General features: G+C 72.4%; 49 protein-coding genes (1 of these 49 running past the window's edge). 37 read left to right on the top strand and 12 right to left on the bottom strand.

Annotated elements, in window-relative coordinates:
• The 4 genes from ispG to PV364_RS37315 form a co-directional block, all read left to right on the top strand.
• Nucleotides 1-455 carry the end of a flavodoxin-dependent (E)-4-hydroxy-3-methylbut-2-enyl-diphosphate synthase gene (ispG, locus tag PV364_RS37330; RefSeq protein WP_319665378.1) on the top strand. Its footprint begins 700 nt before the window's first position, so 455 of the gene's 1155 nt are visible here — the last part of the coding sequence; its start codon lies beyond the left edge, outside the window; it ends in the stop codon at nucleotides 453-455.
• Between the two features lie 142 nt (nucleotides 456-597).
• Nucleotides 598-1443: a GNAT family N-acetyltransferase gene (locus PV364_RS37325; protein ID WP_319665377.1), complete on the top strand. Its 846-nt coding sequence runs from the start codon at nucleotides 598-600 to the stop codon at nucleotides 1441-1443.
• Between the two features lie 14 nt (nucleotides 1444-1457).
• Nucleotides 1458-1991, top strand: coding sequence for a GNAT family N-acetyltransferase (locus tag PV364_RS37320; RefSeq protein ID WP_319665376.1), 534 nt, complete (start codon nucleotides 1458-1460; stop codon nucleotides 1989-1991).
• 69 nt (nucleotides 1992-2060) lie between these two features.
• The gene (locus PV364_RS37315; RefSeq protein ID WP_319665375.1) at nucleotides 2061-3749 is read left to right on the top strand and encodes a proline--tRNA ligase; all 1689 of its coding nucleotides are present in this window, start codon (nucleotides 2061-2063) and stop codon (nucleotides 3747-3749) included.
• A gap of 627 nt (nucleotides 3750-4376) precedes the next feature.
• On the opposite strand, the gene PV364_RS37310 is transcribed toward PV364_RS37315, so the two are convergent.
• From PV364_RS37310 to PV364_RS37300, 3 genes are read right to left on the bottom strand one after another with little or no spacing between them, the layout of a single operon-like run.
• Nucleotides 4377-5306 (bottom strand): aminoglycoside phosphotransferase family protein, encoded by a 930-nt coding sequence (locus tag PV364_RS37310; protein ID WP_319665374.1) that lies wholly within the window; start codon nucleotides 5304-5306, stop codon nucleotides 4377-4379.
• Between the two features lie 30 nt (nucleotides 5307-5336).
• The gene (locus PV364_RS37305) at nucleotides 5337-5765 is read right to left on the bottom strand and encodes a ferritin-like domain-containing protein (RefSeq protein ID WP_319665373.1); all 429 of its coding nucleotides are present in this window, start codon (nucleotides 5763-5765) and stop codon (nucleotides 5337-5339) included.
• A 7-nt stretch (nucleotides 5766-5772) separates the two neighbouring features.
• A complete protein-coding gene (locus PV364_RS37300; RefSeq protein WP_319665372.1) occupies nucleotides 5773-6276 on the bottom strand; it encodes a hypothetical protein in 504 nt (167 codons plus the stop codon).
• A gap of 184 nt (nucleotides 6277-6460) precedes the next feature.
• On the opposite strand from PV364_RS37300, the gene rimP reads away from it, so the two are divergent.
• The 9 genes from rimP to PV364_RS37255 all read left to right on the top strand — a co-directional run bounded on the left by rimP (nucleotide 6461) and on the right by PV364_RS37255 (nucleotide 19096).
• Nucleotides 6461-6985, top strand: a complete 525-nt coding sequence (rimP, locus tag PV364_RS37295) for a ribosome maturation factor RimP (RefSeq protein ID WP_319665371.1) — start codon at nucleotides 6461-6463, stop codon at nucleotides 6983-6985.
• 2 nt (nucleotides 6986-6987) lie between these two features.
• The gene (gene nusA, locus PV364_RS37290) at nucleotides 6988-7974 is read left to right on the top strand and encodes a transcription termination factor NusA (protein ID WP_319665370.1); all 987 of its coding nucleotides are present in this window, start codon (nucleotides 6988-6990) and stop codon (nucleotides 7972-7974) included.
• Nucleotides 7975-8052: 78 nt separating this feature from the next.
• Nucleotides 8053-8331, top strand: a complete 279-nt coding sequence (locus PV364_RS37285) for a YlxR family protein (RefSeq protein ID WP_319665369.1) — start codon at nucleotides 8053-8055, stop codon at nucleotides 8329-8331.
• Nucleotides 8332-8490: 159 nt separating this feature from the next.
• Nucleotides 8491-11643 carry a translation initiation factor IF-2 gene (gene infB / locus PV364_RS37280; protein ID WP_319665368.1) on the top strand — a complete coding sequence of 1051 codons (3153 nt, stop codon included), beginning with the start codon at nucleotides 8491-8493 and terminating at the stop codon, nucleotides 11641-11643.
• A gap of 135 nt (nucleotides 11644-11778) precedes the next feature.
• Nucleotides 11779-12072, top strand: a complete 294-nt coding sequence (locus PV364_RS37275) for a DUF503 domain-containing protein (RefSeq protein ID WP_319665367.1) — start codon at nucleotides 11779-11781, stop codon at nucleotides 12070-12072.
• A gap of 42 nt (nucleotides 12073-12114) precedes the next feature.
• Nucleotides 12115-12591 (top strand): 30S ribosome-binding factor RbfA, encoded by a 477-nt coding sequence (gene rbfA / locus PV364_RS37270; protein ID WP_319665366.1) that lies wholly within the window; start codon nucleotides 12115-12117, stop codon nucleotides 12589-12591.
• Nucleotides 12588-13460 carry a tRNA pseudouridine(55) synthase TruB gene (gene truB, locus PV364_RS37265; protein ID WP_319665365.1) on the top strand — a complete coding sequence of 291 codons (873 nt, stop codon included), beginning with the start codon at nucleotides 12588-12590 and terminating at the stop codon, nucleotides 13458-13460. Before rbfA ends, truB begins: the two co-directional genes overlap by 4 nt.
• A gap of 861 nt (nucleotides 13461-14321) precedes the next feature.
• Entirely contained in the window at nucleotides 14322-18011 is a 3690-nt protein-coding gene (locus tag PV364_RS37260) for a serine protease (RefSeq protein ID WP_319665364.1), read from the top strand.
• 131 nt (nucleotides 18012-18142) lie between these two features.
• Nucleotides 18143-19096, top strand: a complete 954-nt coding sequence (locus tag PV364_RS37255; protein ID WP_319665363.1) for a bifunctional riboflavin kinase/FAD synthetase — start codon at nucleotides 18143-18145, stop codon at nucleotides 19094-19096.
• Between the two features lie 69 nt (nucleotides 19097-19165).
• Here PV364_RS37255 and PV364_RS37250 read toward each other — a convergent pair whose 3' ends face one another.
• From PV364_RS37250 to eccE, 3 genes are all read right to left on the bottom strand, one after another.
• The gene (locus tag PV364_RS37250; RefSeq protein ID WP_319665362.1) at nucleotides 19166-21412 is read right to left on the bottom strand and encodes an SCO5717 family growth-regulating ATPase; all 2247 of its coding nucleotides are present in this window, start codon (nucleotides 21410-21412) and stop codon (nucleotides 19166-19168) included.
• Nucleotides 21413-21753: 341 nt separating this feature from the next.
• Nucleotides 21754-22599, bottom strand: coding sequence for a hypothetical protein (locus tag PV364_RS37245; RefSeq protein WP_319665361.1), 846 nt, complete (start codon nucleotides 22597-22599; stop codon nucleotides 21754-21756).
• Nucleotides 22599-23936 (bottom strand): type VII secretion protein EccE, encoded by a 1338-nt coding sequence (gene eccE, locus PV364_RS37240; RefSeq protein WP_319665360.1) that lies wholly within the window; start codon nucleotides 23934-23936, stop codon nucleotides 22599-22601. The genes PV364_RS37245 and eccE overlap by 1 nt, the downstream gene beginning before the upstream one ends.
• Before the next feature lie 268 nt (nucleotides 23937-24204).
• On the opposite strand from eccE, the gene eccB reads away from it, so the two are divergent.
• The 11 genes from eccB (at nucleotide 24205) to PV364_RS37185 (ending at nucleotide 34750) form a co-directional block, all read left to right on the top strand.
• Nucleotides 24205-25734: a type VII secretion protein EccB gene (gene eccB / locus PV364_RS37235; protein ID WP_319665359.1), complete on the top strand. Its 1530-nt coding sequence runs from the start codon at nucleotides 24205-24207 to the stop codon at nucleotides 25732-25734.
• A 198-nt stretch (nucleotides 25735-25932) separates the two neighbouring features.
• Nucleotides 25933-26259 (top strand): WXG100 family type VII secretion target, encoded by a 327-nt coding sequence (locus PV364_RS37230; protein WP_319665358.1) that lies wholly within the window; start codon nucleotides 25933-25935, stop codon nucleotides 26257-26259.
• Nucleotides 26260-26374: 115 nt separating this feature from the next.
• Nucleotides 26375-26665 (top strand): WXG100 family type VII secretion target, encoded by a 291-nt coding sequence (locus PV364_RS37225; RefSeq protein ID WP_319665357.1) that lies wholly within the window; start codon nucleotides 26375-26377, stop codon nucleotides 26663-26665.
• 132 nt (nucleotides 26666-26797) lie between these two features.
• A complete protein-coding gene (gene mycP, locus PV364_RS37220) occupies nucleotides 26798-28087 on the top strand; it encodes a type VII secretion-associated serine protease mycosin (protein WP_319665356.1) in 1290 nt (429 codons plus the stop codon).
• A gap of 22 nt (nucleotides 28088-28109) precedes the next feature.
• Entirely contained in the window at nucleotides 28110-28430 is a 321-nt protein-coding gene (locus PV364_RS37215) for a hypothetical protein (protein ID WP_319665355.1), read from the top strand.
• A 56-nt stretch (nucleotides 28431-28486) separates the two neighbouring features.
• Nucleotides 28487-29956, top strand: a complete 1470-nt coding sequence (locus PV364_RS37210; RefSeq protein ID WP_319665354.1) for a hypothetical protein — start codon at nucleotides 28487-28489, stop codon at nucleotides 29954-29956.
• Nucleotides 29957-30042: 86 nt separating this feature from the next.
• Entirely contained in the window at nucleotides 30043-31431 is a 1389-nt protein-coding gene (locus tag PV364_RS37205; RefSeq protein ID WP_319665353.1) for a S8 family serine peptidase, read from the top strand.
• Nucleotides 31432-31480: 49 nt separating this feature from the next.
• On the top strand, nucleotides 31481-31789 hold the full coding sequence (locus PV364_RS37200; RefSeq protein WP_319665352.1) for a hypothetical protein: 309 nt from the start codon (nucleotides 31481-31483) through the stop codon (nucleotides 31787-31789).
• Nucleotides 31786-32517 carry a hypothetical protein gene (locus PV364_RS37195; protein ID WP_319665351.1) on the top strand — a complete coding sequence of 244 codons (732 nt, stop codon included), beginning with the start codon at nucleotides 31786-31788 and terminating at the stop codon, nucleotides 32515-32517. The genes PV364_RS37200 and PV364_RS37195 overlap by 4 nt, the downstream gene beginning before the upstream one ends.
• The gene (locus PV364_RS37190) at nucleotides 32514-34031 is read left to right on the top strand and encodes a putative T7SS-secreted protein (RefSeq protein WP_319665350.1); all 1518 of its coding nucleotides are present in this window, start codon (nucleotides 32514-32516) and stop codon (nucleotides 34029-34031) included. Before PV364_RS37195 ends, PV364_RS37190 begins: the two co-directional genes overlap by 4 nt.
• Before the next feature lie 2 nt (nucleotides 34032-34033).
• Complete coding sequence (locus tag PV364_RS37185; RefSeq protein ID WP_319665349.1) at nucleotides 34034-34750, top strand: hypothetical protein; 717 nt, start codon at nucleotides 34034-34036, stop codon at nucleotides 34748-34750.
• A gap of 112 nt (nucleotides 34751-34862) precedes the next feature.
• Here PV364_RS37185 and PV364_RS37180 read toward each other — a convergent pair whose 3' ends face one another.
• Nucleotides 34863-35561 (bottom strand): alpha/beta hydrolase, encoded by a 699-nt coding sequence (locus tag PV364_RS37180; protein WP_319665348.1) that lies wholly within the window; start codon nucleotides 35559-35561, stop codon nucleotides 34863-34865.
• Nucleotides 35558-35962 (bottom strand): SRPBCC family protein, encoded by a 405-nt coding sequence (locus PV364_RS37175; protein WP_319665347.1) that lies wholly within the window; start codon nucleotides 35960-35962, stop codon nucleotides 35558-35560. Before PV364_RS37175 ends, PV364_RS37180 begins: the two co-directional genes overlap by 4 nt.
• A 156-nt stretch (nucleotides 35963-36118) precedes the next feature.
• Here PV364_RS37175 and PV364_RS37170 point away from each other — a divergent pair, with 156 nt between their 5' ends.
• From PV364_RS37170 to PV364_RS37160, 3 genes are all read left to right on the top strand, one after another.
• On the top strand, nucleotides 36119-36634 hold the full coding sequence (locus tag PV364_RS37170) for a GNAT family N-acetyltransferase (RefSeq protein WP_319665346.1): 516 nt from the start codon (nucleotides 36119-36121) through the stop codon (nucleotides 36632-36634).
• Between the two features lie 648 nt (nucleotides 36635-37282).
• Nucleotides 37283-37687 (top strand): VOC family protein, encoded by a 405-nt coding sequence (locus tag PV364_RS37165; RefSeq protein ID WP_319665345.1) that lies wholly within the window; start codon nucleotides 37283-37285, stop codon nucleotides 37685-37687.
• Between the two features lie 106 nt (nucleotides 37688-37793).
• Entirely contained in the window at nucleotides 37794-38222 is a 429-nt protein-coding gene (locus PV364_RS37160; protein WP_319665344.1) for a hypothetical protein, read from the top strand.
• Nucleotides 38223-38324: 102 nt separating this feature from the next.
• Here PV364_RS37160 and eccCa read toward each other — a convergent pair whose 3' ends face one another.
• On the bottom strand, nucleotides 38325-42278 hold the full coding sequence (gene eccCa / locus PV364_RS37155; RefSeq protein WP_319665343.1) for a type VII secretion protein EccCa: 3954 nt from the start codon (nucleotides 42276-42278) through the stop codon (nucleotides 38325-38327).
• A 295-nt stretch (nucleotides 42279-42573) separates the two neighbouring features.
• Between eccCa and eccD the strand changes: the two genes are divergently transcribed.
• The 6 genes from eccD (at nucleotide 42574) to PV364_RS37125 (ending at nucleotide 49728) form a co-directional block, all read left to right on the top strand.
• Nucleotides 42574-44043 (top strand): type VII secretion integral membrane protein EccD, encoded by a 1470-nt coding sequence (gene eccD, locus PV364_RS37150; RefSeq protein WP_319665342.1) that lies wholly within the window; start codon nucleotides 42574-42576, stop codon nucleotides 44041-44043.
• A 193-nt stretch (nucleotides 44044-44236) separates the two neighbouring features.
• Entirely contained in the window at nucleotides 44237-44524 is a 288-nt protein-coding gene (gene rpsO, locus PV364_RS37145) for a 30S ribosomal protein S15 (protein ID WP_319665341.1), read from the top strand.
• Between the two features lie 292 nt (nucleotides 44525-44816).
• A complete protein-coding gene (locus tag PV364_RS37140) occupies nucleotides 44817-47054 on the top strand; it encodes a polyribonucleotide nucleotidyltransferase (protein WP_319665340.1) in 2238 nt (745 codons plus the stop codon).
• Complete coding sequence (locus PV364_RS37135) at nucleotides 47051-48427, top strand: pitrilysin family protein (RefSeq protein WP_319665339.1); 1377 nt, start codon at nucleotides 47051-47053, stop codon at nucleotides 48425-48427. Before PV364_RS37140 ends, PV364_RS37135 begins: the two co-directional genes overlap by 4 nt.
• Nucleotides 48428-48480: 53 nt before the next feature.
• Nucleotides 48481-49233 (top strand): 4-hydroxy-tetrahydrodipicolinate reductase, encoded by a 753-nt coding sequence (dapB, locus tag PV364_RS37130; protein ID WP_319665338.1) that lies wholly within the window; start codon nucleotides 48481-48483, stop codon nucleotides 49231-49233.
• A 45-nt stretch (nucleotides 49234-49278) separates the two neighbouring features.
• Nucleotides 49279-49728 carry a hypothetical protein gene (locus PV364_RS37125; protein WP_319665337.1) on the top strand — a complete coding sequence of 150 codons (450 nt, stop codon included), beginning with the start codon at nucleotides 49279-49281 and terminating at the stop codon, nucleotides 49726-49728.
• Between the two features lie 25 nt (nucleotides 49729-49753).
• Here the strand turns inward: PV364_RS37125 and argB are convergent, their stop codons facing one another.
• Nucleotides 49754-50614 carry an acetylglutamate kinase gene (argB, locus tag PV364_RS37120; protein ID WP_319665336.1) on the bottom strand — a complete coding sequence of 287 codons (861 nt, stop codon included), beginning with the start codon at nucleotides 50612-50614 and terminating at the stop codon, nucleotides 49754-49756.
• A gap of 208 nt (nucleotides 50615-50822) precedes the next feature.
• A complete protein-coding gene (locus PV364_RS41435) occupies nucleotides 50823-51524 on the bottom strand; it encodes a hypothetical protein (RefSeq protein WP_415924662.1) in 702 nt (233 codons plus the stop codon).
• Nucleotides 51525-51541: 17 nt separating this feature from the next.
• On the opposite strand from PV364_RS41435, the gene PV364_RS37105 reads away from it, so the two are divergent.
• The gene (locus PV364_RS37105) at nucleotides 51542-51832 is read left to right on the top strand and encodes a hypothetical protein (protein ID WP_319665385.1); all 291 of its coding nucleotides are present in this window, start codon (nucleotides 51542-51544) and stop codon (nucleotides 51830-51832) included.
• Between the two features lie 286 nt (nucleotides 51833-52118).
• Here PV364_RS37105 and PV364_RS37100 read toward each other — a convergent pair whose 3' ends face one another.
• Nucleotides 52119-52670, bottom strand: a complete 552-nt coding sequence (locus PV364_RS37100) for a hypothetical protein (RefSeq protein WP_319665335.1) — start codon at nucleotides 52668-52670, stop codon at nucleotides 52119-52121.
• A gap of 154 nt (nucleotides 52671-52824) precedes the next feature.
• Here PV364_RS37100 and thyX point away from each other — a divergent pair, with 154 nt between their 5' ends.
• The 3 genes from thyX to PV364_RS37085 all read left to right on the top strand — a co-directional run bounded on the left by thyX (nucleotide 52825) and on the right by PV364_RS37085 (nucleotide 57378).
• Nucleotides 52825-54489 (top strand): FAD-dependent thymidylate synthase, encoded by a 1665-nt coding sequence (gene thyX / locus PV364_RS37095; RefSeq protein WP_319665334.1) that lies wholly within the window; start codon nucleotides 52825-52827, stop codon nucleotides 54487-54489.
• A gap of 168 nt (nucleotides 54490-54657) precedes the next feature.
• Nucleotides 54658-55566 (top strand): 4-hydroxy-tetrahydrodipicolinate synthase, encoded by a 909-nt coding sequence (dapA, locus tag PV364_RS37090; protein WP_319665333.1) that lies wholly within the window; start codon nucleotides 54658-54660, stop codon nucleotides 55564-55566.
• Between the two features lie 126 nt (nucleotides 55567-55692).
• Entirely contained in the window at nucleotides 55693-57378 is a 1686-nt protein-coding gene (locus PV364_RS37085) for a ribonuclease J (protein ID WP_319665332.1), read from the top strand.
• The last annotated feature ends 293 nt before the right edge of the window (nucleotides 57379-57671 follow it).

The following is a 57671-nucleotide window of genomic DNA, read 5'->3' as shown; positions in this document are numbered from 1 at the left end:
TCGGTGCGCTGCTGAGCGAGGGGATCGGGGACACGATCCGGGTGTCGTTGTCGGCTCCTCCGGCGGAGGAGGTCAAGGTCGGTATCCAGATCCTGGAGTCGCTGAACCTGCGGCAGCGGCGGCTGGAGATCGTGTCGTGCCCGTCGTGCGGGCGGGCGCAGGTGGATGTGTACAAGCTGGCCGATCAGGTGACGGCGGGTCTGGAGGGCATGGAGGTCCCGCTGCGGGTCGCGGTGATGGGTTGTGTCGTCAACGGTCCCGGTGAGGCGCGCGAGGCGGATCTGGGGGTGGCCTCGGGCAACGGCAAGGGGCAGATCTTCGTGAAGGGCGAGGTCATCAAGACCGTGCCGGAGTCGAAGATCGTGGAGACCCTCATCGAGGAGGCCATGAAGCTCGCCGAGCAGATGGAAGCCGACGGCATCGCCTCCGGCGAGCCCTCCGTCTCCGTCAGCTGACCCCCTCCCCCCGCATGCGCACCGTCCCGCCCCTGTCGCCGCTCCCGTCCCGGGATGCGGGCGGCAGGGGCGGAACGCGCTGCGGCGGGGTAAAGTTCGGGGACTTCCCCGACCACCGCTGCCCGTACGGTGAGGCGCCCACGTGTTGACGACCACGACGACCAAGGTCCTGGAACCCGGAGAACTCGACGCCGTCCTCGCGGTGCTCGACCGGGACCCGGTGGCCAACGCCTTCGTCGCCTCCCGGGTCGCCGTCGCCGGGCTCGACCCGTGGCGACTCGGCGGCGAGTTGTGGGGCTGGTACTTCGGTGGCCGGCTGGAGGCCCTGTGCTACGCGGGCGCCAACCTCGTGCCCATCTGCGCCGGCCCCGAGGCCGTGCGCGCCTTCGCCGACCGGGCGCTGCGCTCGGGCCGCCGCTGCTCGTCGATCGTCGGCCCCGCCGAGTCCACCGCCGCCCTGTGGTCGCTGCTCGAACGCAGCTGGGGACCGGCCCGTGAGATCCGTGCCCACCAGCCGCTGATGGTCACCCGGGCCCTGCCCGCCGACGTCGAACCCGACCCCGGGGTGCGCCGGGTGCGGCGCGACGAACTGGACCTCATCATGCCCGCGTGCGTGGCCATGTTCACCGAGGAGGTCGGGGTCTCCCCGCTCGCCGGCGACGGCGGCCTGATCTACCAGGCGCGGGTCGCCGAACTCGTCTCCACCGGGCGCTCGTTCGCCCGTATCGAGGACGGCCGGGTGGTGTTCAAGGCCGAGATCGGCGCCGTCACCCGGCACGCCTGCCAGATCCAGGGCGTCTGGGTCGACCCCGACTACCGGGGCCGTCGGCTCTCCGAGACCGGCATGGCGGCCGTGCTCAACTACGCGCTGCGCGACGTCGCGCCCGTGGCCAGCCTCTATGTCAACGACTTCAACGCGCCCGCCCGGGCCGCCTACCGCCGCGTCGGGTTCACCGAGGTCGGCGCTTTCATGAGCGTCCTGTTCTAGTAGTGTCGCCGCCCATGGATGACGTGGCGGTCGAGCCGATCGACCTGGCGGCGCGGGTGGACGAGGCACTGGCCGTCCAGGCGGTCGCCTTCGGGCTGGGCGCGGAAGAGGTCGCCATCCGCCGCCAGATCGTGCTGCGCCACCTCGGCTTCCCCGGTGTCCGCGCGCTCGGCGCCCTCGCCCCGGACGGACGGCTGGCCGGCTTCGTCTACGGCATGCCCAACCACCGCACGCACTGGTGGTCCACCGTCGTCGAGCCCTACCTGCGCCGCACCGGCACCGACGACTGGCTCGACGACGCCTTCACCATCACCGAACTGCACGTCCACCCCGACTTCCAGTGCCGCGGCATCGGGCGCACGCTGATCACCGCCATCACCGACGCCGCCACCCAGCCGCGCAGCATCCTGTCCGCCATCGACACCGAGAGCCGGGCCCGGCGCCTGTACCGCGCCCTCGGCTACACCGACCTCGCGCGGCCGGTGCACTTCCCGAGCGCCACCAGTCCGTACGCCGTGATGGGCGCCTGGCTGCCGCTCCTGCGGTAAACGGTTTCCGGCCGCACCCGGCGGGTCGATATCCTCGCCGCAACGGCACGAAACCCCCTGGAGAGCCCCATGGTCCTGCGCATGTCCCGGCTGATGCTCAAGACGCTGCGCGACGACCCGGCCGACGCCGAGACCGCGAGCCACAAGCTCCTGGTCCGGGCCGGATACGTCCGCCGCTCCTCGGCGGGGGTGTGGACCTGGCTGCCGCTCGGCAAGCGGGTCCTGGAGAACGTCTCGCGCGTCGTCCGCGAGGAGATGGACGCCATCGGCGGCCAGGAGGTCCTCCTGCCCGCACTGCTGCCGCGCGACAACTACGAGGTGACGGGCCGCGCCGGCGAGTACGGCGACCTGCTCTTCCAGCTCCGCGACCGCAAGGGCGCCGACTACGTGCTCGGCCCCACGCACGAGGAGATCTTCACCCAGCTCGTCAAGGACCAGTGCGCGTCCTACAAGGACCTGCCGGTGATCCTCTACCAGATCCAGACCAAGTACCGGGACGAGGCCCGGCCCCGCTCCGGCGTCCTGCGCGGCCGCGAGTTCCAGATGAAGGACTCGTACTCGTTCGACACCACCGACGAGGGCCTGGCCGAGGCGTACCGCCTGCACCGCGAGGCGTACATCAAGATCTTCTCCCGCCTCGGCTTCGACTTCCGGATCGTCTCCGCCGTCTCCGGCGCCATGGGCGGCTCGGCCTCCGAGGAGTTCCTCGCCCCCGCCGCGGCCGGCGAGGACACCTTCGTGGACTGCCCCGCGTGCGACTACGCGGCCAACACCGAGGCCGTCACCACGGTGGTGCCCCCGGTCGAGGGCGTGGACCACCCGGCCCTGGAGGAGGTGGACACCCCCGACACCCCGACCATCGAGACCCTGGCGGCGCACCTGGGTGTCCCGGCCTCCGCGACGCTGAAGAACCTGCTGGTCAAGGTCGACGGCGAGATCGTCGCCGTCGGCGTCCCCGGCGACCGCGAGGTCGACCTCGGCAAGCTCGGCGAGCACCTCGCCCCGGCCGAGGTCGAACTCGTCACCGCCGAGGACTTCACCGGCCGCCCGGACCTGGTCCGCGGCTACGTCGGCCCGCAGGGCCTGACCGGCGTCCGCTACCTCGCCGACCCCCGCGTCGCCCCCGGCACGGCCTGGGTCACCGGCGCCAACAAGCCCGACACGCACGCCCGCAATGTCGTCGTGGGCCGCGACTTCGAGGTCGACGAGTACCTCGACGTCGTCACGGTCGAGCCCGGCGACCCCTGCCCGCGCTGCGGCGCCGGCCTCAAGCTGGACCGGGCCATCGAGATCGGCCACATCTTCCAGCTCGGCCGCAAGTACGCCAACGCCTTCGAGCTCGACGTCCTCGGCCAGAACGGCAAGCCCGTCCGGGTCACCATGGGCTCCTACGGCATCGGCGTCTCCCGCGCCGTCGCCGCGCTCGCCGAGCAGACCGCCGACGCGCAGGGCCTGTGCTGGCCGCGCGAGATCGCCCCGGCCGACGTCCACGTCGTCGCGGCGGGCAAGGCCCTGCAGACCGAGCTTGCGCTCGAGGTCGCGGAGAAGCTGCACGCCGCGGGCGTGCGGGTCATCGTCGACGACCGTGCGGGCGTCTCGCCCGGCGTGAAGTTCACGGACGCGGAACTGCTCGGGGTGCCGACGATTCTGGTGGTCGGGCGGGGGGCGGGCGACGGTGTCGTCGAGCTCAAGGACCGGCGGTCCGGGGAGCGGGAGGAACTCTCCGTGCCGGACGCGGTGGCGCGCCTCTCCGCGTAGCCGCGCCGCTACGCGGGCTGTGCGGGGAGGCTTCTTCCCCGCCTTCCCGCCCTTGTACCCGGCGCGGAAGTTGGGGGCCCTGCGCTCTGTTCGTGTGGGGGGGTCGGTGCCGCGCCGGGGTGCGCCCCCAGCTACCGCTGGGAGGTGCCCCCACGGGGCTCGCGGTTTGGCCCCACATCGTCCGGCATCGGGCCCCGCGGTCTCCGCTCGTCCCTCCCCCAGCTACCGCTGGGAGGTACCCCCAGAGGGGGCACCCCGCCACACCCCCTCCCGGGTCGGTTGCGCGTCCTGACGGCCGGTGGGGGTGCTGTCGGCGGTGACGGCTGAGCCCTTTGGTGGCGTTGCGCCAACGGTTGCCCGAGCACGGTGCCGTCTCTACTCCCCACCGGGGATCAGGCGCGACAACCTGCGGAGGGGGCGGGGTCGTAGGGGTGGGTGTTCTGGACTGTGGAGCATATTTGGGTGCATGACCCGGGGTGATCAGTTGAGGGTGCCGGAGGCACCTAAATGTGCTGTCCAGAATGGCCAGCCCCGGAGGCCCCGCACCCGGCCCCTACGAAACGGGCGCCGGGGTCACTTACTTCCTGGGGCACACGGGAGGGCGGGCGGGGGAAAAGGGGCGCCGGGTCAGAGGAGGCCCGCGAATTCCAGGAGGAGCTCGCCGGAGGGGCGGTCGCCGACGGAGAACGCCCAGACGCCCGCCTCGACCGCGCGGAAGAGGGCCCAGCCGCGGACCCGGTCCCGGTCCACCTCCAGCGCGTCGGACAGTTTGGCGACCCGCCGCCGCGCCGCCGCCTGCGCGCCGGGGCTGGCCAACAGCGTGTCCAGGCGGTCGCGGACGAGCCACGCGAGGTCGAACGCGGGGTCGCCGACGAGCGGTTTGGGGTCGATGGCGAGCCAGGGGACGCGGTCGGCGGAGAGCACGTTGCCGTGGTGGTAGTCGCCGTGCAGCAGCATCGCCTCGGGCTCGGACGCGCCCGTCAGGGCATCCCGTATCGCGAGGGCCTCGTCGATCAGGGGGTGCGCTTCCACGTCGACGTACGGCCGGCGGCCCCGCTCCCGCAACCGCGCCGCGAGCCCCGCGGTGCGGTCGGCCACGGACGTGAAGGGGTGCGCGTCACCCGGCGGCACCCAGAGCCGCTGGAGTGTGGCGCTCGCCTCCAGCATCGCCTTGGCCTCGGGCAGCGAGCGCAGCGAGACGTCGCCGTGGAGGCGTTCCATGAGCAGGACGCCCTCGTCGGGGTCGGCGCGCAGCAGTCGCACCGCACCGCGTCCGTCCCAGCGGGCGAGCGCGGCGTGCTCGTGCCGGGTCTCGTCGGTGACGAGGCCGAGCTTGAGCGTGGCGGGGGTGTCGTCGGCTTGGCGGACCAGGACGACCATGCTGATCTGGCCGCCGGGGGAGAGCACCCGTTCCGGTCGCAGGTCCCACCGCGCCAGGTGGTCCGCGGCGCGCTCGGGGAGCCCGGCGAGCCAGGCCCGGCCCGGGTCGCCCTCCCAGGCGCTGACGGTGCGGATCAGCCGCTCGGGCGGTTGCAGGTGCTGCGGTGCCGGGGTCATGCGGGGTGTCGTCCCTCCTGCGGATCGGGTCTACCGGCCGCGCTCGGCCAGACCCGGGAAGGCTACGCTCCCGCCGCGCCAGCCCACGGCACGCACCGCGGCCTCGCGGAGCGCGTCGGCGGCCTCGCGCCGCAGGTCGGCGGTGGCGGCGCGGACGAGGTCGGCGTAGACACCGGCGACCCGGTCCTCCAGTTCCGCGGCGAGGCGGATCGCCGCCGCCCGGTCAGGGACCGGGAACGGCAGCGTGTAGGCCGCCGAGGCCGCCACGGGCTCGGCGCCCAGGTCGGTGACGGTACGGCGCAGGGAGTCGCGGCGGGCGCGGTGCGCGTCGTAGCCGGCGGCGGCCCGCCCGGCGGGGTCGTCACCGATGCGGGCGCCGACCACGCCGTAGCCGTAGACGGCGGCGTGCTCGGCGGCGAGGGCAGCCTGGACGGCCGCGAGCGGCTGCTGCTGTGCCATGGGCGGGTCAGTTCTCCTTGAGCAGCAGGACGTGCCCGGCGCCGCATGCGGCCACCGAGGCGAGCAGGCGGGCGAGTTCGGGCGGGGCGTCGAGCAGCGCGCCGGCCCGTTCACCGGCGAGGGCCCGCTCGGCGCCGGCGAGGGCGGCCAGAGCCGCGCCCTCGCGCGGGGGCACGGAGACGGAGGGCGAGGGTGCGGGCGACGCGACGGGCCCGCGACGCGTCGGCGGGCCGAACGCCGCGACGTGCCGGGCCACTTCGGCCCGCAGCGGCCGCAGCCGCGTCGCGAGCCGGGGGTGGGCGGCGATCGTGGCGTCGTAGCGGGCGAGCAGCGCGCCGCTGTCCCGGGCGGCCCGCTCGCGCAGGATCTCCCCCGGGTCGGGGGAGGGCGAGGACGGCCCCGGCGCACCGGATCGATGCCCCTGCCGGTCGGAGCAGCCGCCGAGCAGCCCGGCCGCGGCCGGCAGGACGGGCAGGACGAGAGCGGTGCGGACCGCGCGCCTGCGCGGCATGTTCCTGAGTGGCACAGTGCCCCTTCCCGTGATCACCACCGGAGAGGGTACCGGCGCCGGGGGCGCGCTCCGCGACGGCGCCCTCCGCGGCGCCGAATCGTCGTTCCGGCACCCGAACCGATAGGCTTTGGCCCGACACACGACCTTCCATCACAACAGCACACGCGGCCGAGGAGTCACCCGGATGAGCACCACCCAGAGCGAGAGGCTGCGCGGGCTGCTTGAGCCCCTCGTCGCGAAGACGGGGCTGGATCTGGAAGAGATCAAGGTGACGGCGGCCGGGAACCGGCGCCAGCTCCAGGTGATCGTGGACTCCGACGAGGGCGCTCCGCTGGACACACTCGCCGAGCTCAGCCGGGAGATCTCGCAGGCACTGGACGACGCCGACGCCATGGGCGGCACGCCGTACCTGCTGGAGGTCTCCTCCCCGGGCGTGGACCGCCCGCTCACCGAGCCGCGGCATTTCCGGCGCAACGAGGGCCGGTTGGTGAAGCTCACCAGGACCGACGGCGACGAACTGGTCGCGCGGATCATGGCGGTGGACGAGGACGGTCTCGACCTCGAGGTCCCGGGTGTCAAGGGGCGCAAGCCCAAGCCCGCCCGTATCGCCTTCGGCGAGATCGCCAAGGCGCGGGTGGAGATCGAATTCAGTCGCAAGGACCCGGCCGATGCCGACACCGACGGCGACGAGAGCACTGAGGAGGCGTAGCCGTGGACATCGACATGAGTGCCCTGCGGGGTCTGGTCCGGGAGAAGGAGATCTCCTTCGAACTGCTGGTCGAGGCGATCGAGTCGGCGCTCCTCATCGCGTACCACCGCGAGCCCGGCAGCCGCCGCAACGCGCGGGTGGAGCTGGACCGCACCAACGGCCATGTGACCGTGTGGGCCAAGGAGGACGCGGCGGAGACCCCCGAGGGCGCCGAGCCGCGGGAGTTCGACGACACGCCGAGCGGCTTCGGCCGGATCGCGGCGACCACCGCCAAGCAGGTGATTCTCCAGCGGCTGCGTGACGCCGAGGAGGAGATCACCTTCGGCGAGTACGCGGGCCGCGAGGGCGACATCGTCACCGGTGTGGTCCAGCAGGGCAAGGACCCGAAGAACGTACTGGTCGACATCGGCAAGCTGGAGGCCATCCTGCCGGTGCAGGAGCAGGTCCCCGGCGAGGACTACAAGCACGGCACCCGCCTGCGCTCGTACGTCGTCCGGGTCGCCAAGGGTGTGCGCGGTCCGTCCGTGACGCTGTCGCGCACCCACCCGAGCCTGGTGAAGAAGCTCTTCGCGCTGGAGGTCCCGGAGATCGCGGACGGGTCCGTGGAGATCGCGGCCATCGCCCGCGAGGCCGGTCACCGCACGAAGATCGCGGTGCGCTCGACGCGTTCGGGACTGAACGCCAAGGGCGCCTGCATCGGCCCGATGGGCGCGCGGGTGCGTGCCGTGATGGCCGAACTGAACGGCGAGAAGATCGACATCGTCGACTGGTCGGACGAACCGGGTGAGATGGTGGCGAACGCGTTGTCACCCGCTCGGGTGAGCAAGGTGGAGATCGTCGACATGGGTGCGCGCTCGGCCCGGGTGACCGTGCCGGACTACCAGTTGTCGCTGGCGATCGGCAAGGAAGGGCAGAACGCCCGCCTGGCAGCACGGCTCACGGGCTGGCGGATCGACATCCGCCCGGACACCGAGCCGGCCGAGCAGTAGCACCCGTCGGTAATCGAGGATCAACCGTGCGCCGCATAACCCAGAGGGGTGAGGTCGGCGCGGGGAGGTAGACTAAGGATGTCTGGCCGGACGCACGGCCCAGCACGCCCGGAGCGCACATGCATCGGCTGCAGGGAGCGGGCGGCCAAGCACGATCTGCTGCGTGTGGTGGCGGTCGGGGGCTGCTGTGTTCCCGATCTTCGCGGTACGCTGCCCGGTCGGGGTGCCTATGTGCACCCCGACACCGTCTGTTTCGACCTGGCGGTCCGCCGCCGGGCGTTTCTGCGGGCCTTCCGGGCCCAGGGACCGCTGGACACCGCGGAACTCCGCGATCATGTCGAACAGGCGACACTGTGAGTGAGCAAGGAGAGCGCACGGGCAACCGTGCGATCAGGTACCCCGCGAGTTGGAAGTAGGTCGAGATTGCGATGAGCACTCGATGAGCACGCGATGAGTACGCCCATGAAGTAGCGACGGTCCGGCGGACGACCACCCCGGACCTCATGAAGGAGCGAAGTGGCTAAGGTCCGGGTATACGAACTCGCCAAGGAGTTCGGAGTTGAGAGCAAGGTCGTCATGGCCAAGCTCCAAGAACTTGGCGAATTCGTCCGTTCGGCGTCCTCGACGATCGAGGCGCCGGTTGTTCGCAAGTTGACTGACGCACTGCAGGGTCCCGGTGGCGGTTCCGCCTCGGGCAAGCCCTCCGCCGCCAGGCCCGCGGCGCCCCGCAAGGCAGCGCCCGCAAAGCCGGCCGCCCCCACTCCGGGCGCGCCGGCCCGTCCCGCTGCCCCGGCCCCGAAGCCGGCGACGGGATCCGCCCCCACCACCCCGCGGCCCGCGGCCGGCTCCGCGCCGACCCCCGGTCCGCGCCCGACGCCGGCCCCCAAGCCGGTTCCGGCCAAGCCCGCGCCGGTCACCCCGGTGCCGCAGGCGGAGTTCTCCGCCCCGCCGGCTCCGCAGGCCCCGGCCCCCGAGCGTCCGGCCGCCGAGCGTCCGGCCCCGGCCGAGCGCGCCGAGCGCGCCGAGCGCCCTGCCGCGCGTTCCGGTCAGCCCGGTCCGCGTCCCAGCAGCGCGCCGCGCCCCGGTCAGCGGGATGGCCAGCGCGACGGTCAGCGTGACGGCGGCCGTGGCCAGGGCGGCCCCGGTGCCCCGCGTCCGGGCGGCCAGGCGCCGCGTCCGGGCGGTGCCGCACGTCCGGCCGGTCCCCGTCCGGGCAACAACCCCTTCACCTCCGGCTCGACCGGCATGCCGCGCCCGCAGGCGCCGCGTCCCGGCGGCGGAGCCCCCGGCCAGCCCGGCCCGCGCCCCGGTGGCGCCCCGGGTGCCGCCGGTCCGCGTCCGGGTGGCGCGCCGCGTCCCGGCGGCGGTGCCGCGTCCGGTCCTCGTCCGACCCCGGGCGGGATGCCCCGTCCGCAGGGCGGCGGTCCTCGTCCGAACCCCGGCATGATGCCGCAGCGTCCCGCCTCCACGGGTGGCGGCCCCGGCCGTCCCGGTGCCGGTGCGGGTGCCCGTCCGGGCCCGCGTCCCGGTGGTGGCGGTGGCGCCGGTCGTCCCGGTGGCGGCGGCTTCGCCGGTCGTCCCGGTGGTGGCGGTGGCGCCGGTCGTCCCGGTGGCGGCGGCGGCTTCGGCGGCCCGCGCCCCGGTGGCGGCGCCCCGGGTGCCGGTGGTGGCGGCTTCGCCGGCGGCGGTGGCCGTCCCGGCTTCGGCGGTCGTCCCGGCGGTCCCGGTGGCCGTGGTGGCACGCAGGGCGCGTTCGGCCGTGGCCCCGGTGGCCGTCCGGCCCGTGGCCGCAAGTCGAAGCGTGCGAAGCGCCAGGAGTACGAGGCCATGCAGGCCCCGTCCGTCGGCGGTGTGATGCTGCCTCGCGGCAACGGCGACACCGTGCGCCTGTCCCGTGGCGCGTCGCTGACCGACTTCGCCGAGAAGATCGGCGCCAACCCGGCGTCGCTCGTCCAGGTGATGCTGAACCTCGGCGAGATGGTCACCGCGACCCAGTCCGTCTCCGACGACACGCTGCAGATGCTCGCCGACGAGATGAACTACACCCTCCAGGTCGTCAGCCCGGAGGAGGAGGACCGCGAGCTGCTCGAGTCCTTCGACATCGAGTTCGGCGAGGACGAGGGCGGCGAGGAAGCACTCGTCGCGCGTCCGCCGGTCGTGACCGTCATGGGTCACGTCGACCACGGCAAGACCCGCCTCCTCGACGCGATCCGCAAGACCAACGTGGTCGCGGGCGAGGCCGGCGGCATCACCCAGCACATCGGTGCCTACCAGGTGGCCACCGAGGTCAACGGCGAGCACCGGGCCATCACCTTCATCGACACCCCCGGTCACGAGGCGTTCACCGCCATGCGTGCCCGCGGTGCCAAGTCCACCGACATCGCGATCCTCGTGGTGGCGGCGAACGACGGCGTCATGCCCCAGACGATCGAGGCGCTGAACCACGCCAAGGCGGCCGACGTGCCGATCGTGGTCGCGGTCAACAAGATCGACGTCGAGGGCGCGGACCCGACGAAGGTGCGCGGTCAGCTGACCGAGTTCGGCCTGGTGGCCGAGGAGTACGGCGGCGACACCATGTTCGTCGACATCTCCGCCAAGCAGGGCCTGAACATCGACAGCCTGCTGGAGGCCGTGGTCCTGACCGCGGACGCCGCCCTCGACCTGCGTGCCAACCCGGAGCAGGACGCCCAGGGCATCGCGATCGAGGCCCACCTCGACCGCGGCCGCGGCGCCGTGGCGACCGTCCTGGTCCAGCGCGGCACCCTGCGGGTCGGCGACACCATGGTGGTCGGCGACGCGTACGGCCGTGTCCGGGCGATGCTCGACGACACCGGCAACACCCTCGAAGAGGCGGGCCCCTCGACCCCGGTCCTGGTGCTCGGCCTGACGAACGTGCCGGGTGCCGGCGACAACTTCCTGGTGGTCGACGAGGACCGTACGGCCCGTCAGATCGCCGAGAAGCGCGCCGCCCGCGAGCGGAACGCGGCCTTCGCCAAGTCCCGCCGCCGGGTCAGCCTGGAGGACCTGGACAAGGTGCTCAAGGCCGGCGAGGTCCAGCAGCTCAACCTCATCATCAAGGGCGACGCGTCCGGTTCGGTGGAGGCCCTGGAGTCCTCGCTGCTCCAGCTCGACGTCGGCGAGGACGTGGACCTGCGCATCCTGCACCGGGGTGTCGGTGCGGTCACCGAGACCGACGTCACCCTGGCGGCGGGCTCCGACGCGATCATCATCGGCTTCAACGTGCGGGCCGAGGGCCGCGCCACGTCGCTGGCCGAGCGTGAGGGCGTCGACGTCCGCTACTACTCGGTGATCTACCAGGTCATCGAGGAGATCGAGGCGGCGCTCAAGGGTCTGCTCAAGCCGGAGTACGAGGAGGTGGAGCTCGGCACCGCCGAGATCCGCGAGGTCTTCCGCTCCTCCAAGCTCGGCAACATCGCCGGTGTGCTCATCCGCTCCGGCGAGGTCAAGCGCAACACCAAGGCGCGCCTCCTGCGCGACGGCAAGGTCGTCGCCGAGAACCTCAACATCGAGGGTCTGCGGCGCTTCAAGGACGACGTCACCGAGATTCGTGAGGGTTACGAGGGCGGTATCAACCTCGGCAACTACAACGACATCAAGATCGACGACGTCATCGCGACCTACGAGATGCGCGAGAAGCCGCGCGTCTGATCGCTGGTGCCGTGTCCGGGGCCGGTCGGTGGAAGAGAAATTCCGTCGATCGGCCCCGGCCGTTGCCTTTAGTGTGGTGCTTACTGTTCGCACTGTTCGCTACGAGGCCCCACAGGTCGGCTTGACCTGACGCCCATGTTTGTAGGGACGCTGTCCTTCGACCTGCTCCTCGGCGACGTCCGGTCGCTCAAGGAGAAGCGCTCCGTCGTCCGGCCCATCGTGGCCGAGCTGCACCGCAAGTTCGCGGTCAGTGTGGCGGAGGTCGACCACCATGATCTTTACCGCAGGGCCGAAATCGGCGTGGCGGTCGTGTCCGGGGATCTCGGGCACATCAATGACGTACTCGGACGCTGCGAGCGATGGATGGTCGCACGCCCCGAGGTGGACCTGCTGTCGGCGAGGCAGCAGATCCACGGGGACGACGACTGACACTCACGTACCGAAGAGTGAAGAGTAGAGAGAAGAGCAGGCATGACCGACACCGCGCGGGCGCGCAAGCTGGCGGACCGCATCCGGGTCGTGGTCGCCGAGACCCTCCAGCGGCGGATCAAGGACCCGCGGCTGGGCTACGTCACGATCACGGACACCCGGGTCACCGGTGACCTTCGGGAGGCGACCGTCTTCTACACGGTCTTCGGGGACGACGAGGAGCGTGCCGCCTCGGCGGCGGCGCTGGAGAGCGCCAAGGGCGTCCTCCGCTCGGAGGTCGGACGGCAGACGGGCGTGCGCTTCACACCCTCCCTGACGTTCGTCGCCGACGCGATCCCGGAGAACGCGCGCACCATCGATGACCTGCTCGCCAAGGCCCGCGCGGCCGACGAGGAGGTGCGCAAGACCGCCACCGACGCCGCGTACGCCGGCGAGGCCGACCCCTACCGCAAGCCGGCGGAGGACGGGGAGGACGAGGACGCCGACGCCGACGCGAGGGACGAGGGCGAGACGCGATGAAGGACGGGCTTGTCATCGTCGACAAGCCGGGCGGTATGACCTCGCACGACGTGGTGGCCCGGCTGCGCAGGCTCGCCGGGACCCGGCGGGTCGGCCACGCCGGCACGCTCGACCCCATGGCGACCGGCGTCCTGGTCATCGGCGTGGAGAAGGCCACCCGGCTGCTCGGGCACCTCGCGCTCACCCGCAAGGAGTACGAGGCCACGATCCGGCTCGGCCAGACCACCGTCACGGACGACGCCGAGGGCGAGATCACGGCCGCGGTCCCCGCGAGCGCGGTCACCCGTGAGGCCGTCGACGCGGGCATCGCCGCCCTGACGGGCGACATCATGCAGGTGCCGTCCAAGGTCAGCGCGATCAAGGTGAACGGTGTCCGCTCGTACGCGCGCGTGCGCGGCGGCGAGGAGTTCGAGCTGGCCGCCCGGCCGGTGACGGTGTCCTCGTTCGTGGTGCGCGACGTGCGGCGCGAGGGCGACGACCTCGTGGACGTCGACGTCACCGTCGAGTGCTCCTCCGGCACGTACATCCGCGCTCTCGCGCGCGACCTGGGCGCGGGACTGGGCGTCGGCGGCCACCTCACCGCGCTGCGGCGCACCCGGGTCGGGCCCTACGGGGCGGGCCTCGCCCGCACGCTGGAGGAACTGGCCGAGTCCTTCGCGGTCCTGCCCATCGCGGAGGCCGCGGCGGCGGCATTCCCCCGCTGGGACGTCGACGAGCGCGCGGCGCGTCTGCTCGGCAACGGTGTCCGGCTGGACGCGCCTGCCACGGTGGGGGCGGAGCCGACGGGGGTCTTCGGGCCGGACGGGCGCTTTCTCGCGCTGGTCGAGGGGCACGGGGGTCAGGCCCGCATCCTGGCGAACTTCGCGTAGCCGCGCCGGCTGCGCCGGCTGGCTTTTCCCCGCCCGCCCACCCCCAGCCTTCGGCCGGGGGTGCCCCCAGCCCGGCACGGTGAGTGACCTCCTTGCGCTGCGTGCGTTGTGGGGTCGGTGCCGCGCCGGGGTGCGCCCCCAGCTACCGCTGGGAGGTGCCCCCACGGGGCTCGCGGTTTGGCCCCACATCGTCCGGCATCGGGCCCCGCGGTCTCCGCTCGTCCCTCCCCCAGCTACCGCTGGGAGGTACCCCCAGAGGGGGCACCCCGCCACACCCCCTCCCGGGCCGGTTGCGCGCCCTGACGGCCGGTGGGGGTGCTGTCGGCGGTGACGGCTGAGCCCTGTGGCGGCGTTGCGCCAACGGTTGCCCGAGCACGGTGCCGTCTCTACTCCCCACCGGGGATCAGGCGCGACAACCTGCGGAGGGGGCGGGGTCGTAGGGGTGGGTGTTCTGGACTGTGGAGCATATTTGGGTGCATGACCCGGGGTGATCAGTTGAGGGTGCCGGAGGCACCTAAATGTGCTGTCCAGAATGGCCAGCCCCGGAGGCCCCGCACCCGGCCCACCCCGCACGCGCGCCGGGGCGCCCAGACTTCCTGGGGCACACGGGAGGGCGGGCGGGGAGGAAACCCCGGTACGGCGAAGCGCAGCGTGCGGCGCGGGCCCTCCCCCCTCACGGCCCGCGCCGCACGATTCCCCCCGCAGAAGTGCCTATCCAGGCCGCAAGATCAATTCACCCCAACGGGCAGGCGCTCGGAGTGAAGACAGGGAGCGCTAGGGGGCGCGTTCACCAGGGGATCTGTTGGGACGATCACCGGACGTCTACGGTCGAAACGGGCACTGAGGCGGGGAGGTGCGCGGATGTCGGTGCAGTCCGCCGAGGCGGAACGTGCGTTGGTGCGCGTCTGTGACCTGGCCGGACGGCCGCGAGGGACGGGGTTCCTCGCGGAGGCGGCCGGTGGGTGCGGGACGCTGGTGACGAGTCATGAGGCCGTCGACGGGCTGGTGCGCCTCGTGCTGCACGCGTGGGGCGAACAGACGATCCTCGTGGAGGCGGACGCCATCACGCCGCTGCCCGCGCTCGGGCTGGCGCTCGTGGCGGTCGAGGGGCTGGAGGACGTGCCACCGCTGCCGGTCGCGGCGGCCGTGCGGCCGGGGAAGGTGCGGCTGCGCGGCCGGGCGTGGACGGACGCGGAGATCGTCGGCACGGCGTCCGTCACCTACACCGCGACGGACCGCTTCCACCTGCTGGACGAGGTGCACGAGCTCGCCGCGCGGGAGTGGGAGCCGGGTCCGGAGGTGTCGGGAACGCCCGTGCTCGACCCGGGGACGGGGGCCGTGCTGGGCGTGGTGGTGACCGCGCTGCACGCCGGGCACCGGGCGGACGGCTTCGCGGTGCCGTTGCGGGGGCTGGGCGAGCTGCTGGAGCGGAACGCGGCGACGGTCCCGGCCTACGGGGCGCACCTGAATCTCGCGGGGGCGCTGCAACTGACCGCCACCTCCGTGGGTTCCGCGGGCGCGCCGCACGGGCTGCGAGGGCGGGAGCCGGTCGTGCGCCCGGAGACGGAGGCGGTGCTGCGGGCGTTCGCGGAGGGCGGCCCCGGCGGCGGAGGGCGTTCGCTCGTGCTGGGCCTGGTGGGGGATCCGGGCTGCGGTCGGACGACGGAGCTGGCGGCGCTGGCCGTGCGGCGCGCGACGGGGGCGGAGCCGGCGCCGACGCTGTGGCTGCGCGGGGCCGAACTCCACACGGGTGACGGCGGGTTGAAGGACGCGGTGGAGCGTTCGCTGCGTGCCGCCGGTCGCATCGTGCACGCGGGGGCGGGGCCCGGGGACGCCGCGCCGGTCACCTCGCCGGACGCGGTGGCGCACTTGGCGGAGGACGCCGGGCGCCCGCTGCTGGTGGTGCTGGACGGGCCCGAGGAGATGCCGCCGGTACTGGCGCACAGCCTGCCGGACTGGGTCGCGGGGACGGCGAGTTGGCTGCGGGCGGCCGGGGTGCGGCTGGTCGTGGCATGCCGTCCGGAGTTCTGGGAGCAGGCGGGCGCGCTCTTCCCCCGGGGCGTGCTGCACGACCCGGGGCGCCGCGCGGGCACCCGGGCCCTGCCCGCCTGCGTGCGCCTGGGGGATCTGCCGGAGCCGCAGGCCGGCCGGGCGCGTGAGCGGTACGGCGTTCCGGAGGGGGCCCTCACGAAGGAGGACGGGGCGCATCCGCTGGCGCTGCGGCTGCTGTCGGAGGTGCGGGCGGCGCTTCCGGAGGGGCCGGCGGACGGTCCCGGGGGGCGGCCGGACCGGGCCGAGGTCTTCGGGGCGTACCTGGACCTGGTCTGCCTGCGGATCGCCGTGCGGCTGGCTGCCGACGGCCGGGGCGACCCGCGTGGCACAGCGGTGCGGCGCCTCGCGGCGCGCGTGGCGGGCCGCGCCCACGAAGCGGCACGGCGCTGCCTGGGGCCCGGGCAGGGCGAGCTGGACCGCGAGTCGTTCGAGGAACTGTTCCCGTGGCGTACGGGGTGGGCCTCCGCGGTGCTCACCGAGGGCCTTGTGGTCCCCGCGGGTGCCGGATACCGCTTCGCGCACGAGGAGTTCGCGGACTGGCTCCAGGGCGGGCATCTGGAGCTGGACCAGGCGCTGTACGCGCTGGTGCACCGCTGGTCGGCCGCGTCCCCGCCGGGCGGCACGGCGGAGGCCCCCGTGCGTCTGCCGTCGCGGCCCCCGGCCGTCGCGGGGCGGGGCGGTACGCCGCCGGTGCCCCTCGCGCCGCCGCTGGCGCCGCCGTCCGCACCGCGTTCGCTTCCGGTGCCCCGGCACCGCATCGGGCCGGTCGTGCAGTCGCTGCTGGTGACCGACCGCCGGTGCGGGGCGGCCGAACTCGCGCGGAGACTTGAGGATTTGGTGCTGGCGCTCGACGGATGGGCGGCCCCGCCCGCCGCCCGCGGCGGCTCCGGGCGACCGCTGCTCGACGGCGTGCCGCGCCCGCGGGACCGCAGCGGGGCGAGTCCGGCGCCCGGTCCGCAATGGGAGCGGGCACGCCGAGCGGACGCCGTGTGGTGGGCCGCGCACCTGCTCGGCGAGGCGCTGTTGCGGGTGCCGGACGTGCTGCCGTACCGGGGCGTGCTGCGCCTGCTGGCCGAGCGGATCACGGCCCGGTCGATCGAGGCCGGGGGATTCCGGGAGGGCCCGGGGCTGGGCCGGTTCGGCCCGTGGTTCTGGCGCCGGCTGCGGTTGCCGCTCGACGAACGACTCGCACTGCTGCGGCAGTTGCTTCCCGCCGACGCGCCGCCGCAGGGCGGGGACGAGGAGCGCTTCCTGACGGCCGCGGGGGAGGAGCTGGCCGCCGCGCCCCGCGAGGCGCTGCCGGCCGTCTGCGCCTGGTTCGCCGACGAGCGGCCGCTGCAGTCTGCCCCCGGCGGACCGCGCCCGACGGTGGCCACCGCCGCGCAAGCCCTGCTGCACACCCACCGGCACCGCGCCGTGGACGATCTCACCGAGACCCTGGTCGCGGCCGCCCACCCGCGGGCCGACGAGCTACTGGCCGCGCTCGCCGAGGACGAACCGGCAGCCGTCTGCCGGGCCGTCGACCGCTGGGCCCACGACGGCCGGCCCGAACGCCATGTGGCCGCCGCAGCGTACGGCCTGCGCACCGCCCCGCACGTCACCGTGCCCGCCGACCGCCGCCTGCTGCGCTACGCGGCGCTGGCGATCCTCGCCCGCCCCGCCGACTGCACCCTGCACGGCGCCGCCCTTGCCGTCCTGGTACGCGATCCGGCCACCCGGTCCTTCCACCTGCCCGCCGCCCTGGACCGCTTCGCCGCGGGCGACCCCCGGCTGCCCGCCGACGCGCTGGCCACCGCCCTGGCCACCCATCCCGATCCGGTCCTCGCCGCCTTCCACACCCGCCTGCGCGAGCCGGGCGGGGGCGGCGCCGAGGTGCTGCGGGCCCTGGCGGAGATCGGCGACCAGGCGCTGGCCCGCCGCGTCGCCGCGCTCGTCCGCGACCACCTGGAGCAGCGTCCCGAGGGCGCCGCGCACGTCGCGGAGTACCTCGACCGCCGCCTGGAGGACGGTCCGGGCGTGCGGGCGGTGCTGCTCCCGCTGACCGTCGGGCTGCTGCGGGAGCATCCGGCCGAGGTGCGGCGCGCCCTGGCGCCCGTGCTGGCCGCGCCCGGCGGCCACAGCTCACGGCCGCTGCGCCGGGAACTCCTGGACGCCCTCCTGGAACGCGAACGCGACCACGGAGTCCTCGACGCCCTGCTCACGGCGGCCGCCGGGGGCTGTGCGCTGCGGCCCGCGCCGTTGACCCGCGACCTGGTGCACCGCGTCGGCGTCCTGCTCTGCCGGTCCCCTGAGGGGGCGACGCTCTTCGACCGCCGGCTGGTGCAGCTGGCCGCCGCTCATCCGGGATTCGCCCGGCAGGTGCGCGGCTGGCTCGCGGCGGACGGCGGCGCCGGGGTGTGGGACACGCTCGTCGGCCCGAGCGCCCGGCGTGCCTTCGACCGGCCGGCGGCGGACACCCCGCCCGCCCGGGCGCCGGAGGCGACCGCCCTGGTCCTCTGATCAGGGCGTGAGGCGGCGCCGGTGCGGGCGCGGCCCGCCGCGTCCGTGGGGGCGCCGCGCCGGTGGGGGTCCCGGCATGGCAGTCTTGGACCTGCAAACGGACAACCAACAGCGGTCGAGGAGCGGTCACAGTGCAGCGCTGGCGAGGCTTGGAGGACGTCCCGGGGGACTGGGGACGCAGCGTCGTCACCATCGGCTCCTACGACGGCGTGCACCGTGGGCACCAGCTGATCATCGGCCGCGCGGTGGAGCGTGCCCGGGAGCTCGGCGTGGCCTCCGTCGTCGTCACCTTCGACCCGCACCCCAGCGAGGTCGTGCGGCCCGGCAGCCACCCGCCGCTGCTGGCGGCCCACCACCGCCGCGCCGAGCTGATGGCGGAGCTCGGCGTCGACGCGCTGCTGATCCTCCCCTTCACCTCCGAGTTCTCCCGGCTCTCGCCCGGCGACTTCATCCGTACGGTGCTGGTCGACGCGCTGCACGCGCGGACCGTGATCGAGGGCCCCAATTTCCGTTTCGGGCACAAGGCGGCCGGGGACGTGGAGTTCCTCTCGGCGATGGGTCTGAAGTACGACTACGAGGTCGACGTCGTCGACCTGTACCTGACCGGCGCGGCGGGCGACGGCCAGCCCTTCTCGTCCACGATGACCCGGCGCCTGATCGCCGAGGGCGACGTGGCCGGCGCCATGGAGATCCTCGGCCGCCCGCACCGTGTCGAGGGCGTCGTCGTCCGCGGTGCGCAGCGCGGCCGCGACCTGGGCTACCCCACCGCGAACGTGGAGACCGTGCCGCACACCGCGATCCCCGCGGACGGCGTGTACGCGGGCTGGCTGCACGTCGGCGACGAGGCCATGCCCGCCGCGATCTCCGTCGGCACCAACCCCACCTTCGACGGCACCGCGCGCACGGTCGAGGCGTACGCCATCGACCGCGTCGGCCTGGATCTGTACGGACTGCACGTGGCCGTGGACTTCCTCGCGTACCTGCGCGGGATGGAGAAGTTCGACACCATCGACGCGCTGCTGGAGCGCATGGCGGACGACGTCAAGCGCGCCCGCGAGATCGTGGACACCCACGGCTCCGAGTGAGCGGAACCTGAGACGCCGAGGGCCCGCCCCGCCGTGTCGGCGGTGGCGGGCCCTCGGCCTTTCGTGTCCCTACGGCTGGTGCGTCCAGCCCGGCGGGATCGGTCCCGGCGTGCCCTGCTGCTCCTGCTGCTCGGGCTCCCCGGGCTGCTGGTGCGGCGCCTGCTGGGGCTGCTGGGCCTGCGGCGGCGGAGGCGGCTGCTGGGTCCAGCCGTGCGGCATGCCCCCCTGGGCGGGCGGCGGCGGGGCCGGCTGCCCGTACGGCTGCTGGTGCGGCGGCGGATAGCCGCCCTGCTGCGGTGGCATCGGCCGGCCCGGGTAGGGCTGCCCGGCCTGCGGCGGCGGATAGCCCCCCTGCTGCGGCATCGGCTGCTGGGCCGGGTAGAGGCCCTGCGCCTGCTGCGCACGCAGGAAGTCCTCGGCGACCAGGGCCGCGAGGTGGAAGTACGCCTCGCGGGTCTTGGGGCGCATCATGTCGAGGTCGACCTCGGCGCCCGCGGCCAGGTGCTCGTCGAAGGGCACCACGGCGACGCCGCGGCAGCGGGTCTCGAAGTGCGCGACGATGTCGTCCACCTTGATCATCTTGCCGGTCTCGCGGACCCCCGAGATGACGGTGAGACTGCGCTGCACCAGGTCGGCGTAGCCGTGCGCGGAGAGCCAGTCCAGCGTCGTGCTGGCACTGCTGGCGCCGTCCACGGACGGGGTGGAGACGATGATCAGCTGGTCCGCGAGGTCGAGCACGCCGCGCATGGCGCTGTAGAGCAGGCCGGTGCCCGAGTCGGTGAGGATGATCGGGTACTGCTGGCCGAGCAGGCCCACGGCGCGCCGGTAGTCCTGGTCGTTGAAGGTGGTGGACACGGCCGGGTCCACGTCGTTGGCGATGATCTCCAGACCGGAGGGCGCCTGCGAGGTGAAGCGGCGGATGTCCATGTAGCTGTTGAGGTGCGGCAGCGCCTGGACCAGGTCGCGGATGGTCGCGCCGGTCTCGCGGCGCACCCGGCGGCCCAGGGTGCCGGCGTCCGGGTTGGCGTCGATGGCGAGGATCTTGTCCTGCCGCTCGGAGGCGAGCGTGGCGCCGAGGGCGGTGGTGGTCGTCGTCTTGCCCACGCCGCCCTTGAGGCTGATCACCGCGATGCGGTAGCAGGACAGCACCGGGGTGCGGATCAGGTTCAGCTTGCGCTGGCGCTCCTGCTCCTCCTTCTTGGCGCCGATCTTGAAGCGGGACGGCTGGTTGTTGTTCTTGCGCGCCTTGGGCTGCTGGCGCAGCAGGCGGTCCGAGGACAGCTCCACGGCCGCGTTGTAACCGAGCGGGGCGCCGTGCATGACGCGCTGCTGGTCCTGGTCGTGGCCGGGACCGGGGCCGCCCCACCCGGCGGCGATCCGCGGATCGACGGGGGGCTGCGGCTGCGGCTGGGCCTGCGGAGGCTGCTGCGGTTGCGGCGCCGGCGGCGGGTAGCCGTAACCCTGCTGCGGGGCGGGCGGGTTGGGGCCCGCCTGCGGCGGCATGGGCTGCGCCGGGCCGGGGGCCGGCGGCGGACCCTGCTGCGGATACGGCATCGGAGGCTGCTGCGGTTGCGGCGCCGGCGGCTGGGGATAGCCGTAGGCCTGCTGGGGCTGCGGCGGCTGGGGCGCGTTCGGGCCGCCCCACGGCGCCCCCTGGGCGGGCTGCGGATAGCCGTAACCGGCCTGCGCGGGCGGCGGGTAGCCGTAGCCGTACGGAGGCGGGGGCTGCGGGGGCTGCTGAGGTGCGTCGGGGCCGCCCCAGGGCGCGCCCTCGGCGGGCTGCGGGTAGCCGTAACCCTGCTGGGGCGGGGGGAGTTGCTGCTGGGCCTTCGCCGGCTGGTACTCCGGCGGCAGGGGCGGTACGTGGGACTGCGGCGCCGGTGCCGGGGTCGGGGCCGCCGGCTCGGCCGCGGGCGGCGCGGGCTCGGCGGCCGCCTCGGGTTCCCGGCCCTCCTGACCCTGTTCCGGCGCCTGTTCCGCGTCCGGCCCGGAGTCCGCAGGCGCCTGCTCCCGTGCCGGCTGCGCCGGTTCCCCGCCGGCCGCCTCGGGGGCGCGGGGCGCGGGCGGCGTCGGCCGGGGACCGTCGTTCCGGGACGGTTCGGCGGCCGGGGGAGTCGGCACGGGCGGACTGACAGGCGGTCCCACGGGCGGTTGCGGAGTGCCGGACGCGGCGGGCGCCGAGCCGCCGCCTGCCTGCTGGGTGTACCAGGACGGGGGCGCGTAGTCGATCTGGAACTCGCCCGTGAGGTCCGCGTCGGACTGATCCCCGTCCGGGGCGGCCGCGCCCGCGCGGATGTCGTCCTGATCGCTGCTCACTGTGCCTCCTGGTCAACTGATGTACGTGCCCGGCCCGTCGGGAACGGACACGTTTCCCCCGTCACGGAGTTCCGCGGCAAGCTTTTCGCGGCTCACCGCAAGAGCCTAATCACTCGCCCGGCACGGACGGCAAGTGCTGTTGACCTCACGGTCCGCACCATGACGCGATGACCGCTTTGTCCCGCCCGGTCGCCGCGCACCCCGGCGAGTCGACGCCCCGTTGCGCGCACTGGGCCCCCGTGCCCCATGCCCGCCACCGGGGCCGGGAAACGCTCGCGCCACCGGCCGTCGACGGCCGGCGACGCGGGACCGCCGCCCGGTCAGGGACCGTACGGCCGCGGCTAGTCGACCCGGCGGGCCGGGCCCAGCAGCCCCGTTTCCGCGTCCGTCGGCTGCGTCATGACGAACTGACGGTGCTTACGCGTGCACCACATCGTCACGTTGTCGCCGAGGGTCGGCAGCGCCGCGACGTCGGTGTCCGCCAGTCCCATCAGCCGGCCGATCACCTCGGCCTCCTGCGGGGACACCCGCTGCAGCCCGACCACGTCCGCGCTGCTCAGCAGGCGCGGTGCGGTCGGGCCGAGGTAGGGGAGCAGCGTCATGACGGACTGCCAGGACTGCGCGGCGACCCGGCTGCGCGGCGGGCGGGCGCCGCAGTCGCGCACGATCACCACCGGGCTGTGCACGGACGGGCCCTGCGGCGCGATCCGGCCGACCTCGTGCACCGTCACGCACTGCTGGCCGCCGCCCGCCGCCTGCGCCATGGGCGCCCAGGACTGCGGGCGGGCGGTCTCCACCGCCACCCGCGCCCCGGTCGCGGCGGCGCGCAGCGAGAGCACCTGCGCCAGCCACATGCTGCCGACGAGCAGCACGTCCAGCCGGGCCGGCCGGCTCAGGGCCAGCACCGCGGGCTGGTTGCCGGCGTCGACGCCGATGACGACACCGTCGTCACCGATCGGAAGGGACAGGCCGGACAACTGCTCGGCGGACATCGTGTGCCGGTCGCGGCGCGGGCCGAGGAGCCCGAAGGCCGCGCGCAGGGTGCGCCGCGCGGCGCCCTCGCCGGCAGCGCCGCCGCGGTCGGGACCGAGCGGCAGGTGCGAGGGGCGCGGTTCGGCGCCGCCGGGGAACCCGGAGCCGGCGCCGGGGCGCTGTCCGCCGAAAGCGGGAACGGTCGGGGCCGACATCAGCGGGTACCTCCCAGGGGCAGCGTGGCGAGGATGCCGGGCACCTGCTCGCGGTCCAGCCGCGCCAGGCCCACCTTGGACGCGGTCGCCCGGCGTTCCAACTGGGTCCGGGCCTCGACGAGTTCGTTCTCGCTGCGGCCGGTCAGCCGTACATAGCCGGACAGCAGCGACGCCCGGCTCCCGCCCGGTGTGACGACCAGCGAGAAGGTGCTCGCCAGGGCGGGGGAGGAGGTCAGCAGCCCGACCAGGTCGGGCAGTCCGGTCGCCTGTGCGCCCAACTGGGGCCAGCGGCTCACCCAGTACGTGGTGTGCCAGCGGTCGTCGCAGCGCCAGGCGCGGGGGCTCTCCGAGGTGCGGCGCGCCTGGCGGCTGCCGTCCAGGGCGGCGCCGCCGGTGGTGGCCATCGGGTTCACACAACTCGACGTCGCGACGGCCGCGATGATCTCCGGCTCGGTCAGCACCCGGGCCTGCAGCCCGGCGCCCACCAGGCGGCTCGTCAGATGGTCGGCGGCGCGCAGCAGCGCCCGGCGGGCACCGGCGATGCCGCCGCCGCGGGCCTTGACGGCCTCCGGGCACAGCTCCGGGTCGAGTTTGAGGGCGACCCAGGTCAGCCGGAGCCCCGGGGTCCGCGACTGCGCCTGCAGCGGCGCGTACGACCGTGCGGCCACCGCCTGCGGCGGCAGGTGCGGCGCGGGCGCGGGCTGGGTGTGCTGGACGACCTGCACGGACGCCAGGCGGATGTCGTCCACCTCCAGCAGGTCGTGCAGCAGGTCGAGCGGCAGCGAGCGCGTGCCGCGGGCCGGCCGCAGCGGCTCGTCGACCGCCTGCACCTGCACCACGGCGGTCAGGAAGGTGCCGTCGCCGACCATCCCGATCTCGCGCTGCCCGCGCTCGTCGGTGAAGCCGTAGGTGCGCAGCGCCGGGTCGCACTCGACGGCGGGCACGAAGCCGGGGTCGGTGCCCGGCGGCACCGGGACGGCGTTGCGCCGCTGGCGGGCCTTCAGCGCCCGGGCCGCGGACATCCATTCGGGCATCGGGCGGCCGCGCTTGCGCAGCAGGCCGAAGAGCACCAGCGGCAGCGCGACGGCGGCGGCCACGACGGTGCCCATCACCTTGTCGATCAGGAAGCCGCCCAGCAGAAGTGCGAGGGCCAGCTCGATCAGCACGAGCTGCTGCACCCGCACCGGGCCTATGCTGCCCGGCCGCCGGGTCATCGCCGGGGCCGCCGCCCGGGCCCGCGGGCCGCGGGAGGTGCCGCCGGACGTCCCGGGCGGGCCGGGGTGCGCGGGTGGTGGCTGGTTCCCGGACGTGCGCCCGGACCTGGTCGCGGTGGTCATCCCCCGTACAACCCTTCTGCTGCCGTTCGTACGTCTGCTTCGTACGCCTGCTCCGCCGCTCCGCGTCCGCCCGGGGCCTTTGCCCCGTTCGTCCCGCGGGACGCTCCCGGCAGTGCCTGGCGGGCCGATCACCCTACCCCGTACCGTACGGTGCGATCGTCACACGGCATAGTAGGGGTCCCATCGGTCCCCGCCGTCGTCGCGGCGGTGCGGGCCCCGGCGCCGGGCACGACAACACAGCAGCGAACAACGGGGAGTTGACGCAAGGATGGCGACACGCAGGGATGAGCTGAACGCCTACTCGTTCGCGCGCAAGCGCACGGTGGCAGCGTTTCTCCAGCCCTCGCCGCACGGTTCCGAGGAAGCGGCCCCGCGCCCGCTCAAGACCGTCGCCCCGAGTCTCGTCGTGGGCCTGCTGATCGTCGTCGCCTTCGGCTTCTGGGGGATACTCAAGCCCTCCGCGCCGACCGGCTGGAACAAGCCGGCCGAGAAGGTCATCGTCGGCGACGAGTCGACCACCCGCTACGTGGTGCTGAAGACCAACGGCGAGGCGCAGTTGCACCCCGTGCTCAACCTCGCCTCCGCCCGGCTGCTCCTGGACCCGCAGAAGTTCGGGGTCATCAAGGTCAAGGAGTCGGTGCTGGACAACAGCGGGATGACGCTGGGCACCACCATCGGCATCCCGTACGCCCCCGACCGGCTGCCGGGGGCCGACGACGCGGGCAAGGCCAAGACCTGGGCCCTCTGCGAGGCGCCGGGGGGCGGCACCAACTCCGCCACACAGCGCGCGGTGTTCGTCATCAACCGGCAGAAGCCCCAGGAGGCGGCGCTCGTCGGCGGCCGGAACCAGCTGCGCGCCGACGAGGCCATGTACATAGAGGTACCCGACGGCGCCCAGTACCTGGTGACGGACAAGGGCAACGCCTACCTGCTGGGCGACGCCGGCGGCAGGCAGGACCGGGTCACGGTGAACCTCCTGCGCCAGGTCGTCTTCGGTGCCTCCGCGCAGCCGCAGAAGGTGGACGCCGCCTTCCTGTCGACGCTCAACAGCAGGAACGGCGCCCTCTACTTCCCGCCCGTCGCGGACCTCGGCGCCCCCTCCGCCGCTCCCGGCCTGAGCCCGGAGCACGCGAAGGTCGGCCTGGTCCTCAAGGCCAACAACGACCAGTACGTGGTGCAGAAGGACCGGGTCGTGCGGGTCACGGACTTCGTGGCGAAGCTGCTGCTCAACATCCCGGCCGCGGCGTCGCTGTACAGCGGTTCGCCGGAGCCCGCGTCCGTCGGCATCGGCGAGGTCGCCTCGGCGCAGGCGAGCGAGACCTACCTGGACAATCTGGGCTGGCCCGAGAAGGCCGTCACCCAGGCCAACACCCAGGACGAGAAGTCCGGCCGCCGGGTCGCCTGCAGCGTGTACAGCGGTACCGACGACAAGCTCACCAAGCAGCCGGCGATGACGATGTGGGCCGGCCGCAAGTTTCCCCGCGACGTCGCGCAGAGCGGTACGAACACCTACGTCTCCCCGGGCAGCGGCCTGTTCTACAGGGCGTACGACGGCACCGACAAGCGCATCGGGTCCATCTACCTCGTCACCGACACCGGCCTGCGCTACTCGGTGCCCACCACCGGGGACAGCGACGCCGGCGGCGCCGCCAAGCAGGACGAGGAAGTCGGTGTCGTGCAGACCAAATTGGGGTATGGGAAGAACTCCCCGGTGCCCGTGCCGAAGATCTGGTCCGATCTTCTGGCGACCGGTCCGACCCTCGACGAAGGCGCCGCCAAGCAGGCGCAGGGTTCCTGATCAAGGCCGGAACAATACCGTCGACGACCCCTCAACGCCGTTAGTGACGTGAGGGTTTGGTGATGACGGTCAGGATCCCGATACGGAACCGGTTACCTGTTCGCCTTGTCACGGGTATTGGCTAGAGTTGAAGACCGACGACACCCACCGTTGTCGATCGGATACCGGATCTTCTACGTCTCATGGGGGACTCCACACATGGCTGGACAGCAGTTCACCATGACCGAGGAGGAGATGGTTGCCTTCAGCAGCCGTATCTCCACGGTCAACTCCTCGATTCAGGGCGAGATTCGCCGCCTCCAGACCGTGATCGACACGATCACCTCGGGCTGGAAGGGCTCCGCTGCCACGGCGTACAACAATCTGCAGACGCAGGTGAACGAGGACGCCAACAAGATCAACCAGATCCTGGGCGACATCAAGGAAGCCGTCGACGCGAGCACCCGGAACTACTCCGCCTCCGAGGAGGAGCAGCGCGCGTCCATCCAGAGCATCTCGTCCCAGGGTGGCAACCCGTTCGGATGACCGGCCCTGTGCGCCCGTGCGCCGGTGCCCGTCGCCCGCCTCTCGTCGTGAGCGCGTGGCCGCGCACGCAGCGCATGCCGTTCCTGTCCGAATCCAACATCTGAGGAGACATCACATGTCCGGGCAGATCCTGGTCAACTTCCAGACCATCTCCCAGGCCGCGACGGACGTCCGTACGACGGCCAACAACATCAAGCGCCAGCTGGACGACCTCGAGTCGGGCGTGAAGAAGATCGCCGCCACGTGGGAGGGCTCGGCGCAGGAGGCCTACCGCGCCAAGCAGACCGAGTGGGACCAGCGCGCCGCCTCCATGCACCAGACCCTGGAGGCCATCGCCCGCGCGCTCGACACCGCGGCGCAGAACTACCAGGACACCGAGAACAAGAACCGGCAGATCTGGGGCTGATTCGCGCGCCTGGCCGCGTCACGCGCGATGAGGGCGGGTGTGTACGGACGACGTACGTGCTCGCCCTCATCGGCGGTTCGGCCCACGAACCGCACACAACGGGAGGACGGAAGACCAGTGGGATCGCACGCCGTGAGGCGCACCGCCGCAATCGCCGCAGCCGCGGCGATCACCGCCTTCGGCCTGCCGGTCTCCGGGGCCGCTGCCGGGGCGGACGCCTCGGCCGACGGCGTACGGACCGTCCTCGCCGACGGCGGCGGCCTGGGGGAACGCTTCCAGATCGACGACACCCAGTGCTCCTTCCCGTCCGACCCGATCGCGGGCACGCCCTGGTCGCTGCAGCGCATCGTCCTGGACCAGCTCTGGCAGGACACCCAGGGCCTCGGTGTGATGGTCGCCGTCATCGACACCGGCGTCGACGACACGAACAGGCAACTGGCCCCGGCCATCGCCCGCGAGGTCGGCACCGGCGCCCACAAGAAGCGCGCCGGCCTGGACTTCTTCGACAGGAAGCACGGCGACGGCACCAAGGACGACGTAGGCCACGGCACCAAGGTCGCCGGCATCATCGCCGCCCGGCCCGCCCCGGACACCGGCTTCGTCGGCATCGCCCCGCGGGCCTCCATCCTCGCCATCCGGCAGAACGACAACCAGGGCGGCGGCACGGTCGGGACGATGACCGAGGCGATCCGTTACGCGGTGCGCAGCGGTGCCAAGGTCATCAACATCTCGCAGGACACCGCGTCCACGTTGCCGCCCGACTCGGCGCTGGAGCGGGCCGTCGACTATGCCAAGGACCACGACGTCCTCATCGTCGCCTCCGCCGGCAACGACGGCGCCGACGGCAAGAACAAGCGGACCTACCCCGCTTCCTACGACGGCGTCCTCGCGGTCGGCGCCTCCGACCGCGACAACGCCCGCGCCAACTTCTCCCAGCCGGGCCCGTTCGTGGGCGTCGCGGCCCCGGGCGTCGACATGGTCTCCACCGTCCCCTACGGCGGCCACTGCATCGACCAGGGCACCAGCTTCTCCGCGCCGTACGTCGCAGGCGTCGCCGCCCTCATCCGGGCCAAGCACCCCGACTGGGGCTACCGCCAGGTCATCACCCAGATCGAGCAGACCGCCGACCGCGGCAAGCCCGGCCGCGACGACTTCGTCGGCTGGGGCGTCGTCGACCCCGTCGCCGCGGTCAACGACGACGCGACCACCCCCCAGGCCGCCCCGACGCCCGATCCGGTCGTCAACCCCGGTGGCCACGAGAAGATCGAGGCAGCCACGGTCGTCCTCGGCGAGACCCCCCAGCAACGCACCGAGCGCTACGCCGTCTACACGGTCGGCGGCGCGGCCGCGGGCATCGCTCTGCTGGTGGGAGGCGGGGTCGTCCTCGGCGACTGGCGCCGCAAGCGAGGGATCAACACATGAGTAGGAACGGGGAAGCGACACGATGAGTGACCAGTACAAGGTCGATCTGAGTGAGCTAGAGGACACGATCACCAAGCTCAACGGCGTGATCAGCCAATTGGGCGTCGCCAACGTCTGCGCCAGGAACGACACCTATCTGCCGCCGGGCGCGCTCGGATCGGGATTCGCGGAAGCCGAGGAACTGTCCCGTGCGCACGAGGACATGAAGACGCACATCGAGTCGGTTGTGGCCTACATCCATGGCGTCATGAACGACTTCGGCGGCAAGACCAAGAAGGTGCACGGCCATTATTCGGACGCCGAATACGACGCGCAGGGCGGCATGTCCGGCAGCGGTAAGTGAACACATCATGCGCGGATCGATGAACGTCGTGCCGGTCGCCAAGGGGGATAGGAATCATGGCTGACGAGGGAACGTACTACGAGTACCAGGCCCCGACGCAGTGCTATGCCGGGGAGCACACCACGAACTTCGCCGGCGCGAAGAACATGGACCAGATGAAGGCCATGCTCGCCAACGCCGACCACGTGGAGGTCGAGTCCTGCGCGCAGGGCTGGCTGCAGGTCCACGACCAACTGGTCACCGGGTCCGGCAGCGCCAAGTTCGTCTTCGACGCCGCGGTCGAGCACATCACCCAGCACTGGGACGGTGCCGCGGCGGAGGGGTTCCGCGAGCAGGCCAAGATCATCAGCAAGATGATCACGGACTGCTCCACGTATGCCAAGTACACCTCGCAGGCGATGACCAACGCGGCGTCCGTACTCAAGACGATCAAGCCGCAGGTCGACGCGATGGAGAAGCCCGGCACCCTGTCCAGCTGGGGCGACGCGCTCGGCGACGGCTTCGACCGCAGCGACGCGCAACTGCACACGGACCTCGGCAACGGCATGGACACGCAGTCCGCGCTGGACCGCAACCGCGGTTCGCTGTCGGCGGGCAAGGAAGCGCAGCTCGAAATGGCTGTGAAGATGGAGCAGCTGGGCGCGGGATACAACGCGCAGTCGAGGGCGATGGGGTCGTGGACGAAGAAGCCGACGCCCCGCGGAGGCCGGGACGACAGTGACGACTACCCGGGTGACCCGGGCGGCGTCGCACCTGTCCCCGTCGTGGTGCCCCCGGAGATCACGCAGCCCAACACGGGCGCCTCAACCCGCCCGACGCGACGGACGTCGACCGGCACGGTGTCGCCGACCGTCAGGGAAGTGAAGCCGCCCCGGGAAAGCGGTATCAGCGGCGGGGTGCAGAAGCCGCCCGCCGGCACCAAGCCTCAGGTCGGCACTGCCATCGACGGCATCGGCGGGGGGACGACCGGTGCGGGCGGCTACGGCGGCGGCAGCGCCGGCATCGGTGGCGGCGTCGGCGGAGTCGGTGGCCCCGGTGCCGGTGGCACTGCCGGCGTCGGTGGCGCCGGTGCGGGTCTCCCGGGCGCCTTGGGCGGCGTAGGTGGACGCGGCGGAAGGGCGACCGGTTCCGGCGCGGGTGGCGCCGGACGGGCCGGAGCGGCCGGTCGTGGCGGTATGCCGGGTGCCGGCGGCGCGGGCGCCGGAGCGGGCGGCAGGGGCGGTGCAACCGCCGGACGCGGGGGCAGCCTTGCCCGTCGCGGGGGCGGTGTCGTCGGCGCTGCCAAGGGCACCGGATCGGGTACGCGTGGCACCCCGGGCGGCTCGGGCCTGCACAAGAGCCGTGGCGCCACCGGCGCGGGCGGCGGCAGCAACACCGGCAGGGGCGCGAACCGCATGATGGGCCGCGGCCAGACCGACCGGGCGGAGGAGGAAGAGCGGCGGGAAGGCGAGCGTCCTGACTACCTGGTCGAGGACGAGGAGACCTGGACGCCGGAACGCAACAACGCCCCCCGGGTCATCGAGTAACCAGGTGTAATTGCGCCGCATGTAGGAAGGTGGAGGGCGCGGCCGGTGGCCGCACCCTCCACCGTGCCTGAGAGAGGACTATCCGGATGGTTTTGACACAAACGCTTCGTGCGGTCGGTGGAGCGGTCCTCGTTGGTGCGCTGGTCATCGGTACTGCTCCGTTGGCTGCCGCGGACCAGACCAGGGAGGATCAGTGGCCGCTCAAGGCGTTCGATGCTCAGGCCATCTGGAAGATCTCCAAGGGCAAAGGCGTGACCGTCGCGGTCATCGACGACGGAATCAACGCCGAACACGTTGACCTCAAAGGCAATGTCGTCCAGGGCAAGGACTTCGTCGACGGCGGCCCGACCACCCCGGACGCCGCGGACGGCCACGGCACCGGAATGGCGTCGATCATCGCCGCTCACGGACACGGGCCAGGTTCGGCCGACGGCGTCATGGGTCTTGCTCCGGAGGCCCGCATCCTTGACATTCGCGACAATGGAAAGAATCCGGACGGATTGACGGCGTCCATTCGCTACGCCGTCGATCACGGCGCCAAGGTGATCAACATTTCGCAGGGCGGCGGCAGGACCTATCCCGGGGAAGCCGATGCGGTCGCCTATGCGCTGAAGCGTGATGTCCTTGTCGTGGCTTCGTCGGGTAATGACGGCGGTCCCACCGAATATCCAGGTAACTACCCCGGTGTGCTCGCGGTCGGTGGAGTGAAGAACAACACGGAGATCTGGGAGAATTCGAATCAGGGACCGGCCGTTCTGGTCTCCGCTCCTGCGACGTTCATCGTTTCGGCCGGATCCAAGTCGAACACGGCCTACCGTTCGGGCACCGGCACGTCGGACGCTGCGGCCTTCGTCTCCGCCGCAGCGGCCCTCCTCCGCGCCAAGTTCCCCGATCTGACCGCAGGTCAGGTCGTCAACCGCCTGACCAGGACCGCCGGGCTCCCCGCGTCCGCGAAGGGCATCCCGCTCCCGGACAAGCGCTACGGCTACGGGTTCATCCAGCCGCTCGCCGCCCTCACCCGGGACATCCCGGCGGGGCCGAAGTACGGCCCGCTCGCCGTGCCGGAATCGCTCAAGACCGGGCAGAGCGGCGCCGGCCAGGGGGCCACGGACGACCCCTCGGCCCCCGCTCCGAGCGTCACCGGCGGCGCCATGAGCGACGACGAGCAGGCGGCCGCCGATCGCAAGCAGGTCATCGCGCTGAGCGTGATCGGCCTGGTGGGCCTTCTCGTCCTCGCCCTGATCATCTTCGTGATCGTCAAGATCGCCCGCCGCGACAAGGGCGACGGCAACCGCCCCGGCGGCCCGGGCGGCCCCGGCGCGCCGGGCGGCGGATACGCGCCGTACGGACAGCCGCAGGCGCCGCAGCAGTACCAGCCCCAGCCCCAGCCGCAGCAGGGCAATCCGTACGCGCAGAACCCGTACGGGGGGCAGCAGCAGAGCCCGCCGTCGTCGTGGGGGCCGGGGCGCCAGTAACGAACAGCCGTCGTACGTCAACGCATTCAACGGGGAGAAGGCATCGGCCATGGCCGGTTACTACAAGGTGGAACTCGACGCGCTCGCGGAGCTCGGCACGCAGTTGGGGAACTGCGCCGACGAGATGCGCTCCGCGATGAAGGTCCTGAAGGACATCGGCCCGAAGGGCTCCGGCTTCGCGGAACTGGAGGCGGCGTGCGACGACTTCCAGGACGCCTGGGGCTACGGGATCGGGCTCATCGCGGACGCGACGGGGGGCGTCACCAAGGGCCTGGCCGACACCCGGAAGGTGTACGAGACCCTGGAGCAGGAGGTCGCGGCCTCCTTCAAGCCGTCGGGCAAGGGGGAGACCACGTGACATCGACGCCCGAGGGCGGGCCGGAGGACGGTGCCGCGGCGTTCCGGTTCCAGGTGCAGCCCGAGTTCCACGAGATACCCCTTGGCATAGGGCTGGACGAAGAGACGTTCACGGAGCGGATGCGGGCGTACGCGCGCGACTATTGGGGCGACCGGGAGGACTGGGAGCCGCTGCGCAGGATGTTCACGGCCGTGCACGCGGCGAACGCGCAGCAGCTCGCCGCCGACGGCGTCGTCCACCAGGCGCTCGGCATCTTCCCCATCGGGGGTACGGCCGACGGCGCTCAGGCACCCGAACGGGTGAGCCGTTGCACGCTGTTGGTCAGTGTGCGGGAGTTGGACAATCCGGATCCCGCGCTCGCCGCCGCCGGCATCGTGGAGACGCTGGCGCGCACCAACGACGGGGGCGAAGCCCAGCTCGTCAGCCTTCCCGCGGGACCCGCCGTGGTGAACGTCGCCGGGTCGCGCGCGGTCTGGAGGCTCCCGGACGGCGAACAGGAGAGGTTCTTCGTCCGGATCGAACTCTGGCTGCCGTTCCCGCAGGAGAACCGGTTGCTCCTGTTCTGTCTGAGTACGTCCGATGTCCAGGATCTCTTCCACTACCAGGCGGTTCTCGCGGACATCGCCGACACCGTCACCTTCGCGGGCACGGAGGACGGCACCGGTGACGCAGCCGAGGCACCGACGGCGAACGTCGCGGATCCGCGGGAGAGGACGGCGTACGCATGACCACGCAGACATACGATGCCCTCGGTTTCGACCCGGCGCCCGGGGTCCCGGCGTCGGTGGCCCAGCTCGTCACCACCCTGAGCAGGGTCGGCAATCAGCTGAACGAGGCGCACGGCACGCTGACCCGGCTGGGCAAGAGCGACGGCATCTGGGAGGGCGACGCGGCGGACGGCTTCGCCAAGAAGGTCGGCGAACTGCCGAAATACCTGATCGACGGGTACGGCTCGTTGATCGACGCCGCCCACGCCCTGCACCGGTGGCAGTCGCAGCTCACCGACTTCCAGACCCTCGCGGCCCGCTACGAGGCGGAGGCCGAGCAGGCCCGCCGGGCCCTGGCCTCGGCGCAGTCCGCTCCGGATCTCCGGCTGGCGGGGCGGACCTTCGACACCGACGCCGCGCTGCAGGACGCCCAGCGGCGCCTCGACTTCGCCGTCAATCAGGTCAACGAGGCCACGGACGGACTGAACACCGTCATCAAGAAGGCCCAGGACCTGCTGAGCGACCACGAGGCGGCGGCCCGTGCCGCGGCCGAGGCCATCCGCAAGGCCGCCGAACGTGCCCCGGACGAGCCGGGGCTCTTCGACCGGTTCCTCGATTCCCTGAAGGACCTGGGCGACAGGATCAAGGATCTCGCCGCCGACGTCCTGGACTGGCTGAAGAACAACGCCGACCTGCTGTACAAGATCGGCGACTGGCTCGGCTACGCGAGTGCGGCGTGCGACGTCCTGGCGGTCGTCTTCTCGGAGACCATCGTGGGCGCGGTGGTGTTCGAGGCCATCGGCATGGTCCTGAACGCCGGAGCGCTGGCCTTCCATGCCGGTGGCTGGGCTCTGGGAGCCAAGGACGGCTCGTGGTTGGACATCGGCCTCGACATCGTCGGATTTGTGCCGTTCGGCGACCTCGCCCGCGGTGGCAAGGTCGCCGTGGGCGCGCTCAAGGGCGTCAAGATCCCGATGAACGTCCTCGACTTCGGTGCGAAGGCGGCGGATTCGTGGAAGCGTGCCGGCGATCTGATCGACGCGGTCGGCGGAACCGCCAAGTTCGGCGAGGACGCCGAGAAGTGGGTGGCGCGCAACTGGAATTCCCTCGGCAACAAGGCACACGCCATCCACGTCACCGCGGACAAGTTCGCGGACCGGTTCGCGCTCGCCGTCGCCAAGGAGTTCGGCGACTCCACGCTGTACCGGGCGGGGACGTCCCTGCTCGACGCCCCGTTCCGGAAGATCATGCCGGAGCTGATCGAGCGCACGCCGCTGTCGCGTATCCCCGCTCTCGCGGACTCCGTCAGACCGGTCGTCGACGAGGCGGGCACCGTCGTCGGGAAGTACATCGACCCGCGGTCGTGGACGGCGCGCGGGTACGAGGCCGCCATGGGGGCGAAGGATCTGTACAAGGAGGGTGTGCGCCACGTGACAGAGGACGTGCAGTACACGTCGGACAAGGTCCATGAAAGTATCGACCGGGCCCGTTCCACGGCCGGTCGGATCGTCGACACCATCAACCCCTTCGGATAGCCGTGAGCAACAGTCACCCGGGGTGGTCGGCCCCGGCTCATCAGACACCGTTCCCCACGCCCGCGCCCGCGTCCCGGCAGGTGTTCCAGGTCTCCCCGCCCGGTCCCGGCGACCCGGAGCGGCAGGGGTCCCGGCTGGTCCTGGCGATCAGGCAGCCCGGCAACCGACGGGACGCCGCGGCCTTGGCGTACGTCTACGCATCCCCCGGGTCCCGGAACCCGGGCGCCGCCTCCTCCACCGCGCTGTGGATCCACGGCGGCGCGGACGGCGGCCCGTTGTGCGTCGTGCGCCCTGCCGGCCGCGCGGAGTACGAGGTCGGCACCCCCGAGGGCGGCCCGCTCGCGCGGATCAGCCGGCGTTCTGGGCGGGTCCTGCCCTGGCCGCGGCGTGTCCGGTGGACCATCCGGCCCGTCGGCGCCTCCGCGGCGGCCGTGGGCAAGGCGGGCTCCTGGTACGCGTGGACGTTCTACCTGCTGCTCGCTCCGGTCTGGTTCCCCCTGTGGCTCGTGCAACTGGTGTACTCGCTGGTCGACGGCTCGGATCCGGTCGACCTCGACGGCCCGCAGCGCACGCGATGGCGTACGGCCGGTGCGGGCACCGCGCTCGACCGGCGGGGCGTCAGCTCCGCGGTGTACGACCTCGATCCACGGCGCCTGGATGCCCGGATCGCCTACGCCCAGGCCGTACTCCGCTCCGGGAGCAACCTGCTCCCGTCGTGACGCGGGCCGCCGAGGTCGTGGCCCGCTGTGCCATGCGGGATCGGTCCCCGGCACCGTGACGGCGCGGACGCCGGGGGCCAGTGCCCGCCCTGCGTCCGCGTCGAGCGGTGCCTCAGTCCGTCCGGTAGCCCACCAGGAGGTCCACCAGACCCTTCGGATTGCTCAGCGCCACCAGGTGGCCGCCCGGCAGGACGTCCGGCTCGATGCCGAGACGGTCGCGGGAGACGCGTCGCTGGAAGTCCACGGGGAAGAGCCGGTCGTCGTGTCCGGCGATGACGCGGGTGGGCACGTCCGGCCAGGCGGGCAGCGGGAAGGGGACGCCGAACGGGGTGTCGGACTGGCGGGAGTCCTGGGTGAGGGCCTGAGCCACCAGGGGCTGCGGCAGGTCGTGGAAGAAGGTGACCACGGGGTCGAAATCGGCGTCCGGCGCACGGCCCTCGGCGAGGTCGAGGGCGCTGCGGGCCGCGGCCTGGCCCGTCTCGGCCCACCAGTCACCGGCTGTCTCGCCCGGGGCCGGGATCATCGCGTTGACCAGGACGAGCAGCTCCACCCGGTCCTCGAGGCGGTCGCAGACCAGCGGCGCGGTGAAGCCGCCCATCGACTGGGCGACCAGCACCAGGTGCGCGCGGTCGCCCACCGCGGCGACGACCGCGTCCGCGTACTCCTCCAGCCCCGCCGCGTCGTCAGCGGCGGGCAGGTCCACCGCGATCGCCTCGTGGCCCCGGCGGCGCAACTCCGCCACCACGAGCTGCCAGTACCAGCCGCCCGCGCCGCCCGCTCCGGGAAGCAGCGCGTACGTCGTGGTCGTCACGCCTTCGCCAGGACGGAGGCGAAGCCGTCGAGGATGCGGTGGGCACCGGCCTCGGTCGCGGCGCGGTGCTCGGCGGGAATGCCGGCCTGGTGGAGGGCGACCTCGGTCTTGTCGCCGTGGTCGGTGAACGTGGCGTCCAGGACGACCTCGCCGCCGTCGGGGGCGCCCATCGTCCACACCAGGCGCTCGTGCGGTACGACGTCGCGGTAGGTGCCGCCCAGCGGCATCTCGCCCTGCGGGGTGGTGACGGTGGCGCGCCAGGTGCCACCGGGGCGGACGTCGCAGACGACGGTCGGCAGCGGGGCGCCGAACCACTGGGCGAAGTACTCGCGCCCGGTCCACACGGTCCAGACCTTGGCGACCGGCGCGTCGAAGGCCCGGGTGATGGTGATGTCGTTCATGGCGGCGTGCCCTTCTCGGTACGGCGGCGGAGTGCGCGGCGCACTCGTTCTCACGATGGGGCAGACCGGCGTCAGGACCGGGACTCATCGGTCCCGTCACGTCCCGGTGTCGGACCCTCGTGATGTCATCGCCGGGAGCGACGAGGGGAGCCGGGCATGACGGTCGAGGTACGGATCGAGCCGTGGGGACAGGAGGATCTCGCCCTGCTGCGGCGCACGAACGCGCCCGCGATGATGACGCACCTGGGCGGCCCGGAGACCGAGGAACAGCTCCTGGCACGGCACTGGAGGTATCTGCTGCAGGGCGGCGAGGAACGCGGGGGGATGTTCCGCATCGTGCTGCCGCCCACGGGCGAACCGGTGGGCACCATCGGGTTCTGGGAGCGGACCTGGCGGGGCGAGACCGTGTACGAGACGGGCTGGAGCGTTCTGCCGGAGTACCAGGGGCGCGGCATCGCCGTGGCGGCCGGCCGGGAGATCATCGGACTGGCGATGACGGCCGAAGGCGGACCGCGTTCCCTGCACGCGTACCCCAAGGTGGACAACCCGCCCTCGAACGCGATCTGCCGCAGGCTGGGCTTCACGCTCGTGGGGGAGTGCGACTTCGAGTACCCCGCCGGCAACCCCATCCGCTGCAACGACTGGCGGCTGGAGCTCACCGCCGCCGGCTGACGCACCGGGGCGGAGCGGGCCAGGCCCTGTCGTCACACGGGCGCCGGCCGCCGGAGGGCCCGCGGTTCCCCCGGTGACCCCAAGTGCGGTGCATCGCACCGCGGAGAGTCGTCCTCGAGGTGGGCTGCTCGGACGATTCGGCAAGGCTGGGGGAGTGCCGTGCCGGGCGCCGCGGGGTGGGGGAACCTCCCAGCGGCAGTTGGGGGAGGGAATGTGACGACGGGGCCCGCAGGCGTCGCCGTGCCGCCCGTCGCACACCGACCAGGTCACGGCCGGGGTCGAGCGGCGTGACCACCGGGAGCACGTACACGCGGTCGTCGTCCTCCGGGGTGCGCGGGACGGCCGATGGCGTGAGCACGGAGGCCGTGGCCGCGCCCGCGGCGGTCCGCGTGCGCGCGCCCGCCCTCGACGCAGCCGGCGCGCAGGGCACGCCCGGCGTCCTCCCCCACCGGCGCGTGCGGGCCGTCGGGGGAGTGCTCCGGTCGGTGTCGTCCCGATCGCCCGTCGAAGGCCTCGACGTGTTGTCCGGATCCGCGGTGCGGGCCACGGCGACACCGGTGCGGGGCGTCCGGCGGTCCGGCGGAAGGGTCGTGCCGCCATCCCGGTGCCTGCCGCCCCGCTGTCGGTGGCTCCTGCCACAATCGTGCCGTGCTGACCCTGGGGACGATCGTGCTGGGCGCCGAGGACGTGCACCGCGCCGCGGCCTTCTGGAGTGCCGCACTCGGCTACGTGCCGCGTGACGCGGACGCCGTGAACGCGGTGGACGCCGACTGGACGGTGCTGGTGCCCGCCGAGGGCGGCAAGGGCCCCGGTATCGCCCTGGGCCGGAGCGCGACCCCCGTCCAGGAGCACCCGCGGGTCCACCTCGATCTGTACGCCGACGACGCCGCCGACCAGGCGGCACAGGTGGAGCGGCTGATCGCCCTGGGGGCCGGGCGCGTCGAATGGGACCTCTACCCGCCGGACCCCGACTTCGTCGTGCTCGCCGACACCGAGGGCAACCGCTTCTGCGTCATCGACACGTCCTTCGCGCCGTCCTCCGGCGCCTCCTGAAGCGGGTGTCCCCCGAGCGGCGGGGCCGTGGTCATGGCGTCCCGGGGAGTGGCACGATGGCCCGCACACCCTTCTCGCGACGCAGACGACCGGGGGCACCGAGCCGATGAGCAAGGAGATCAGCGACGGCGATCTGATGGACGTCGCCGCCGACCCGGAGCAGGCCCGCCGCCTGCACAGGGCGCTCAGGACGCTGGCGGACAACCCGAACGTGACCGGTCCGCTCAAAGACATGGCGCGTGAGGTCCTCAACGGCCGTCTCGGCATGCGCGAGGCCCTGGACTCCGACGCCTGGCGCGGGGCCGTCGGCGACCGCATGGCCGAACTGCGCCGGATCGACGAGCAGATGACCCCCGAGGAACGTGCCGCGGCGCGCGAGCGCGCCGAGCGGTGGTTCGGGCAGCAGGAGCAGCGGGAGCAGCAGGAGCAGATGGACCGGCCGGACGAGCAGGAGGCCCGGGCCGGACACGACGCCGCCCCCGCCGATCCGCGCGACATCCCGCCCGCCTACCGGCCGCCCACCCGGGGCGACTGACCCGCCGCGCCCGTACGCCCGGTCCCGCGCGCCCGGTACGGCGACGGGGCGGGGCGGACCCTTCGCCCCGCCCCGCCCCGCTCCGTGCCGCTCCGTGCCGCGTCAGCTCTCCGGCAGGAAACCCGTCTGGATCAGCTGGTTGCCGCGCCGCCGGGTGAGGAACTGCGCCCGCCCCGGCGGCAGTTTGGCCGCCTTGGTGTTGCCGAAGACGGGCCCCTCGCCCGGGTCGCCGGACAGGACGATCCCGGTCGCGCCGAGCTCCTTGGTCCGGGTGAGGAAGGGTTCGAAGGACGACCGCGAGGCCCCCGAGGTGCTGCGCGACAGGATGATGCGCAGGCCCAGGTCACGGGCGAACGGCAGGTACTCCATCAGCACCTGCATCGGGTTGCCCATCGAGGTCGCGACCAGGTCGTAGTCGTCGACGAAGACCCACGCGTCCGGCTCGCTGTACCAGCTGCGGTTGCGCAGTTGCTCGGGCGTGACGTCCTGGCCGGGCATCCGTCGGCCCATCGAGCCGGCCAGCGACTCCATGACCTCCTGCAACTGCGGGCCGGAGGCGCAGTACTTGTACATGTGGCTCTCCGGTACCTGGCCGAGCAGCGCCCGGCGGAAGTCGGAGACCACGAACAGCGCCTTGCCGGGCTCGTAGCGCTCGCTGACCTGCTTGGCGATCAGCCGCAGCAGCGAGGACTTGCCGGACTCGCTCTCGCCGTAGATCACCATCAGAGGATCGGTCTCGAAGTCCACGAACACCGGGGAGAGCGTGAGCTCGTCGACGCCGATCGCGATGCCGCGGTCGGAGAAGTCGCCGCCCTTGGGGAGTTCGGTCGACGGCAGCATCGTCGGCAGCATCCGCACCTTCGGCGCGACCGGGCCCGGCCAGCCCGCGTTGACCTGGGCGACGAGCTGCGCCATGCCGTCGGACAGGTCCTCGACCCCCGAGGAGGCGTCGATGCGCGGCAGCGCCGCCAGATAGTCCAGCTTCTCCGGGGACAGGCCGCGGCCGGGCTTGCCGACCGGTACGTTCTCCGCGCGCCGGCGGTCGAACTCGGACTCCATCGGGTCGCCGAGCCGCAGCTCCAGCCGGCTGAGGATCTGGTCGCGCAGCGCGGGCCGGATCTCGGTGTAGCGCGTGGCGGTGACGATCAGGTGGATACCGAAGCCCAGGCCCCGGGCGGCGATGTCGTTGATGACCGGGTCGAGTATCTCGTAGTCGGTCTTGAACGTGCCCCAGCCGTCGATGACGAGGAAGACGTCGCCCCACGGCTGGTCCGGGAAGTGCCCCGCCGCCCGCCGGGAGCGGAAGGTGTTCATCGAGTCGATGACGTTGCTGCGGAAGAACTCCTCGCGGGCATTGAGGATGCCGTGCACCTCGGCGACGGTGCGGCGGACCTTCTCCGCGTCCAGCCGCGAGGCCACCCCGCCGACGTGCGCCAGCCCGTCCAGTGCCAGCATGCCTCCGCCGCCGAAGTCCAGCGCGTAGAACTGGACCTCCTTCGGGGTGTGGGTCAGCGCGAAGGACGCGATGAGCGAGCGCACCAGCGTGGACTTCCCGGACTGCGGGCCACCGACGACCAGGGCGTGGCCGCCGGAGCTCGACAGGTCGGCGTACATCACGTCACGGCGCTGCTCGAAGGGCTTGTCGACCAGGCCGACCGGCACCGTGAGCTTGCCGGTGGCCGTGTAGCCGTCGGCGTGCAGACCGCGCTCGGTGCTCACCGTCAGCGGGGGCAGCAGCTGGTCGACGCTGAACGGCTCGTCCAGCGGAGGCAGCCACACCTGGTGGGCGGGCGGTCCCTGGCCCTCCAGGCGGCCGACGATCACGTCGAGGACGGTGTCGGCCAGCGCGTCGTCCACCTGGCCGGCCGGTCGTGCCTGCGGCTCCGGCTCGGTGAGGATGCGCACCGGCACCGGCGCCGCGGTGAACAGCACGGGGGAGCGGTCGATGCGCGCCCCGCTCGCCGTCCGCGTGCCCGGCGCGCGGTAGGTGCCGGAGACGTACGCGGCCTTGAACTGCACCATGCTGTCGGTGCCGTACTTCAGGATGCCCGCGCCCGGCACGTTGGGCAGGTGATAGGCGTCCGGCACGCCGATCGCGGTGCGGGACTCGGCGGCGGAGAAGGTGCGCAGACCGATGCGGTAGGACAGGAAGGTGTCCAAGCCGCGCAGCTTGCCCTCCTCCAGGCGCTGCGAGGCGAGCAGCATGTGCACACCCAGTGACCGGCCGATGCGGCCGATCTGGATGAACATCTCGATGAAGTCGGGCTTGGCGGCGAGCAGTTCGGAGAACTCGTCGATGATCAGCACGAGCGAGGGCAGCGGGTCGAGGGCCGCCCCGGCGGCGCGGGCCTTCTCGTAGTCCGTGATGTTGGCGTAGTTGCCGGACTGCCGCAGCAGCTCCTGGCGGCGGGTGAGCTCGCCGGTGATGGAGTCGCGCATGCGGTCCACCAAGGTCAGCTCGTCGGCGAGATTGGTGATGACCGCCGACACGTGCGGCATGGTGCCCATGCCGGTGAAGGTCGCGCCGCCCTTGAAGTCCGCGAGGACGAAGTTGAGCGTCTCCGAGGAGTGGGTGACCGCCAGGCCCAGCACCAGCGTGCGCAGCAGCTCCGACTTGCCGGAACCGGTCGCGCCGACGCACAGCCCGTGCGGGCCCATGCCCTCCTGCGAGGCCTCCTTGATGTCCAGCATGACCGCTTCGCCGGTCTCGCCCAGGCCGATCGGCACGCGCAGCCGCTCGTGCAGGGTCCGCGGCCGCCAGGTCCGGGAGACGTCCACGGAGGACGCGTCGCCGATCCCCATCAGGTCGGTGAAGTCCAGGTTCGCCAGCAGCGGTTCGTCGGCGTCGGCCGCGCCCAGGCGCAGCGGCGCCAGCTGCCGCGCCAGCGACTCGGCCTGCACCGGGGACAGCACGTCCGGGGTGCCGACGAAGGTGCCCGCGCCGGCCTCCAGGTAGAGCTGGTCCCGCCACACCTGGATCGACAGCGAGCCGCGCATCTCGTCCAGCTCGCCGGGGACGACCTCCAGGATCGTCACACCCTGCAGCCCCTCGGCCGAGGCGATCACCGAGTCCGCTGGGACGCCGCCGCCGTCGAGCACGATCACCACGTGCGGCTGGTCGAGGACCGCCTGGCCCTCGCGGTTGAAGCGCGGGCGGCCGTCGAGTTCGTCGGCGAGCAGTTCCTCGACCTCGCCGAGGTCGCCGCAGACCAGCCGGCGCGAGCCGGCGCCGTCCTGCTCCTTGTGCTGCGCGTGCGGCAGCCACTTCGTCCACTCCCACTCCGACTGCGCGCCCGGCGCCGCGACCACGGCGACCACCAGGTCCTCGGGCGAGTGCAGGGAGCACAACTGGCCGACGACGGAACGGGTCTGGCCGTACACGGTGTCCGGGTCGCCGGATATCGTCACGTGGTAGAAGGAGCGCAGCCCCACCGCCAGCGGCAGGTTGTCCAGCGAGCCGTGCGCGGCGATGAACTGCTGCATCGAGTGGGCGGTCAGCGGCTCCAGTTCGTCCACCGGAGCGGTCTCCGGCGCGACGATCGGGGTGGACAGCTGCTGCGGTCCGAGCCCGACCCGCACCTGCGCGAAGTCGGCGTCGGAGGAACGGCGTTCCCACACCCGCGAGCGCTCGGCGACCAGCGCCCACAGCTGCTCGGGAGCCGGGTGCAGGTAATACTGTGCGTCACGCTGCTTGCGGGCGGTCTTGCGCACCCCGCGCCGCACCTGCGCCAGGTACTTGAGGTAGTCGCGGCGGGCCTCGGCCATCTGGCCGGAAGGGCCCTTGCGGGAGCGGACGATCTGGGCCACCACCATCGCCAGGGTGGAGCCCATCATCAGCACGCCCATGATCTTCATGAACCCGCCGGAGCCCCCGCTCCCCGTGGGCAGGAAGAAGAAGGCCGCCGACGAACCCATGCCGAGCATCGGCAGCAGGTTCATGAGCAGGCCCTGGTCCTCGCCGCGCGGCAGTTCGGGCGGGGCTACGAGCCGTACCTCCTCATTCGGCACCTCCGGCGGGTATACCCGCGGCGGGCGTTTGATGACGACCACGCTCACCGATGCACCAGTCCTTCACGCGAATCGCAGTTTCGGGCCGCCCCCGTGGCGACGGTCCCCCGTATGGCACGTCCCGGTCGCCCACCGGCCCCTCGGGGGCCGGGCATTGGACCACAGGCAGGTGGCGATCCTACTGGGCATGACAGTCGCGGGGCAGTGGGACAGCTGGGGGGCAAGGGACTTGGGGCACGGGGTAGGGTGACGGATCGCGAAGCGCGGACGGGGGTCCGACCCTGGACGGCCGCGTCGATGCCACCCCAAACCACCCACTGCCGGACGAGGGGGACAACTCCAGGTGAGCACGGTCTCAGCAACCGGATTCTGCAGAGTCACGGTGGCGGCGCCGAACAGCCGGATCGACGTGGCACTCCCGGAGGACGTGCCGCTCTCCGACATCTATCCGGAGATCCTGCGCCTGTCGGGCCAGACCCCGGAAGAAGCCGCACCCACCGGCTACAACTTGGTCCGCAGGGACGGCAGGGTGCTCGACGACACCCTCTCCCTGACCGAACAGCGCGTGCACGACGGCGAGTTGCTCCTTCTGCGTCCTTTCGCCGACTCGCTGCCGCCCGCCGTCTTCGACGACGTGGTCGACGCGGTCGCCACCGCCGTCCAGACCGACCGGCGCAGCTGGAACGACGCGTTGATGCGCGGCGTGGGCCTGACCGCCGGCGTCGTCCTGCTCGCCCTGATGGCCTTCGTGCTGTGGTTCTCCGAGCCGGTCAAGCACGACATGCACGGCCTGCCCGGCGTCCTCGCCGGCGCCGCCGGCCTGGTGCTGGTCGCGCTGGCGGGCGTGCGTGCGCGGGTGTACGACGACCGGCACTCCGCCGTCGCCCTCGGCCTGTCCTCGCTGCCGCTGCTGCTGGTCGCCGGCTCCGGTGTGATGGGCGTCGACAAGGGCGAGGGCCCGGGCCGGCTGCACTTCCTCATCGGCTGCGTCGTGGTGCTGACCGCGTCGGTGCTGCTCGTGCTGCTGCTGCCGCAGGGCGACGCCCCGTTCGTCGCGGCGTCCTTCACCGCCGGTGTCGGCACCCTCGCCACCTTCGTGGCGATCCTCACCGAGGCCGCGCCGCGCGAGGCCGCCGCCGTCACCGCCGTCGTCATGATCGCCGTCGTCGGGTTCCTGCCCGGCTGGTCGGCCCGCTTCGCACGGCTGCCGATCGGTTTCCGCTCGCCCGACCAGGTCGCGAGCCGGCACCGCGGCGACGCCGAGCGACAGGGGGAGGAGGAGCCGGTCGACTTCGAGCGGATCACCAACCAGGCCCGTCGCGGCCACGAGCTGCTGCTCGGCCTGGTCGCCGGCTGCGCCGCCGCGATCGTCGGCTCCGCAGGCGTCGTGCTGGGCTTCTCCGACGACGGCTGGGCTCAGCTGCTCGCGCTGGTCATGGGCCTGGCGACGCTGATGCGCGCCCGGCTGTTCCGCTACACCTCACAGGTCGTGACGCTGATGGTGGCCGGCGTGGTCACCGTCGGCCTGCTGGTCATCGGGCTCGCGCTCAACCTGCCGACGGACATCCTCGCCGACCTGCTGCGCGGCAACCACTCCTCGCTGGACATCCGCACCGTGTGGCTGTCGGCCGCGGTGGCCCTGGGTGCCGCCCTGCTGGTCGCCATCGCCCTGGTCGTCCCGAGCAAGGGAGTCACCCCCTTCTGGGGCCGGATGCTGGACCTGGCCGAGGCCACCGTCCTGCTGTCGCTGATCCCGATCTGCCTGGCCGTCCTCGACCTGTACGCCGAGGCCCGCGGCATGACGAGCGGCTGAGGGGCCCCCGCGCCCCTGTGCCGCCCGTGGCACCCGCCACCCCGGACCCGGACATCGCACGGGGCCCGGGGTGGTACTCTGTGTAACCGATGCGTCTGCCCCCGTGCGGCGCGTCCCGCCTTCCGAGTCATCGCAGATTCCCCTGTGACACAGACCAGGGGCGCTCGAAGGCACCGACACACAAGGAGACCGTATGTCGCTCGACGTCGCGACGAAGAAGCAGATCATCGCCGAGTTCGGCACCAAGGAGGGCGACACCGGCTCCCCCGAGGTCCAGGTCGCGCTGCTCTCGCGCCGCATCACCGACCTGACCGAGCACCTCAAGACCCACAAGCACGACCACCACTCCCGTCGTGGTCTGCTGATCCTGGTCGGCCAGCGTCGCCGCCTGCTGCAGTACCTGGCCAAGAAGGACATCCAGCGCTTCCGTGCGCTCGTCGACCGCCTCGGCATCCGCCGCGGCGCGGCCGGCGCCCGCTGAGACGCCGTAGAGGGAGCGGTTCCCGTCCGGGAGCCGCTCCCTTGGCGTACGTGGGGAACCGCGCTGGGCGCGAGACCGGGACCGAAGCTTTGTAGGCTGGTCCCATACACAACGCCATAGAGCATGCGGAGGGAGCGTCCTCCTAAACGCCACCAGAGCCGGTCCTCGGTAGTGGCCCCCGGGCAGCACGTACGTCCCGGTGGCTTCGATCGAAGACCGGCCCGGCGGGACGCCCCTCCACCGACGGCCACCGGGAAGACGCCCGGCGGCACGAAAGAGGAGAATCCCCATAGTGGAGAACGAGACCCACTACGCCGAAGCCGTGATCGACAACGGCAGCTTCGGCACCCGTACGATCCGTTTCGAGACGGGCCGCCTGGCCCGTCAGGCCGCCGGTTCGGCCGTGGCCTACCTGGACGACGACACCATGGTGCTGTCGGCCACCACCGCTTCGAAGCACCCGAAGGACCAGCTCGACTTCTTCCCCCTCACGGTGGACGTCGAGGAGCGCATGTACGCGGCCGGGCGGATCCCCGGTTCCTTCTTCCGTCGTGAGGGCCGTCCCTCCGAGGACGCGATCCTCACCTGCCGCCTGATCGACCGCCCGCTGCGCCCGTCCTTCAAGAAGGGCCTGCGCAACGAGATCCAGGTCGTGGCGACGATCATGGCGCTCAACCCCGACCACCTCTACGACGTGGTCGCCATCAACGCCGCCTCCTGCTCCACGCAGCTGGCCGGCCTGCCGTTCTCCGGCCCGATCGGCGGCGTCCGCGTCGCGCTGATCCGCGGCCAGTGGGTCGCCTTCCCGACCCACAGCGAGCTGGAGGAGGCCGTCTTCGACATGGTCGTGGCCGGCCGCACCCTCGAGGACGGCGATGTCGCGATCATGATGGTGGAGGCCGAGGCCACCACCCAGACGATCAAGCTGGTCGAGGGCGGCGCCGAGGCGCCGACCGAGGAGATCGTCGCGGCCGGCCTGGACGCCTCCAAGCCGTTCATCAAGGTGCTGTGCAAGGCGCAGGCCGACCTGGCCGCCAAGGCCGCCAAGGAGACCGCCGAGTTCCCGATCTTCCTGGACTACCAGGACGACGTGTTCGAGGCGCTCGAGTCGGCCGTCGCGGACGAGCTCAAGCAGGCGCTGACCATCGCCGGCAAGCAGGCCCGCGAGGCCGAGCTCGACCGTGTGAAGGCGCTCGCCGCCGAGAAGCTGCTGCCGCAGTTCGAGGGCCGCGAGAAGGAGATCTCCGCCGCCTACCGCTCGCTGACCAAGAAGCTGGTCCGCGCGCGCGTCATCAAGGACAAGGTCCGCATCGACGGCCGCGGTGTCACCGACATCCGCACCCTGGCCGCCGAGGTCGAGGCCATCCCGCGGGTGCACGGCTCGGCGCTGTTCGAGCGCGGCGAGACCCAGATCCTGGGTGTCACCACGCTGAACATGCTGCGCATGGAGCAGCAGCTGGACACGCTGGCGCCCGAGACGCGCAAGCGGTACATGCACAACTACAACTTCCCGCCGTACTCCACCGGTGAGACCGGCCGCGTCGGCTCCCCGAAGCGCCGCGAGATCGGCCACGGCGCGCTCGCCGAGCGGGCGCTGCTGCCGGTCCTGCCGACCCGCGAGGAGTTCCCCTACGCGATCCGCCAGGTCTCCGAGGCGCTGGGCTCCAACGGCTCCACCTCCATGGGCTCGGTCTGCGCCTCCACCATGTCGCTGCTGAACGCCGGTGTGCCGCTGAAGGCCCCCGTCGCCGGTATCGCCATGGGCCTGATCTCCCAGGAGATCGAGGGCGAGACCCACTACGTCACCCTCACCGACATCCTCGGTGCGGAGGACGCCTTCGGCGACATGGACTTCAAGGTCGCCGGCACCAAGCAGTTCGTCACGGCGCTGCAGCTGGACACCAAGCTCGACGGCATCCCGGCGTCGGTCCTGGCCGCGGCCCTCAAGCAGGCCCGCGACGCCCGTCTGCACATCCTCGACGTGATGATGGAGGCGATCGACACTCCGGACGAGATGTCGCCGAACGCCCCGCGCATCATCACCGTCAAGATCCCGGTGGACAAGATCGGTGAGGTCATCGGCCCCAAGGGCAAGATGATCAACCAGATCCAGGAGGACACCGGCGCCGAGATCACCATCGAGGACGACGGCACCATCTACATCGGTGCCGCCGACGGCCCGTCGGCCGAGGCCGCCCGCACCGTGATCAACGGCATCGCCAACCCGACGATGCCCGAGGTCGGCGAGCGGTACCTGGGCACGGTCGTGAAGACCACCACCTTCGGTGCCTTCGTCTCCCTGCTCCCGGGCAAGGACGGCCTGCTGCACATCTCGCAGATCCGCAAGCTGGCCGGCGGCAAGCGCGTGGAGAACGTCGAGGACGTCCTCCCCGTGGGCACCAAGGTCCAGGTCGAGATCGCCGAGATCGACCAGCGCGGCAAGCTCTCGCTGATCCCCGTCATCGAAGGGGAAGAGAACGGCGCCGACGGCGCTGCCGACGACAAGTCCGAGGACGCGTCCGAGCAGTGACCGACCGCTCCACTCGTGTGACGGCCCGCCCCTCCACCAAGGGGCGGGCCGTCCGCACGCAGACCCTGCTCCCCGGCCTCGACGGCATCGGCACCGTGCGTCGCAGCGTCCTGCCCGGAGGGCTGCGCGTCGTCACCGAGACGCTGCCCACGGTGCGTTCGGCGACCTTCGGGATCTGGGCCGCCGTCGGCTCCCGCGACGAGACCCCGGCCCTGAACGGCGCCACGCACTATCTGGAGCACCTGCTCTTCAAGGGCACGGCACGGCGCAGCGCGCTGGAGATCTCGTCCGCGATCGACGCGGTCGGCGGCGAGATGAACGCCTTCACCGCCAAGGAGTACACGTGCTACTACGCACGTGTCCTCGACACCGATCTGCCGCTCGCCATCGACGTGGTCGCCGACATGCTGACCGGCTCGCTCATCCGCCAGGAGGACATCGACGCCGAGCGCGGCGTCGTCCTGGAGGAGATCGCGATGACCGAGGACGACCCCGGGGACCAGGTGCACGACCTGTTCGCCACGGCGCTGCTGGGGGACTCCCCGCTGGGCCGCCCGGTGCTCGGCACCGTCGAGACCATCAACGCCCTCACCCGCGACCAGGTGCACCGCTTCTACCGGAAGCACTACGACCCCACCCGGCTCGTCGTCGCCGCGGCCGGCAACATCGACCACGACGCCGTCGTCCGGCAGGTGCGCCGGGCCTTCGAGGACGCGGGCGCGCTCCGCGACCCCGAGGCCGTGCCCCGGCCGCCGCGCGGCGGCAGCAAGACGCTGCGCAGCCAGGGCCGGGTCGAGGTGCTGGAACGGCGGACCGAGCAGGCCCACGTGGTGCTCGGCATGCCCGGCCTGTCCCGGCACGACGACCGGCGCTGGGCGATGGGCGTGCTCAACACGGCACTCGGCGGCGGCATGAGCTCGCGGCTGTTCCAGGAGGTCCGCGAGAAGCGCGGCCTCGCCTACAGCGTGTACTCCTACACCTCGTCCTTCGCCGACAGCGGCCTGTTCGGGGTGTACGCCGGCTGCCAGCCGCGCCGGGTGCCCGAGGTGCTGAAGATCTGCCGCGAGGAGCTCCACAAGGTCGCCGAGAACGGCCTCGACGACGAGGAACTGCGGCGCGCCGTCGGCCAGTTCTCCGGCTCGACCGTGCTCAGCCTGGAGGACACCGGCGCCCTGATGAACCGCATCGGCAAGAGCGAGCTGTGCTGGGGCGAGCAGATGTCGGTGGACGCCACCTTGGAGAGGATCGCCGCGGTGACCCCCGAGGAGGTCCGCGCGGTCGCCCGGGACGTGCTCGGGCAGCGGCCCTCGCTGGCCGTCATAGGCCCGCTCAAGGACAAGCAGGTCGCCCGCCTGCACGATTGCGTGGTCTGAGCGGCCAGTCGTACCCAGCCCTACCCAGCCCTACCGACCGAAGGACAGGAACGATGAGCACAATCCGCGTGGGTGTGATCGGGGCTCGTGGCCGTATGGGCACGGAGGCGGTCAAGGCCGTCGAGGCCGCCGGGGACATGGAGCTGGTCGCCGCCATCGGCCGCGAGGACAAGCTGGAGGCGCTGGCCGAGAACGGCGCGCAGGTCGCGATCGAACTGACCGCGCCCGGCTCGGTCATGGGCAACCTCGACTTCTGCCTGCGGCACGGCATCCACGCGGTCGTCGGCACCACCGGCTGGACCGACGAGCGCCTGGACACCCTGCGCGGCTGGCTCGGCGCCGCCCCGGGCACGGGCGTGCTCATCGCCCCCAACTTCGGCATCGGCGCGGTGCTGACGATGCGCTTCGCCCGCCAGGCCGCCCGCTTCTTCGAGTCCGCGGAGATCGTCGAACTGCACCACCCCGACAAGGTCGACGCCCCGAGCGGCACGGCCGCCCGCACCGCCCAGCTGATCGCCGACGCCCGCCGCGAGGCGGGGCTCGGCGCCCAGCCGGACGCCACCGCCACCGCCCTGGACGGGGCGCGCGGCGCCGACGTGGAGGGGGTCCCGGTGCACTCGGTGCGGCTGCGCGGGCTCGTCGCCCACCAGGAGGTCCTCTTCGGCGACGCCGGCGAGGTCCTCACCATCCGCCACGACTCCATGAACCGCGCCTCCTTCATGCCGGGCGTCCTGCTCGGCGTGCGGCGGGTCGTCTCCACGCCGGGGCTCACCTTCGGCCTGGAGCACTTCATGGACCTGGACTGAGAGTCCGCCACCGAGAGCCACAGACCGAGAGCCGGATCGCCCATCATGCGCGCAAAGATCACCTACTTCGTCACCGCCGCCGTCCTCGTCGTGTACTTCGCCCTGGTCGGCGCCCGCGGCGTGTGGCTGATCCAGGACGGCCGCCCGGTCACGGTCGTCCTCGGCCTGGCGGTCCTCGTCCTGCCGCTGATCGGCGTGTGGTTCCTGGTCCGTACGACCCAGTTCGCGCGCGACGCGGGCCGGCTGGCCCGGGAGCTGGAGGCCGAGGGCGGCCTGCCCGAGGACGAGTTGGTGCGCACCCCCAGCGGCCGGATCGACCGCTCCTCGGCGGACGCGGTGTTCGCCCGGCGCAAGGCGGAGACGGAGGCCTCACCGGAGGACTGGCGCACCTGGTTCCGGCTCGCCGTCGCCTACCACGACGCCCGGGACACCCCGCGGGCCCGCAAGGCGATGCAGCGCGCGATCGCCCTGCGCGGCCGTGCGCCGCAGACGTGACAGGGCTCTGAGGGCGGCCGGCCGGTCAGCCGGGCAGCACCGTCGTGCCGCCACCGGTGGGACCGCCGGCCAGGGCGTGCAGCAGGGCGTGCGGGACGCGGCCGTCCAGGACCCGGGCGGAGCCGACGCCCGCCCGGACCGCCAGCAGGCAGCCGCGCATCTTCGGGCCCATGCCGCCGCCGAGCGAGGGCAGCATCGTCTCCAGTTCGTCGGCGGTGAGCCGGTCCATCACCCGCTCGCGGCGCGGCCAGTCCGCGTACAGCCCCGGCACGTCGGTGAGGACGACCAGGGAGTCGGCACCCAGGGCGGCGGCGATCGCGCCCGCGGCCGTGTCGGCGTTGACGTTGTAGGCCTGGCCGTCGGTGCCGCGGCCGATGGGGGAGACCACCGGGATGTGGCCGTGGTCCAGGAGCACGTCCACGGCGCCGGTGTTGACCTCGGTCACGTCCCCGACCAGCCCGATGTCCACGAGTTCGCCGTCGACCTCGGCGTAGCGGCGTACCGCGGTCAGCGTGTGCGCGTCCTCGCCGGTGAGCCCGACCGCGTACGGGCCGTGCCGGTTGAGCAGACCGACGAGTTCGCGCTGCACCTTGCCCGCCAGCACCATCCGTACGACGTCCAGCGTCTCCGGAGTGGTGACGCGCAGTCCGGCCAGGAAACGGGCCTGCACGCCCATGCGCTCCAGGTGGGCGCTGATCTGCGGGCCGCCGCCGTGCACGACGACCGGCCGCACCCCGGCACGCCGCAGCCGCACCACGTCGTCGGCGAAGGCGGCGAGCAGCGCGTCGTCCGTCATGGCGTGGCCGCCGTACTTGACCACCACCGTGCGGCCGCGCAGGAGTTCCAGCGCGGGAACCGGCGAGGCGGAGGTGAGGAGGGCGGTCACGGACGGGCCGGACGGTCGTCGCGGGGGAACGGGTCGGAAGGGGGGCCGGACGGTCCGTGCACCAGTCGCTCCAGGTCCTCGTCGGGGTCGGCTCGTCCGGGCGCCGTCGCCAGGGCGTCGGGCGGGCCGGGCCGGAACGTAACAGGCTCAGGGAAACGCGCGATGACCGTCGGCTGTCCGTCCGGCCCCGGCGGCACGTTCGTGGGTGTCACACCGCCGCCGCGCGCCGGGCGGCGGACGGCGGGCGGATCGGGAAGTCGCCGGTGCCGACGGCCTGTACGCCGACGGCACCGGCACGACCAGGACGCAGAGCGCACCCACCAGCGCCGCGCGCGGCCGCAGGCGGATCGACGCCCACGCCGATCGTGACGGCGGCGACCTGGAGTGCGGAGGGACGGGGGAGCACCCGCCCGAGCAGGTCCGCGCCGAGCAGCACGACCGGGCCGGGCACCGCGCGGTACGGCAGCATCCAGCGCTGGTCGGGCCCGGTCGGGGCGCGCACCATCAGCCCGGCGAAGACCAGCGGCCCGCAGGCCGGTCGCCGCCCCGCACAGCAGGGTGACCGCGACGATGACGGCGGCTCAGGACGAGCGCCGGCCGGTGCGCGCCGCGCGGGTACGGCCACGCGCCCCCGCCCGACCGTGTACACGAGCACCGACACCACGGCCGCGCCCGCGAACCACACGCCGCACATCGACTCGTCCATCTGGGCCGCCGAGAGCTCCACCTCCGGCGACGTCGCCGCCACCTTGCGCAAGGAGTGGGAGGCCCAGCACCCGGGCGGCGAGGTGATCTGCCGGGACCTTTCCGCCGAACCCGTGCCGCACCTCGACGCCGTGCTGATCAGCGCGCCGATGTACAGCCGCACATTCCCGTCGACGCCGAAGGCCTGGCTGGACCAGGTGATCACCCTGGGCCGCACCGGAGGTGGTCGCTCCGAGGAAGGCGATCTCCACGGTCAGCGTTCTCGGCTGCGTCCGCGGCGAGTTCAGCGTCGAGAAGTACGCGACCCTGCGGCCCGAACTCCTCCCGACGCACATGTACGACGCCGACGCCCTCTGGCACGTGCCGGACGAGAGCAAGGACATCCCGCACCAACCCCGGTGTCAGCAGCGCGGCGTGGACGTCGTCCCCGAGACGACCGACGGCGGCGACCACCGCGACAGCCTGAGCCGGGAGAACGCGGAGAAGTACGGCGCGGACCTGATGCCGCTCTGACAGCCACGGCACCGCGCCGCAGTCCAAGGCCCCCCAGGCCAAGCCCTCCTGGAACAAGCGCCCCGCGGTGAGGGCGGGTCAGGTCCTCCCCAGGGACGCCGTCCCGCGCTTCTCCTGGGCCGGGGCCGCGCCGCTGCGGGAGGACCTGGCTGCGGCCGTCCAGAAGGCCAGGAAGCTCACCTGACCCCGTTCGCGGGGCCGATCCGCGGGGCCGATGCGGAACGACGACGCCGTCCTGGTCCAGGACGGCGTCGTCGCGCGTACGGTCTTCCGCGGAACCCGCGCCTCAGCGCGGTCCGGCGGCCCAGGCCTCTATGGCGTCGGCCGCCTGGTCGAAGGCCTCCGTGCGGCCCAGGAAGTCCGCGTTGTGGTCGGTCAGCAGCGGGGGCAGCCGCTCGCCGCCCGCCTGGGTGACCACCAGCGCCTGGCCCTGCACCGTGCGCGGCATCGCGAGCCACTTCACCGGCTGCTGGACCGTACGGACCGAGGCCACCCGCTCCCACGGCAGCGTCACCGTGTGGAGCAGCCGGACCTGTCGCACCCCGCGGGCGCTCACCCAGAACCCCACGTGCAGCAGGCGCAGTACCACGGCGATCACCAGCACGGCGCCGCCCGCCGTCCACGTGACCCCGGACCCGCTTCCGGCGAGCCCCATGACCACGGCGGCGAAGAGCATGTACGAGGCGAGCACCAGCAGCAGCGCCGCCGCGCCCACCCGCCAGGGGCCCGGGCGGTACGGACGCGTCCACCGGTCCGCGGACCGGTGGGGGAGTGCGGCGTCGGCGTCAGCGAAGTGCTCGTCATGGCCGCTGTCCGCGGCGAGGAAGGGCAGAGACACACCGTGAGGCTATAGGGGACTGTCGGACCGGGCCACCGCTGGTCGGCCACCGTCGGCCTTTGCGCCGCTTTGTGGCGCGTGCGGGTGTTGTCGGCGATGTCGGCGCTGCCCAATAGGGTGGTCGCCGTCCACAGCGCCAGAGGAAGGACGCCCGGTGACCGACACCTCCGCCGACGATTCCGCAGAGTCCGCAGAGCCCGTGCAGTTCCGCGACGACGTGACCGTCGAGCTCGTCAAGCACAGTGCCTCGGACTCCGACGTCCTGTGGGCCGCTCGGGTCTCCACCGCCGGCGAGCAGTCCCTCGCGGAGATCAGCAAGGACCCCGAGCGATCCAAGGGCCTGATCAACTACCTCATGCGGGACCGCCACGGCAGCCCCTTCGAGCACAACTCGATGACGTTCTTCGTCAGCGCACCGATCTTCGTCTTCCGCGAGTTCATGCGGCACCGGGTCGGCTGGTGCCTCGCGGGCGACACGGAGATCACGCTGGAGAGCGAGGCCGGCACCCTCCGCCGCAGGAGCATCAGGGAACTGCACCGCCTGTGGCACCTGGGCGTCGAGGACCGGCTGCCGGCCTCCGCCGGCGGTGTCACCTGGCACCCTGCGGCGGGCCGCTGGCGGGCGGAGGTCCGACGCGGTGACGAGCGCCACTACCTCGGCCTGCACGAGAGCCGGGAGGCCGCCGAGAGCGCGGTCGTCGAGTTCCGCGAGCAGGACCCGGGCACCCGGCTGCGCACGCTGGAATCCGTCCGCCGCAATCACGTGCGCTGCTACGACGAGGAGACGCTGCTGCCGCGGCGGGCCCGGATCACCGACGTGATGGAGTCGGGCGTCAAGCAACTGCTCAAGATCACCACGTCGTCCGGCCGCGTGCTGCGCTGCTCCGTGGACCACGCCGTCCTGACGCCCGAGGGCTGGGCGAAGGCCGGCGAGCTGGCGGTGGGCGACGCCGTCATGGGCGCGGGCCCCGAGCGGGAGCCCTCGCGGCCGCCGGTGCCCCCGGCCCTGGCGCGGGGCATCGGCGTGTGGACCTCCCGGCAGCGCGAGCGCCTGATCGGCGCGACCGGTACCTGCCACCTGTGCGCCCGCTCCTTCCCCCGCGAGGAACTGGCCCTGGACCACCGGGTCCCCGTGGCCGCGGACCTCGCCCGCGCCCTGGACGAGGGCAACCTGGCCCCCGTGTGCGAGGAGTGTCACACCCGCAAGAGCGGCGAGGAGCAGGCGGCCGCCCAGGACGGCGCCGTGACCGGTACGGCCCTGCCCGACCCGATCGTCTCCATCGCGCAGGACGGCGAGGAGATGACCTACGACCTGTCGGTCGAGGGCCCGTGGCACAACTTCCTGGCCGACGGCATCGTCGTGCACAACTCCTACAACGAGGAGTCGGGCCGCTACCGCGAGTTGCAGCCGGTGTTCTACGTGCCCGGCGAGGACCGCAAGCTGGTGCAGCAGGGGCGGCCGGGGAAGTACGAGTTCGTGCACGGGTCCCCTGAGCAGCACAAGGCGGTCAGCGAGGCCATGGAGGCCTCCTACCGTCAGTCGTACGAGGCGTACCAGAACATGCTGGCCGCCGGCGTGGCCCGCGAGGTGGCCAGGGCGACCCTGCCGGTCGGCCTGTTCTCGTCGATGTACGCCACTTGCAACGCCCGCTCCCTGATGCACTTCCTGGGCCTGCGCACCCAGCACGAGCTGGCCAAGGTGCCGTCCTTCCCGCAGCGGGAGATCGAGATGGTCGGTGAGCGGATGGAAGCCGAATGGGCGAAGCTCATGCCGCTCACGCACAGTGCCTTCAACGCGAACGGCCGGATCGCACCGTAGCGGTACGCCACTCATCCGGAATGTTCCGATTGCCGGGTTTCCTGCAGTTCGTCTAGTCTGCAGAAACGGATTCCGGTGCTGCTTGAACCCCCGAGCAGGCAGCGCCGGAGTCCTCCTCGCAGGTCCCGAGGGGTCCTCCGGACACCGGCACCGAGTAGCGTTGGTCTCATGGCTCCGACCTCCACCCCGCAGACCCCCTTCGGGCGGGTCATGACCGCAATGGTCACGCCGTTCACCGCGGACGGTGCTCTCGACCTCGACGGCGCGCAGCGGCTCGCCGCGCACCTGGTCGACGCAGGCAATGACGGCCTGGTCGTCAACGGCACCACCGGTGAGTCCCCGACCACCAGTGACGTGGAGAAAGAGCAGCTCGTCCGGGCCGTCCTGGAAGCGGTCGGGGACCGCGCCTTCGTGGTGGCCGGCGTCGGCACGAACGACACCCACCACACCGTCGAACTGGCCCGCCAGGCCGAGCGCGCCGGCGCACACGGCCTGCTCGCGGTCACGCCGTACTACAACAAGCCGCCCCAGGAGGGCCTGTACCGCCACTTCAGCACCGTCGCGGACGCCACCGGCCTGCCGGTCATGCTCTACGACATTCCCGGCCGCAGCGGCGTCCCGATCGAGACCGAGACCCTCGTCCGGCTCGCCGAGCACCCCCGGATCGTCGCCAACAAGGACGCCAAGGGCGACCTCGGCGCCGCGAGCTGGACGATCAGCCGCAGCGGCCTCGCCTGGTACTCCGGCGACGACATGCTCAACCTGCCGCTGCTGTCCGTCGGCGCCGTCGGCTTCGTCTCCGTGGTGGGACATCTGGTCACCCCTGAGCTCCGCGCCCTCCTGGAGGCGTATCTCTCCGGTGACGTCCACAAGGCGACCGAGATCCACCAGAAACTGCTCCCCGTCTTCACCGGGATGTTCCGCGCCCAGGGCGTGATCACCACCAAGGCCGCCCTGGCCTGGCGCGGACTCCCGGCCGGACCGCTGCGACTGCCGCTGGTCGGCCTCGACGCGCTCGGCGAGGCGGCGACCGCACAGCTGAAGAAGGATCTGGCCGCCGGCGGGGTACAGCTGTAACCACAGACTTAAAAACTGAATACCGGCCATGAGCAGTACCCGACAGAAGAAAGCACGATGTCACACGCGTCCCGTGCCCCCGGGGGATCCCTCCGGGGGATGCGGCGTGTGTGGTGAGGAGAGACTTTGAGCCATCCGCACCCTGAGCTCGGCCCACCCCCCGCGCTGCCCACGGGCGGCCTGCGGATCACCCCACTCGGCGGTCTCGGTGAGATCGGCCGGAACATGACGGTCTTCGAGTACGCGGGACGCTTGCTGATCGTCGACTGCGGGGTGCTCTTCCCGGAGGAGGAGCAGCCCGGAGTTGACCTGATCCTGCCGGACTTCACGTCGATCCGGGACCGCCTGGACGACGTCGTCGGCATCGTCCTGACCCACGGCCACGAGGACCACATCGGCGCCGTCCCCTTCCTCCTGCGGGAGAAGGACGACATCCCGCTGATCGGTTCCAAGCTGACCCTCGCCCTGATCGAGGCCAAGCTCGCCGAGCACCGGATCAGGCCGTACACCCTCGAGGTCGCCGAGGGGCAGCGCGAGCGCATCGGCCCCTTCGACTGCGAGTTCGTCGCCGTCAACCACTCCATCCCCGACGCACTGGCCGTCGCCATCCGCACCCCGGCCGGCATGGTCGTGCACACCGGCGACTTCAAGATGGACCAGCTGCCGCTCGACAACCGCCTGACCGACCTGCACGCGTTCGCGCGGCTGTCGCAGGAGGGCATCGACCTGCTGCTGTCGGACTCCACCAACGCCGAGGTCCCCGGCTTCATCCCGCACGAGCGGGACATCCTGCCGGTGCTCAGGCAGGTCTTCGCCAAGGCCGAGAAGCGGATCATCGTGGCCAGCTTCGCCAGCCACGTCCACCGCATCCAGCAGGTCCTGGACGCGGCCCACGAACGCGGCCGCAAGGTGGCCTTCATCGGGCGCTCGATGGTCCGCAACATGGGCATCGCCCGCGACCTCGGGTACCTCCGCGTCCCCAATGGCCTCGTCGTCGACGTCAAGACGCTCGACGACATCCCGGACGAGCGGGTCGTGCTGGTCTGCACCGGCTCCCAGGGCGAGCCCATGGCCGCGCTGTCCCGCATGGCCAACCGGGACCACCAGATCCGCATCGTCGAGGGCGACACCGTGGTTCTGGCGTCCTCGCTCATCCCCGGCAACGAGACCGCGGTGTACCGCGTGATCAACGGCCTGACGCGCTGGGGTGCCCACGTCGTGCACAAGGGCAACGCCAAGGTGCACGTCTCCGGCCACGCCTCGGCGGGCGAGCTGTTGTACTTCTACAACATCTGCAAGCCGCGCAACCTCATGCCGGTCCACGGGGAATGGCGCCATCTGCGCGCCAACGCCGACCTCGGCGCGGCGACCGGCATTCCCAAGGAGCGCTGCGTCATCGCCGAGGACGGGGTGGTCGTCGACCTCGTGGACGGCGTCGCCAAGGTCGTCGGCAAGGTCCAGGCCGGGTACGTGTACGTCGACGGGCTCTCCGTCGGCGACGTCACCGAGAGCTCGCTCAAGGACCGCCGCATCCTCGGGGAAGAAGGCATCATCTCGGTCTTCGTCGTCGTGGACGCCAGCACCGGCAAGCTCGTGGGCGGCCCGTTCATCCAGGCCCGCGGCTCCGGTATCGACGACGACGCCTTCGGCGCGGTACTCCCCAAGGTCGAGGAGTCCCTCGCCCGCGCCGCGTCCGACGGTGTCGCCGAGGTGCGTCAACTGCAGCAGCTCATCCGCCGCTCCGTCGGGAAGTGGGTCTCCGACACCTACCGCCGGCGCCCGATGATCCTCCCTGTGGTCGTGGAGGTCTGACGCCCCACCAGGAGCGGGCCGCCCCGATTTGCATCGGGGCGGCCCGCTCCAGTACGTTGTCACAACCCCCGGGACGAAACATCGCGGAAACGTGTGTGCTCGTAATCCGGTGGTAAATCCGACGGAAAGCATCTGCTAAAGTCGGAGTGCGGGAAAGCCGAAAGGCCGGAACGCAAAAGCAGGAAAGTGTGAATCCCCGCCGGCGGGAATCGGGCCCGAAAGAGTCTGATAAGCTGGTGACAACGAAGGGAAAGCCCGGAGGGGCCGGTGAAACGGTCTCGAAGGAAGCTTCC

The sequence above is a fragment of the Streptomyces sp. MI02-7b genome (genome assembly GCF_033793585.1).
Lineage (GTDB): Bacteria > Actinomycetota > Actinomycetes > Streptomycetales > Streptomycetaceae > Actinacidiphila.
The sequence above is the reverse complement of the archived record's forward strand: the minus strand, read 5'-3'. Positions and strand labels throughout refer to the sequence as shown.

What these genes read in the sequence shown, in the direction of transcription:
- PV364_RS37230 (WP_319665358.1), top strand. Translation starts at nt 25,933, where the DNA reads ATGGCTGGACAGCAGTTCACCATGACCGAGGAGGAGATGGTTGCCTTC.
- PV364_RS37310 (WP_319665374.1), bottom strand. Translation starts at nt 5,306, where the DNA reads ATGACCCCGGCACCGCAGCACCTGCAACCGCCCGAGCGGCTGATCCGC.
- PV364_RS37160 (WP_319665344.1), top strand. Translation starts at nt 37,794, where the DNA reads ATGAGCAAGGAGATCAGCGACGGCGATCTGATGGACGTCGCCGCCGAC.
- PV364_RS37245 (WP_319665361.1), bottom strand. Translation starts at nt 22,599, where the DNA reads ATGTCGGCCCCGACCGTTCCCGCTTTCGGCGGACAGCGCCCCGGCGCC.
- PV364_RS37190 (WP_319665350.1), top strand. Translation starts at nt 32,514, where the DNA reads ATGACCACGCAGACATACGATGCCCTCGGTTTCGACCCGGCGCCCGGG.
- eccB (WP_319665359.1), top strand. Translation starts at nt 24,205, where the DNA reads ATGGCGACACGCAGGGATGAGCTGAACGCCTACTCGTTCGCGCGCAAG.
- PV364_RS37170 (WP_319665346.1), top strand. Translation starts at nt 36,119, where the DNA reads ATGACGGTCGAGGTACGGATCGAGCCGTGGGGACAGGAGGATCTCGCC.
- dapB (WP_319665338.1), top strand. Translation starts at nt 48,481, where the DNA reads ATGAGCACAATCCGCGTGGGTGTGATCGGGGCTCGTGGCCGTATGGGC.
- PV364_RS37215 (WP_319665355.1), top strand. Translation starts at nt 28,110, where the DNA reads ATGAGTGACCAGTACAAGGTCGATCTGAGTGAGCTAGAGGACACGATC.
- PV364_RS37175 (WP_319665347.1), bottom strand. Translation starts at nt 35,962, where the DNA reads ATGAACGACATCACCATCACCCGGGCCTTCGACGCGCCGGTCGCCAAG.
- PV364_RS37275 (WP_319665367.1), top strand. Translation starts at nt 11,779, where the DNA reads ATGTTTGTAGGGACGCTGTCCTTCGACCTGCTCCTCGGCGACGTCCGG.
- PV364_RS37285 (WP_319665369.1), top strand. Translation starts at nt 8,053, where the DNA reads ATGTCTGGCCGGACGCACGGCCCAGCACGCCCGGAGCGCACATGCATC.
- eccE (WP_319665360.1), bottom strand. Translation starts at nt 23,936, where the DNA reads ATGACCACCGCGACCAGGTCCGGGCGCACGTCCGGGAACCAGCCACCA.
- PV364_RS37260 (WP_319665364.1), top strand. Translation starts at nt 14,322, where the DNA reads ATGTCGGTGCAGTCCGCCGAGGCGGAACGTGCGTTGGTGCGCGTCTGT.
- rbfA (WP_319665366.1), top strand. Translation starts at nt 12,115, where the DNA reads ATGACCGACACCGCGCGGGCGCGCAAGCTGGCGGACCGCATCCGGGTC.
- PV364_RS37320 (WP_319665376.1), top strand. Translation starts at nt 1,458, where the DNA reads ATGGATGACGTGGCGGTCGAGCCGATCGACCTGGCGGCGCGGGTGGAC.
- PV364_RS37200 (WP_319665352.1), top strand. Translation starts at nt 31,481, where the DNA reads ATGGCCGGTTACTACAAGGTGGAACTCGACGCGCTCGCGGAGCTCGGC.
- truB (WP_319665365.1), top strand. Translation starts at nt 12,588, where the DNA reads ATGAAGGACGGGCTTGTCATCGTCGACAAGCCGGGCGGTATGACCTCG.
- rimP (WP_319665371.1), top strand. Translation starts at nt 6,461, where the DNA reads ATGAGCACCACCCAGAGCGAGAGGCTGCGCGGGCTGCTTGAGCCCCTC.
- PV364_RS37300 (WP_319665372.1), bottom strand. Translation starts at nt 6,276, where the DNA reads ATGCCGCGCAGGCGCGCGGTCCGCACCGCTCTCGTCCTGCCCGTCCTG.
- PV364_RS37210 (WP_319665354.1), top strand. Translation starts at nt 28,487, where the DNA reads ATGGCTGACGAGGGAACGTACTACGAGTACCAGGCCCCGACGCAGTGC.
- PV364_RS37125 (WP_319665337.1), top strand. Translation starts at nt 49,279, where the DNA reads ATGCGCGCAAAGATCACCTACTTCGTCACCGCCGCCGTCCTCGTCGTG.
- rpsO (WP_319665341.1), top strand. Translation starts at nt 44,237, where the DNA reads ATGTCGCTCGACGTCGCGACGAAGAAGCAGATCATCGCCGAGTTCGGC.
- PV364_RS37205 (WP_319665353.1), top strand. Translation starts at nt 30,043, where the DNA reads ATGGTTTTGACACAAACGCTTCGTGCGGTCGGTGGAGCGGTCCTCGTT.
- PV364_RS37315 (WP_319665375.1), top strand. Translation starts at nt 2,061, where the DNA reads ATGGTCCTGCGCATGTCCCGGCTGATGCTCAAGACGCTGCGCGACGAC.
- PV364_RS37225 (WP_319665357.1), top strand. Translation starts at nt 26,375, where the DNA reads ATGTCCGGGCAGATCCTGGTCAACTTCCAGACCATCTCCCAGGCCGCG.
- dapA (WP_319665333.1), top strand. Translation starts at nt 54,658, where the DNA reads ATGGCTCCGACCTCCACCCCGCAGACCCCCTTCGGGCGGGTCATGACC.
- PV364_RS37305 (WP_319665373.1), bottom strand. Translation starts at nt 5,765, where the DNA reads ATGGCACAGCAGCAGCCGCTCGCGGCCGTCCAGGCTGCCCTCGCCGCC.